The sequence below is a fragment of the Saccharicrinis aurantiacus genome (genome assembly GCF_001660705.2).
Taxonomy (GTDB): Bacteria; Bacteroidota; Bacteroidia; order Bacteroidales; family Marinilabiliaceae; genus Saccharicrinis; species Saccharicrinis aurantiacus.
The window spans coordinates 1-57,671 of record NZ_LYBV02000008.1 but is presented as its reverse complement, the minus strand read 5'-3'; the positions used below and the strand labels follow the sequence as shown (position 1 = coordinate 57,671).

At 34.5% G+C, this 57,671-nt stretch carries 41 protein-coding genes (1 of these 41 running past the window's edge); 14 read left to right on the top strand and 27 right to left on the bottom strand.

All coding sequences use genetic code 11. The features are described 5' to 3' along the window. Together rseP and tatA are read left to right on the top strand one after the other, a co-directional pair. On the top strand, window positions 1-40 hold the final stretch of the coding sequence (rseP, locus tag A8B35_RS04355) for an RIP metalloprotease RseP (protein ID WP_068471763.1). It extends 1,277 nt beyond the left edge of the window; 40 of the gene's 1,317 nt are visible here — the last part of the coding sequence; its start codon lies beyond the left edge, outside the window; the stop codon is at window positions 38-40. A gap of 37 nt (window positions 41-77) precedes the next feature. After that, complete coding sequence (tatA, locus tag A8B35_RS04350; protein ID WP_068471760.1) at window positions 78-266, top strand: twin-arginine translocase TatA/TatE family subunit; 189 nt, start codon at window positions 78-80, stop codon at window positions 264-266. Window positions 267-373: 107 nt separating this feature from the next. Here the strand turns inward: tatA and A8B35_RS04345 are convergent, their stop codons facing one another. After that, on the bottom strand, window positions 374-1,015 hold the full coding sequence (locus A8B35_RS04345) for a helix-turn-helix domain-containing protein (RefSeq protein WP_068471758.1): 642 nt from the start codon (window positions 1,013-1,015) through the stop codon (window positions 374-376). Window positions 1,016-1,373: 358 nt separating this feature from the next. On the opposite strand from A8B35_RS04345, the gene A8B35_RS04340 reads away from it, so the two are divergent. Then, the gene (locus A8B35_RS04340; protein WP_068471757.1) at window positions 1,374-2,495 is read left to right on the top strand and encodes a DEAD/DEAH box helicase; all 1,122 of its coding nucleotides are present in this window, start codon (window positions 1,374-1,376) and stop codon (window positions 2,493-2,495) included. 57 nt (window positions 2,496-2,552) lie between these two features. Here A8B35_RS04340 and A8B35_RS04335 read toward each other — a convergent pair whose 3' ends face one another. Then, on the bottom strand, window positions 2,553-3,083 hold the full coding sequence (locus A8B35_RS04335) for an RNA methyltransferase (protein ID WP_068471756.1): 531 nt from the start codon (window positions 3,081-3,083) through the stop codon (window positions 2,553-2,555). Between the two features lie 141 nt (window positions 3,084-3,224). Between A8B35_RS04335 and sucC the strand changes: the two genes are divergently transcribed. Continuing rightward, window positions 3,225-4,412 carry an ADP-forming succinate--CoA ligase subunit beta gene (gene sucC / locus A8B35_RS04330; protein ID WP_068471754.1) on the top strand — a complete coding sequence of 396 codons (1,188 nt, stop codon included), beginning with the start codon at window positions 3,225-3,227 and terminating at the stop codon, window positions 4,410-4,412. 178 nt (window positions 4,413-4,590) lie between these two features. Continuing rightward, entirely contained in the window at window positions 4,591-6,378 is a 1,788-nt protein-coding gene (lepA, locus tag A8B35_RS04325; RefSeq protein WP_068471753.1) for a translation elongation factor 4, read from the top strand. 73 nt (window positions 6,379-6,451) lie between these two features. On the opposite strand, the gene rprY is transcribed toward lepA, so the two are convergent. The 5 genes from rprY to A8B35_RS04300 form a co-directional block, all read right to left on the bottom strand. Continuing rightward, a complete protein-coding gene (gene rprY, locus A8B35_RS04320; RefSeq protein ID WP_068471752.1) occupies window positions 6,452-7,135 on the bottom strand; it encodes a response regulator transcription factor RprY in 684 nt (227 codons plus the stop codon). Continuing rightward, window positions 7,108-8,712: a sensor histidine kinase gene (locus A8B35_RS04315; RefSeq protein WP_068471751.1), complete on the bottom strand. Its 1,605-nt coding sequence runs from the start codon at window positions 8,710-8,712 to the stop codon at window positions 7,108-7,110. The genes rprY and A8B35_RS04315 overlap by 28 nt, the downstream gene beginning before the upstream one ends. Before the next feature lie 92 nt (window positions 8,713-8,804). Beyond that, window positions 8,805-9,557 carry a ribonuclease III gene (rnc, locus tag A8B35_RS04310; protein WP_245820768.1) on the bottom strand — a complete coding sequence of 251 codons (753 nt, stop codon included), beginning with the start codon at window positions 9,555-9,557 and terminating at the stop codon, window positions 8,805-8,807. Between the two features lie 7 nt (window positions 9,558-9,564). After that, complete coding sequence (gene fabF / locus A8B35_RS04305) at window positions 9,565-10,812, bottom strand: beta-ketoacyl-ACP synthase II (protein ID WP_068471749.1); 1,248 nt, start codon at window positions 10,810-10,812, stop codon at window positions 9,565-9,567. Between the two features lie 20 nt (window positions 10,813-10,832). Continuing rightward, on the bottom strand, window positions 10,833-11,069 hold the full coding sequence (locus tag A8B35_RS04300) for an acyl carrier protein (RefSeq protein WP_027470525.1): 237 nt from the start codon (window positions 11,067-11,069) through the stop codon (window positions 10,833-10,835). Between the two features lie 171 nt (window positions 11,070-11,240). Between A8B35_RS04300 and purN the strand changes: the two genes are divergently transcribed. Continuing rightward, a complete protein-coding gene (gene purN, locus A8B35_RS04295) occupies window positions 11,241-11,813 on the top strand; it encodes a phosphoribosylglycinamide formyltransferase (RefSeq protein ID WP_068471748.1) in 573 nt (190 codons plus the stop codon). 83 nt (window positions 11,814-11,896) lie between these two features. Here the strand turns inward: purN and A8B35_RS04290 are convergent, their stop codons facing one another. From A8B35_RS04290 to A8B35_RS04255, 8 genes are all read right to left on the bottom strand, one after another. After that, window positions 11,897-13,162, bottom strand: coding sequence for a M23 family metallopeptidase (locus A8B35_RS04290; RefSeq protein ID WP_075602166.1), 1,266 nt, complete (start codon window positions 13,160-13,162; stop codon window positions 11,897-11,899). 90 nt (window positions 13,163-13,252) lie between these two features. Beyond that, on the bottom strand, window positions 13,253-14,113 hold the full coding sequence (locus A8B35_RS04285) for a YitT family protein (RefSeq protein ID WP_068471746.1): 861 nt from the start codon (window positions 14,111-14,113) through the stop codon (window positions 13,253-13,255). A gap of 16 nt (window positions 14,114-14,129) precedes the next feature. Next, window positions 14,130-14,993 (bottom strand): YitT family protein, encoded by an 864-nt coding sequence (locus A8B35_RS04280; protein ID WP_068471745.1) that lies wholly within the window; start codon window positions 14,991-14,993, stop codon window positions 14,130-14,132. 230 nt (window positions 14,994-15,223) lie between these two features. Then, window positions 15,224-15,880, bottom strand: a complete 657-nt coding sequence (locus A8B35_RS04275) for a hypothetical protein (protein ID WP_068471744.1) — start codon at window positions 15,878-15,880, stop codon at window positions 15,224-15,226. Between the two features lie 62 nt (window positions 15,881-15,942). Next, the gene (locus A8B35_RS04270) at window positions 15,943-17,619 is read right to left on the bottom strand and encodes a carbohydrate binding domain-containing protein (RefSeq protein WP_068471743.1); all 1,677 of its coding nucleotides are present in this window, start codon (window positions 17,617-17,619) and stop codon (window positions 15,943-15,945) included. A gap of 19 nt (window positions 17,620-17,638) precedes the next feature. Continuing rightward, window positions 17,639-19,441 (bottom strand): RagB/SusD family nutrient uptake outer membrane protein, encoded by a 1,803-nt coding sequence (locus A8B35_RS04265; RefSeq protein WP_068471742.1) that lies wholly within the window; start codon window positions 19,439-19,441, stop codon window positions 17,639-17,641. A gap of 19 nt (window positions 19,442-19,460) precedes the next feature. Beyond that, the gene (locus A8B35_RS04260; protein ID WP_068471741.1) at window positions 19,461-22,565 is read right to left on the bottom strand and encodes a SusC/RagA family TonB-linked outer membrane protein; all 3,105 of its coding nucleotides are present in this window, start codon (window positions 22,563-22,565) and stop codon (window positions 19,461-19,463) included. Between the two features lie 813 nt (window positions 22,566-23,378). Further along, complete coding sequence (locus A8B35_RS04255; RefSeq protein ID WP_068471776.1) at window positions 23,379-25,856, bottom strand: glycoside hydrolase family 2 TIM barrel-domain containing protein; 2,478 nt, start codon at window positions 25,854-25,856, stop codon at window positions 23,379-23,381. A 304-nt stretch (window positions 25,857-26,160) separates the two neighbouring features. Here A8B35_RS04255 and A8B35_RS04250 point away from each other — a divergent pair, with 304 nt between their 5' ends. Both A8B35_RS04250 and A8B35_RS04245 read left to right on the top strand, forming a co-directional pair. After that, complete coding sequence (locus tag A8B35_RS04250) at window positions 26,161-28,347, top strand: glycoside hydrolase family 3 C-terminal domain-containing protein (RefSeq protein ID WP_068471740.1); 2,187 nt, start codon at window positions 26,161-26,163, stop codon at window positions 28,345-28,347. Window positions 28,348-28,488: 141 nt separating this feature from the next. Beyond that, window positions 28,489-32,691 carry a hybrid sensor histidine kinase/response regulator transcription factor gene (locus A8B35_RS04245; protein ID WP_171973155.1) on the top strand — a complete coding sequence of 1,401 codons (4,203 nt, stop codon included), beginning with the start codon at window positions 28,489-28,491 and terminating at the stop codon, window positions 32,689-32,691. A gap of 50 nt (window positions 32,692-32,741) precedes the next feature. Here the strand turns inward: A8B35_RS04245 and A8B35_RS04240 are convergent, their stop codons facing one another. Both A8B35_RS04240 and A8B35_RS04235 read right to left on the bottom strand, forming a co-directional pair. Beyond that, window positions 32,742-34,643, bottom strand: a complete 1,902-nt coding sequence (locus tag A8B35_RS04240; protein WP_068471738.1) for a tetratricopeptide repeat protein — start codon at window positions 34,641-34,643, stop codon at window positions 32,742-32,744. A 105-nt stretch (window positions 34,644-34,748) separates the two neighbouring features. Then, on the bottom strand, window positions 34,749-35,885 hold the full coding sequence (locus tag A8B35_RS04235; RefSeq protein ID WP_075602164.1) for a BamA/TamA family outer membrane protein: 1,137 nt from the start codon (window positions 35,883-35,885) through the stop codon (window positions 34,749-34,751). 295 nt (window positions 35,886-36,180) lie between these two features. Here A8B35_RS04235 and xseB point away from each other — a divergent pair, with 295 nt between their 5' ends. Next, window positions 36,181-36,387 (top strand): exodeoxyribonuclease VII small subunit, encoded by a 207-nt coding sequence (gene xseB / locus A8B35_RS04230; RefSeq protein ID WP_068471736.1) that lies wholly within the window; start codon window positions 36,181-36,183, stop codon window positions 36,385-36,387. Between the two features lie 25 nt (window positions 36,388-36,412). Here xseB and A8B35_RS04225 read toward each other — a convergent pair whose 3' ends face one another. From A8B35_RS04225 to trxA (A8B35_RS04205), 5 genes are all read right to left on the bottom strand, one after another. Continuing rightward, window positions 36,413-38,839 carry a TonB-dependent receptor gene (locus A8B35_RS04225; protein ID WP_068471735.1) on the bottom strand — a complete coding sequence of 809 codons (2,427 nt, stop codon included), beginning with the start codon at window positions 38,837-38,839 and terminating at the stop codon, window positions 36,413-36,415. Window positions 38,840-39,146: 307 nt separating this feature from the next. After that, on the bottom strand, window positions 39,147-39,806 hold the full coding sequence (locus tag A8B35_RS04220) for a thiamine phosphate synthase (protein ID WP_068471734.1): 660 nt from the start codon (window positions 39,804-39,806) through the stop codon (window positions 39,147-39,149). Window positions 39,807-40,228: 422 nt separating this feature from the next. Beyond that, window positions 40,229-40,843 carry a thiamine phosphate synthase gene (locus A8B35_RS04215; RefSeq protein WP_068471733.1) on the bottom strand — a complete coding sequence of 205 codons (615 nt, stop codon included), beginning with the start codon at window positions 40,841-40,843 and terminating at the stop codon, window positions 40,229-40,231. Between the two features lie 94 nt (window positions 40,844-40,937). After that, window positions 40,938-41,381: a thioredoxin gene (trxA, locus tag A8B35_RS04210; RefSeq protein ID WP_068471732.1), complete on the bottom strand. Its 444-nt coding sequence runs from the start codon at window positions 41,379-41,381 to the stop codon at window positions 40,938-40,940. 15 nt (window positions 41,382-41,396) lie between these two features. Continuing rightward, window positions 41,397-41,756: a thioredoxin gene (trxA, locus tag A8B35_RS04205; protein WP_068471731.1), complete on the bottom strand. Its 360-nt coding sequence runs from the start codon at window positions 41,754-41,756 to the stop codon at window positions 41,397-41,399. A 147-nt stretch (window positions 41,757-41,903) separates the two neighbouring features. On the opposite strand from trxA (A8B35_RS04205), the gene A8B35_RS04200 reads away from it, so the two are divergent. Continuing rightward, window positions 41,904-43,328 carry a CCA tRNA nucleotidyltransferase gene (locus A8B35_RS04200; RefSeq protein ID WP_068471730.1) on the top strand — a complete coding sequence of 475 codons (1,425 nt, stop codon included), beginning with the start codon at window positions 41,904-41,906 and terminating at the stop codon, window positions 43,326-43,328. 1 nt (window position 43,329) lies between these two features. Further along, window positions 43,330-43,848 carry a TrmH family RNA methyltransferase gene (locus A8B35_RS04195; RefSeq protein ID WP_068471729.1) on the top strand — a complete coding sequence of 173 codons (519 nt, stop codon included), beginning with the start codon at window positions 43,330-43,332 and terminating at the stop codon, window positions 43,846-43,848. Here the strand turns inward: A8B35_RS04195 and A8B35_RS04190 are convergent. Continuing rightward, window positions 43,837-44,832 carry an endonuclease/exonuclease/phosphatase family protein gene (locus tag A8B35_RS04190; protein ID WP_083634314.1) on the bottom strand — a complete coding sequence of 332 codons (996 nt, stop codon included), beginning with the start codon at window positions 44,830-44,832 and terminating at the stop codon, window positions 43,837-43,839. The two genes, A8B35_RS04195 and A8B35_RS04190, sit on opposite strands and share 12 nt — an antisense overlap. Then, the gene (locus A8B35_RS04185) at window positions 44,783-46,213 is read right to left on the bottom strand and encodes a hypothetical protein (RefSeq protein WP_139314807.1); all 1,431 of its coding nucleotides are present in this window, start codon (window positions 46,211-46,213) and stop codon (window positions 44,783-44,785) included. Before A8B35_RS04185 ends, A8B35_RS04190 begins: the two co-directional genes overlap by 50 nt. 269 nt (window positions 46,214-46,482) lie before the next feature. Here A8B35_RS04185 and A8B35_RS04180 point away from each other — a divergent pair, with 269 nt between their 5' ends. Further along, on the top strand, window positions 46,483-47,613 hold the full coding sequence (locus A8B35_RS04180) for an AI-2E family transporter (protein ID WP_068471728.1): 1,131 nt from the start codon (window positions 46,483-46,485) through the stop codon (window positions 47,611-47,613). A gap of 83 nt (window positions 47,614-47,696) precedes the next feature. Here A8B35_RS04180 and A8B35_RS04175 read toward each other — a convergent pair whose 3' ends face one another. Further along, entirely contained in the window at window positions 47,697-48,893 is a 1,197-nt protein-coding gene (locus A8B35_RS04175) for a hypothetical protein (RefSeq protein WP_068471727.1), read from the bottom strand. Between the two features lie 92 nt (window positions 48,894-48,985). Next, window positions 48,986-51,721, bottom strand: a complete 2,736-nt coding sequence (locus A8B35_RS04170; RefSeq protein WP_068471726.1) for a TonB-dependent receptor — start codon at window positions 51,719-51,721, stop codon at window positions 48,986-48,988. Window positions 51,722-52,224: 503 nt separating this feature from the next. Between A8B35_RS04170 and A8B35_RS04165 the strand changes: the two genes are divergently transcribed. Further along, complete coding sequence (locus A8B35_RS04165; protein WP_068471725.1) at window positions 52,225-54,348, top strand: T9SS type A sorting domain-containing protein; 2,124 nt, start codon at window positions 52,225-52,227, stop codon at window positions 54,346-54,348. Between the two features lie 8 nt (window positions 54,349-54,356). Here A8B35_RS04165 and A8B35_RS23255 read toward each other — a convergent pair whose 3' ends face one another. Beyond that, a complete protein-coding gene (locus A8B35_RS23255) occupies window positions 54,357-54,500 on the bottom strand; it encodes a hypothetical protein (protein WP_171973154.1) in 144 nt (47 codons plus the stop codon). Window positions 54,501-54,512: 12 nt separating this feature from the next. Here A8B35_RS23255 and A8B35_RS04160 point away from each other — a divergent pair, with 12 nt between their 5' ends. Further along, window positions 54,513-57,452, top strand: a complete 2,940-nt coding sequence (locus tag A8B35_RS04160) for a glycoside hydrolase family 2 protein (protein WP_068471724.1) — start codon at window positions 54,513-54,515, stop codon at window positions 57,450-57,452. The last annotated feature ends 219 nt before the right edge of the window (window positions 57,453-57,671 follow it).

The window sequence follows — 57,671 nt, the reverse complement described above, 5'->3', positions numbered from 1 at the left end:
TGCTAATGGAAATGATATCTTTAGGGCGATTTTTAAATAATCGATTTAATTGTTACTTTTGAGAAAAATACTACATTATGAATTTAAATAGCATACTTTGTTTCTCTTTAGGAGGACCTGAAATAATAGTTATAGTACTTGTTGTTGTCCTTTTATTTGGAGGAAGAAAAATTCCTGAATTAATGAAAGGTTTAGGACAAGGAATGAAAGAGTTTAAAAAAGCTCGCAATGAAAATGAGGAAAAACCATCCGATTCAAAAGAATAAACATACTTAATATACAAGAGCCGTTATTTTTCAATAACGGCTCTTTTTTTATGTAGAATTTAAAACGTACCCTAAGCTTAGTCTCTGTATTATTCTTATAAGATTAATTAGTTATTCATAAACTTCCGTTTCCACTTATAAACAGTTTCATACGGTATACCTGAAATTTCTGCTACCCTTTTTGTTGGATGTTTTTCTAATAACTTTACAATATTCTTCTTAACATCTTCCGTATAGCGGGGGCTAGCAGACTTTTTCTCACAATAGCGTTTTCTAATTCTAGCTATACTCATTTCTGAAACATTATACTCCTTGCTTATATCTTTCGCAAATTCACCAGCATCTAAACGTTTAGCAATCTTTAAAGCCTCTTCATAAGATATAGTAGACTTTCCTCTATAATCAAGATTTTTGGCCCCAGATAAGCCTTGTTTCTCTCTATTAATCGCTAACTTCTTAAAATCGCCCCACTCAAGGTTTTCGGCACTATTATCTGTTGTAACACAATTAATATGCAAAACCATTTTATAAGAAACTGGTTTCTCGTTCCTTATAAACGCTTGGGCAACCAAACGGTGAACGTATAGTATTTTACTCTCAATACTCACTTGGTAAAATCCATTTCTACTATTATTTGGTTTCACAAGTGACTGATGCACCTCTTTATCTTTGTAGATTATATGTTTACCATCCATACTTACCTCAATTTCTTGAGATATCCCATTAACTTTTATTTTTTTCGTTTTCATTGTTGCAAGAGTTTAAGAATACCCCTCTATAAAAGATTGAGGTACAATTATTCATTATACCATTATCGGTATAAGATTATTTTAGTTAGTTAAATAGGCTTCCAATTAAGTTATCATGTACTAATTTATAAAATTATAAGGCTTATTACAATATAGTTATAATTCTATTATAATATTGTTAGATGTATGAACGAAATTTACAGACTAATACAACATTATATCTACCGTTCATTAGTATATTCAATACATTTCTTCTCTTTTATACAAACATTAAAAGAATTTAATGAGAATATATACCCTTAAGCAATTTTATTAAAACTAGAATATCTAAATTTACCACGAATATAAAATAAAAGTTTTGGAAAATTTTAAAAATCTTGGCTTAAGAAAAAATATCGTTAAAGCCATTGCAGAAATCGGAATTGAAACCCCAACAGAAGTACAAGCTGAGGTTATTCCTTTTTTAATGCAAAGTAATTCTGACATCGTTGCACAAGCACAAACAGGTACTGGTAAAACTGCTGCCTTTGGCTTACCATTACTTGAACGCATTAACCCTAAACTTAATGTAGTGCAAGGTTTAATACTTTGCCCCACTCGCGAATTAGGTCAGCAAATTGCCAAACAACTATTTAAGTTCACTAAATATACCGACAAAATATTTGTAGAATCAGTTTTTGGTGGAGCGCAAATTGAGAAACAAATATCTTCATTAAGAAGACCTACTCATATAATTGTAGCAACACCTGGTCGTTTAATTGACCTCATAAAGAGAAAAGCTGTAGATATAAGAAAAGTTCAAACTGTTATTTTAGACGAGGCGGATGAGATGATGAGCATGGGCTTTAAAAAAGAGCTTGACGAAATATTAACACAAACATCGTTTGTTGAAAATAAGTGGTTATTCTCAGCAACAATGCCACCATCGATTAAGCAAATAATAAAAACTCACCTTTCTCCTAGCGCGAAGTTTTTTCAGCTTAGTAAACGAAATGTTGTCAATAAAAATATTGATCATCAGTTTTTGATTTGCGATGAAAAAGAGAAATTTGCAATTCTAATGCAGATTCTAGGTTCTGATAAAGATAGTAGAGGGGTAATTTTTTGTAAAACAAAGAATGCTGCTCAAACATTAGCAAAACAACTCATTGCTAAAAACATTGCAACTGATGCTATTCAAGGCGACCTGAAACAAAAAGATCGTGATAAGGTAATGAGGGCGTTTAAAAATGGAACACACCGTGTATTAGTGGCTACAGACCTAGCAGCAAGAGGAATTGATGTTGAAGGATTAAATTTCGTAATCCATTACCAACTGCCAGATAAAGAAGAATACTATACACATCGAAGCGGAAGAACTGCTAGAGCAGGAAATAGAGGCGTTTCATTAGCCCTAATAGAATCAAAAGAGGTTAAACAAATACGTTACTTCGAAAAGAATCTCAAAATAAGCTTCAAACAAATTAGAAGAAAAAAATAGATTTTTAATCATTATAAAATGGAGGCCAATAATCGCATTAGCCTCCATTTTTTGTTTTTAATATAGCATCTGCTTACTAATTTCCCATAATACTATCCCTGCACTAACACTAATGTTAAAAGAATGCTTTGTTCCGTGCTGAGGTATTTCTATACATCCATCAGAAATATTAATTGCCTCTTGCCTCACACCTTTTACCTCATTACCAAACACCAAAGCTACTGGCACCTGAGGCTTTATTTTATAGTCGGTTAAAAAGGTACTATTTTCAACTTGCTCAACACAATTTACTTCATAACCTTTCTCTTGTAATTTTTCAATAACCTCCTCAGTACTTTCTGAATACTCCCAATCTACAGAATCTTCAGCACCCAGCGCAGTTTTATGAATATCATTATGAGGTGGCGTTGGGGTAATTCCACACAAATAAATCTTCTTCAAACGCAATGCATCAGAGGTTCTAAAAACAGAACCTACATTATTCAAGCTTCTAACATTATCCAATATCACAATTATCGGAGTTTTATCTGATGCCTTGTATTCTTCTACCGACAACCTGTTTAACTCTTTATTTCGTAATTTTCGCATACTAACTTTCTATTTTGTACAAAAATAACTAAATCCTTGTAGCTTTAATGGTAAATCTTTATCACAACAAAACTAAAACTAGAGTTTGGTGTTATTTTAAGTGATATTAGTTTTAGTAATCAATCTAGAAAAATTTCTACTATGAACATACATGAATATCAAGGACAAGAAATCTTATCCAACTTCGGGGTTAGAGTCTCCAAAGGCCTAATTGCAAATACTCCTGAAGAGGCTGTTGAATCTGCCAAAGAACTTACCAAATTAACCGGCACAGATAAATGGGTAGTGAAAGCTCAGATACATGCAGGTGGACGAGGTAAAGGTGGTGGAGTTAAATTAGCTCAATCATTAGAAGAAGTTAAAGAACTTGCCGATCAAATATTAGGAATGCAGTTGGTTACACACCAAACCGGTCCTGAAGGAAAAAAAGTAAATAAGGTATTAATCGCCCAGAATGTATTTTACCCTGGAGATTCGAAACCTGAAGAGTATTACATGAGCGTTTTACTAAACAGGCAGTCTGGGAAAAATATAATTATGTATTCTACCGAAGGAGGTATGGATATTGAGACTGTTGCAGAAGAAACTCCTCATTTAATTTATAAAGAAGAAATTGATCCAGGACAAGGAGTTCTTCCATTCCAGGCTAGGCAAATTGCTTTCAACCTTGGCTTATCAGGTAAAGCTTTTAAGGAAATGACAAAATTTGTTCCTGCGTTATACAATGCATATATAGGGGCCGATGCTTCTTTGGTTGAAATTAACCCGGTACTTAAAACATCAGATGATTTAATAATGGCAATTGATGCTAAACTATCATTAGATGATAATGCTTTATTCAAGCATCCAGATTTAGCCAAAATGCGTGATTTAACAGAGGAGGATCCTACTGAAGTAGAAGCCTCTGAGCACAATCTTAACTTTGTAAAACTTGATGGTAATGTAGGTTGCATGGTAAACGGAGCTGGTTTAGCAATGGCAACAATGGATATCATTAAGCTTTCGGGTGGTGACCCAGCTAACTTTTTAGATGTTGGAGGTGGTGCCAATGCCCAAACAGTTGAAGCCGGCCTAAAAATTATCTTAAGTGATGAAAATGTTACAGCAATACTAATCAATATATTTGGTGGTATCGTTCGCTGCGATAGGGTAGCCAATGGTGTTGTTGAAGCCTATAAAAAAATTGGAGAAATTAACGTTCCAATCATTGTTCGCCTACAAGGAACTAATGCAGAAGGTGGCAAAAAGATTATTGATGAATCTGGTTTAAAAGTATTCTCTGCTATTACTTTAAAAGAAGCAGCAGACTTAGTTCAAGAGCTCGTATAATTAAGAATAGACTATAATATTTTAAAGGCTTCGTTTTTCGAAGCCTTTGTTGTTTACAGTCAATAACAACAGCTAAAACAATAAACCTAAAAAGCTCGTAAATTATCGAGAATTAAATATCTTTGCAAATTGAATACTGCAACAATATATGCTTGCATTTACACGGAAGTAATAGAACATGAAGAATATAAGGAATTTTTGCATCATTGCACATATCGATCACGGGAAGAGTACATTAGCTGATAGATTACTTGAGTTTACTCAAACAGTATCTGATCGTCAAGCTCAAGCTCAAGTATTGGATGATATGGATATTGAAAGAGAACGTGGCATAACTATCAAAAGTCATGCGATACAAATGGATTATGAATTAGATGGAGAACAGTATGTTTTAAATTTAATTGACACACCAGGACACGTTGATTTTTCTTACGAAGTATCTCGATCTATTGCTGCATGTGAAGGAGCTTTGTTAATTGTAGACTCTACACAAGGTATACAGGCACAAACTATTTCTAACTTATACCAAGCCATTGAGCACGATTTGCATATTATACCGGTAATGAATAAAATGGATTTACCCAATGCAATGCCCGACGAAGTGGAAGATCAAATTTTAGACTTAATTGGTGGCGAGCGTGAAGATATTATTCCTGCCAGTGGTAAAACAGGTCTTGGTGTTGATGAAATATTAAAAGCAATTATTCATAGAGTTCCGGCTCCAGTTGGAGATCCTAAAGCTCCATTACAATGTTTAATATTTGACTCTGTTTTTAACTCATTTAGAGGAATCATCGCCTACTTTAAAGTAGTAAATGGTTCAATTAAAAAGGGTGATTTGGTTAAATTTATGGCCACGGAACATGAGTATAATGCCGATGAAGTTGGCGTTCTTCGATTAGATATGGAACCAAGAAAAGCGCTCCATACTGGTGATGTAGGTTATATTATATCAGGTATTAAAACTAGTAAAGAGGTTAAGGTTGGAGATACTATTACAACTGTTAAAGATGGTTGCGAAACTCACATCGATGGATTTGAAGAAGTTAAACCAATGGTATTTGCAGGGGTCTATCCGATTGAAAGTGATGATTACGAAGACCTGAGAGCTGCCATGGAAAAACTTCAACTTAACGATGCCTCATTAACATTTGAGCCAGAGAGTTCTGCTGCACTAGGTTTTGGATTCCGATGTGGATTTCTTGGTATGTTACACATGGAGATAATTCAAGAGCGTTTAGATCGTGAGTTTGATATGAATGTGATCACAACTGTACCCAACGTGCCATATAACGTACACACTAAACAAGGAGAATTATTAGAAGTACATAACCCATCAGGATTACCTGAAGCTACACTTGTTGAAAAGATTGAGGAGCCATATATACACGCTCAAATTATTACTAAATCGGAGTTTATTGGTCCAGTAATGAGCCTTTGTTTGAATAAAAGAGGTGAATTAATTAAACAACATTACCTTACTTCTGATAGAGTAGAGTTAAATTACAATATGCCGCTAGCGGAGATTGTTTTTGATTTCTACGATAAATTAAAAAGTATCTCTAAAGGATATGCTTCGTTTGATTACCACCAAACAGGTTTTAAAAGTGCCAAATTAATTAAATTAGATATTTTACTAAATGGCGAAAGCGTAGATGCTTTATCTACCTTAATCCACTTTGATAATGCTTATACCTTAGGAAAACGCATTTGTGAGAAACTGAAAGAATTAATTCCTCGTCAACAATTTGACATTGCAATTCAGGCTGCAATTGGAGCTAAAATTATCTCTAGAGAAACAGTTAAGGCAGTAAGAAAAGATGTTACCGCAAAATGTTATGGTGGTGATATCAGTCGTAAAAGAAAACTCCTTGAAAAGCAAAAGAAAGGTAAAAAACGAATGAAACAAGTAGGTAATGTTGAAGTACCACAGAAGGCATTTTTAGCAGTACTAAAGCTTGATTAAGAAACTTTAGATATATGAGAAAGGCCAATATTCAAATTGAATATTGGCCTTTTTATTTATTGTTAATTGGCAATTACATTACCAACTTATAACCTTTACCATGTACATTGATGATTTCAACAGAAGTTTCTTCTTTAAGATGCTTTCTTAACTTAGTAATATAAACATCCATACTTCTCGCATTAAAGTAATTATCATCTACCCAAATGGTTTTCAACGCAAAATTACGCTCTAATACTTTATTTGCATTATTACATAATAACTTAAGAAGTTCAGACTCTTTTGTTGTTAATTTAACAACCACATCACCTTCTATCAATTGTTGTTTTTGAGTATCGAATTTATACTTTCCTAACTGATAGACATCCTGAATATTATTTGTACCTTTTGTTCTACGAATAATAGCTTCTAATCTAAAAAGCAATTCTTCCATACTAAAAGGTTTTGTAATATAATCATCAGCCCCTATCTTAAACCCCTGAAATACATCATCTTTCATAGATTTAGCAGTTAGAAATATAATAGGAATTTCGGCGTTGATTAACCTAATCTCTTTAGCTAGAGTAAAACCGTCTTTTTTAGGCATCATAACATCAAATACACACAAATCATATGTATTGCTTGTAAAAGCCTTATATGCCTCTTCCCCATCAGGCATTAAATCAGTTTCATATCCTTTAGCCTCTAGGTATTCGCGCAATAGCATACCTAAGTTTTCATCATCTTCGGCTAAAAGCAACTTATATTCTTTTTCCATTCCTTAGTACTTTTTATCGGTAAGAAAATCTCAAATTTTGTTCCAACGTTAACTTCACTTTCTGCATTGATTGTTCCACCATGATCCTCAACAATCTTTTTAACATATGCAAGACCTAGGCCAAAACCTTTAACATCATGCACATTTCCTGTTGGAACGCGATAGAATTTCTCAAATATACGGCTCAGGTTCTCTTTTGATATCCCTAAACCATTGTCTTTAATAGAAATAACTAATCCATCATTCTTATTCCAAGTTTTAACTTGAAGAATTGGAGTACCTTTCCTGTATTTGAAAGCATTATCAAACAAGTTATAAATCACATTTGTAAAATGCACCTCATCAACATAAACGTCACCATTTTTAGCATCAAGGCTTTCTACAATCTCACCATTCTTATTTTCTACTTTCAGCTTAAAGTTAGTAGAAACATTGTGAATTAATTGGTTTATATCAAGTTTTTTTATTTTTAAACCTGCTTTCCCTTTTTCAAATATAGCCATTTGTAGCACTTTTTCAACCTGAAAGCTTAATCTTTTACTTTCATCCTGAATGATACTAGACATTCTTTGCAATGCTTTTGGTGTTTTTGCAACACTCGGATCCTTTAACATTTGTGATGCTAAAGAAATAGTTGAAATAGGTGTTTTAAATTCATGGGTCATATTATTGATAAAATCGTTCTTAATTTCATCAACTTTCTTTTGCCTTAAAATAATTAAGATAGTAATAATAGAGGTTAATATCATTACTAAGGTAAAAGTAGCAGAAGGTATTATTAGATTAATAGATTGCATCAAGAAGTTAGGACGTTCTGCAAAATATAAATTAATATGATGGGCTTCGGGATGTGGATCATTTGGGAAAAGATATTTTTGATATACAATTTTTGATTCGTCAGGCTTATAGCCAGTTGTTGCGAGGGCCAATTTTCCTTTACCATCAAACACTGCAAATTCGAAGGGTAAAATAATCCCTCTATCTTCTAGTGCTTTCATTAGCATTACATCCACCTTTTCTCTATCTACACGCTGGTCGATAGATCTTTTTGGAAACAAGGCATTTAAAAGCATCTCACTCTTACCCTCAACTTTTGCATTAAGTTCATCTTGAATACTTAAAAAGGCACTTGTTAATGGGCCAAATTTACTCGTTCGTGTAGAAACTGGCGTTTGATTATTTAAACTAAAAATTAAAGAATCTTCATTAAAGGTAAGCATCGTTGTACTGATTTGCTTATCCTGCAACTGAAAGCGAAAAGAAATATCAAAACTCTCATCGAGGTTAGTTCCTTCACTTCCGTTTCCATTTAAATATCTAGGTTTTCTATTTAGTTCCTTTGGTAGGTTTGAAGTTGATTGCTTTTTAATTTGCGATCGTATTAGAGCTGCTTGTTCTGTACTTTCATCTCGCGCAAGCTTATTAACCACCTGGGTCATGGCCTGCTTGATTTGCTTATTAAACTCAAGTTCCTTTATATCACTGGCATCTTGCATCCAAAGTGTTTGCACATAAATGATCCCGAACAAACTCGCTGCAATGATAAATGCTAAAAGATAAATGTATTTTTTACTCATACTTATAATAAATCTATGTAATAGTATGTGGTTTAAATAAGCTATGCAATATAGCTAATTGCAATGAATTTAATTTGAATAGAGAGGAACTTTTAAGCTTTATAGTTCGGATTATTTTCCTTTATAGAAATATTCTGCAAGGCCTCCATTGCTGCATTTTGCTGAGATTCCTTTTTTGAATTACCTTCTCCCCTGCCATATACAATGGTTTCGATCTCGACATTTGACACAAATATAGGAGCATGATCTGAAGTGCTTGACACCTCCTCAGTCTCAAAATTTATCTCGCGCTTATATTTCTGTCCCCACTCAATTAGCATAGATTTGAAATTATTATCATGCTTAGTAATTTCATTTAAGTTAACGAAGGGATGCAATATTTTGCTTAAAACAAACTTTGCACATTTATCATAGCCTTTATCAACAAATATGGCACCTATCAGTGCCTCTAAAGCATCTCCAGGAATGTTTGTTTTATTCAGTGCTATTTTAGATTGCGAACTAATTATATCTTTCAAGCCTAATTGCAAAGCGGTTTTATTCAAGAATGCTCGGTTTACAATCTTAGAGCGTGTTTTGGTAAGAAAGCCTTCGTTTACATCAGGGTATTTATTATATAACTCTTGGGCAACAATTGCACCAAGGATAGCATCTCCTAAAAACTCAAGGCGCTCGTTATTCATAACCTTCCCATCACAATCTTTTAGCAATGCTGATTTATGAACAAGTGCTAATTCATATAAGGAGAGATTATTAGGATAATAACCTAATATAGTATGTAGCAAAAAATAAAGCCTTCTCCGTTCTGGAGAAAGCTTTATTTTAGATAATATTTTTCTTAACACAATTATATTAAATTGCTTTAAAAATAACAGATGCATTATGACCACCAAATCCAAAGGTGTTAGATAAAGCAACCTTTACCTTTCTCTTTTGAGCTTTGTGATAAGTCATATTTAATTTTTGGTCGATCTCAGGATCGTCCTCAAAATGATTAATAGTTGGAGGTACTACTCCATCTCTAATTGCCAAAATACAAGCAACTGATTCAATGGCTCCGGCTGCACCTAAAAGGTGACCAGTCATTGACTTTGTTGAACTAATATTTAAGTTGTAAGCATGCTCTCCAAACACTTCTTTAATTGCTAAAGTTTCGGCAATATCTCCACGAGGAGTTGAAGTACCATGAACATTAATATAATCTACCTCTTCAGGTTTTGTATCATAATCAGATAATGCACTTATCATTACATTTTTAGCTCCTAATCCTTCAGGATGTGGGGCCGTTAAGTGATGAGCATCAGCAGTCATTCCAGCACCAATTACTTCACAGTAAATTTTTGCACCACGAGCTTTTGCGTGCTCATATTCTTCAAGAATAAGAGATACACCACCTTCACCCATAACAAAACCATCTCTTCCTTTATCGAAAGGACGTGAAGCTGATTCTGGGTCATCATTTCTGGTTGACAGAGCTTGCATACTATTAAATCCGCCAATACCAGCTTCACAAATAGCAGCTTCTGAACCACCTGTTACAAAAACCTTTGTTTTACCTAATCTAATAAGATTAAAAGCGTCACCAATTGCATTTGTTGAAGATGCACAAGCTGAAACTGTATTGAAATTTGGTCCTCTAAAACCGTATTTCATTGAAATATGACCAGCAGCGATATCGCTAATCATTTTCGGTATAAAAAATGGATTAAATCTAGGCTTGAAATCATTCTTTGCAAACCCTTTAATCTCATCTGAAAATGTTTGAATTCCACCAATTCCAGCTCCCCAAATAACACCAACTTGATCTGTATCGATGTCTTCGTGGTCAATGCCAGAATCTTGAACAGCTTGCTCAGCTGCAATTAATGCGAACTGAGCAAACATATCAAGTTTTCTTGCCTCTTTACGATCAAAATAATCGTTCGAGTTGTAATCTTTTACTTCACAAGCAAATTTCGTCTTGAAATCGGTGGCGTCAAATCGAGTAATGGGTGCAGCACCACTTACTCCTTCAACAAGGTTTTTCCATAGTTCATCAATAGAATTACCTAAAGGAGTGATTGCTCCTAATCCCGTTACTACTACTCTTTTTAACTCCATAACTTCTTTTAAAGTTTTACTTATTTAGCGTTTTCCTCGATATAAGAAACGGCATCACCTACTGTGCCAATGTTTTCTGCTTGATCATCTGGAATAGCGATATTAAATTCTTTTTCGAATTCCATAATCAATTCAACAGTGTCAAGAGAGTCAGCGCCTAAATCGTTTGTGAAACTAGCTTCTGTTGTAACTTCTGTTTCGTCAACACCTAATTTGTCAACAATAATAGCTTTAACTCTTGATGCAATGTCAGACATAGCTTTTAATTTTAGTTAATAATTAAAATTTATTGATTTAAATAACTTTGCAAAGGAAAAAAAATACCTATAATATTTCAAATAATATTTAAATAAAATACAATTAGGGGCTTTTTTTTCTACTTTTGCACACTAATACTACAGGACTTAAAACCTCATAAGAATCAACAAATGAACAAAATAGCCATATTTGCCTCTGGGTCTGGATCCAATGCAGAAAATATCGTAAAATACTTTAATAAGCATCAAAAAGATGTTGATTTCCTCTTTTTGACGAACAACTCTAAAGCATTTGTGAACGAAAGAGCGCATAAATTAGGAATTGATATCATAAACTTTACAAAAGAAGAATTTACAAAGACCTCAAAAATAGTTAATATACTGCAAGAATTTGATTGTGATTTAATAGTATTAGCTGGTTTTTTATGGTTAATTCCAGACAATTTGGTTTCTACATACAAAAACAAGATAATTAATATACACCCTGCCCTTTTACCTAAATATGGAGGCAAAGGTATGTATGGAGCCAAAATTCACGAAGCGGTTTATAATAATAAGGAATCAGAAACTGGAATTACAATTCATTACGTAGATTCTAATTACGATGAGGGTAAAATTATTTCGCAAATATCTGTAGGAATAGATAAGAATGATACTCCAGCTAATATTGAGGCTAAAATTCACGAATTAGAATACCTACACTACCCTATGGTGATTGAAGAACTACTTTCTGAAGAAAATTAAACGGTTATATAAATAAAATGACAAAAGCTCATCATACTATTTTATATGATGAGCTTTTGCCACTTAATATTAAATCGTGAAAATTATTCTACTGTATTCAAAGGTAAAGCATCTATTTCTTGTTTGAGCGGCTTATAAAACTCCTTAAACCTATCCATATCTTCTTTCTCTACGGGTTCAACTGGAGGTGCTTTCACTTTAAGTGGATCAATTGGCTTGCCATTCTTGTACACCCTAAAGTCGAGGTGAGGACCGGTTGCTAAGCCTGTAGCTCCAACATAACCTATTAATTGACCTTGTTTAACTTGTACTCCTTTATTCATTCCTTTTGCAAAACCATTTAAGTGCATATAAACAGTGGTATAAACACTATTATGCTTAATCTTTAAATAATTTCCACCACCCTTAGCTTGATAACCACGAGCAATAATACGACCATCACCGATAGAATACACATGTGTACCTTTCGGTGCTGCATAGTCAATACCATGGTGCGGCCTTCTAATTTTTAACACAGGATGTAATCGGCTATTTGAGAAACGGCTGCTAATACGAGAAAACTTAAGTGGAGCTTTTAAAAAGGCTTTTCTAAGACTCTTCCCTTTTTCATCAAAGTAATTTGTTGTTAAACTATCTTCTTCAAAATTAAAAGCATAATAATCTTCACCTCTATGGTGAAATAAGGCAGCCTCTACAGATGATATTCCTACAGAAGTTGAATCCACATAATCCTCAGTATATAATACTTTAAAATAATCACCTTTTTCAATGCCGAAGAAATCAACTGTCCAAGCAAAAATATCGGATAGATGTAATGATAATACAGGACTCGTATTATTCTCAGCCATGGCATTCCATAAAGAAGAAGTTATAAGACCTGTTGCTTCCTTTTGTACACTTCTTACTTCCTTTTGTCCTTTTGAAACAGTTATAGAATCGCCAAACTCGTACTTAACGTAAGTAATTTTATCAATTTCATAAACAAAATACTTTGCTTTTAAAGTTGTGTCAGGTTCTAAGAAAACAAAATATGGATTACCCACTTTAATTTTGCGCACATCGAATACATCCTTGCTCTTATCAGCTAATTCACCAATTTGCTTATAGGCAATATCATATTTTAATAATATTGAGGCAAGAAATTCATTCCTTCTAACCTTATTATTTTCTATAGCAAACGAATCTACATTAATACCATACAATAAATTCTCTGGCTCTGGAATTATTGTATCAATTACAACAATTTCTTCTTCTTTACTGTCTTTTTTACTTGAGTTGTTACAACTAAAAAACAATGCTATTATAAATACGGTACTTAAGGCTAATGAAAGCTTTTTGATGATATGCATATAATCTAAAAATTTAAGAGCTGCCAAGTTATACCTTACGCTTTTAAAAACAAAACGGATAGTACTATTAAAATAATATATAAAGAGATATTATGCTTTAATCTTATCAAACCCTTGTCCAAATACATTTGAAACATTTCCCATGGTTACAAAAGCGTCTTGATCGATATCCTTAATAATCTTAAATAAAACTGAAGATGTACGTTTTTTTGAAATTACCATCAATATTTTTCTATTCTCCTTTGTATAACCACCAATACTATCAATAATAGTAACCCCTTTATTGCCGAGGGTTAAAATGGTTTCTGCTAATTCTTCGTACTTTTCACTTATTATAAATATCTGAACAGATTGTTTATTTCCGGTTAAAACCAAATCTAAAACATAGCTAAAAATGGCCATGGTTATTAAGCCATACATTATTTTTTCAATATCATGGAAAATAAAATACGAACTAGAAATAATAGCTACATCAAAGCTTAATAATAACTTACCAAGACTTACATTCTTATATTTGGTTATGATCATTCCGATTATCTCGGTTCCTCCTGTTCCACCACCGTTTATAATAAGCATAGCGGTTCCTATTCCGCCAATGGTCGCACCAATTAAGGTAGCCATGAAAATATCGCGAACAACTGGCTCGGTAAAATAACCTGTTAATACCGTTAGTAGCATTGAAAATAAAATAATGCAATAGATGGTTTTAATACCATAGGATAAACCCAAAATCCTTATGGCTAGGAGTATCAAAACTATATTAATAATTAACGAGGTGATTCCGACATCCCATCCCCAAAGAAAATAGAATGTACTTGACAAACCTGTTACTCCACCAGCAACGATGCCTGATGGTATAATAAACCCTGCCCAACCTACACTACATATTAATGCAGCGATTGATAAAATGGCGTACGATTTTATTTCGCGAAGTATTTTTTGAGTTGTCATAGTTACAGATTATGTATTAGATTTTTATTTGATCGAAGCCTTTACCATAAACCCCAGAAACTGATCCCATGGTTACAAATGCCTCCGGATCGATTTCTTTTATGATTCGGAACAAAACGGTTGATGTACGCTTTTTTGAGATTACCATCAAAACTTTTTTACTATCTCCAGAATAACCTCCCATACCATCAAGAATAGTAACTCCTTTTTCAGCTGTTTTAATAATCTTATCTGATATTTCTTTATACTTAGGACTTATGATAAACAATTGTACAGTTGACTTATTACCGGAGATGACCAGATCAACAGCATATCCAAATGTTGCCATAGTTATAAAACCATACATTACTTTTTCTATATCATGAAAAACAAAATATGCGGATAGAATAATTACAACATCAAGCATTAATAGAAGTTTCCCTAGGCTGATATTACGGTACTTATTAATAATCATGGCAATAATATCGGTTCCGCCAGTACTACCCCCATTTACGAAGATAAGTCCACCACCAGTACCTGCCATTGAAGCACCAATTAGAGTTGCCATAAAAGCATCACTAACCAATGGTTCTCCGCCAAATTGCTCCATTAACACATCTATAAAAATAGCAAACACTACAATACCATAAACACTTTTAACCCCGAATGAGAAACCAAGTATTTTAATTGCCATTAAAATAAGGCAAATGTTAATAACGAAACCCGTTAAACCAACATCCCACCCCCATAAGTAATAGGCCATTGTAGATAATCCGGTTATTCCACCACCAACAACCCCTGTTGGTATAATAAAGCCCGACCAGCCAATACTTGCCATAAAAAGCGCAAAGGTTAGAATGAAATAGGATTTCGATTCTTTTAGGATTTTTTCTTTAGTCATGATTCTGCACCTAAACTTTTGATAATAGATAAATTAACTCTTAATTATAAACTTTCAATATTTTCGGCAAAGGAAAGAAAAGATGCTTATATAAAAGCATATCAAAAGTCATGATAAGTGGGAGAATTGTAGTGATTTTTCTCATATCAGTTAAATATAAAACACAAAAAAGCCTAGACAAAATATGCCTAGGCTATCATTTAAAACGATTTATTAGATAGTTTTACTTTCTAATTTAACTCTTTTGTAAAATCTATAGTACCATCAAGTAAGGTGGTTCCATCAACTTCTTCAGGTACATTATGGTAGGATAATATCCATTCGCCCCCATTAACAACACCTTCGTAAACAATAGTTACGGTTCCGTTTACTGGACCAATAGCACCCTCTTCAATAACGCCTTGAAGAGTATAATAATAAGTATAATCAACTGAAACTTGTATAACCTTAGGTTCCTCCCTTACTACTGTATAATCAAAATTAGGATCCTTGTCTTCCTCACTTTCATATTGAACAATCTCACCATCTTTATTGTAATGTACCGTAATTGTTCGTTGTTCAATACGAGTCTCTGTTGTAGTAACCTTAATCTGATATTGAGAATCATCTGTATCGTCAATTAAATCAGTTGCGGGCATTGATCTTACATTATCATGTTTATCTGTATCACAAACTAATTTTTTAGCCGATTCATAAACATTAATTTTTCTATTTATAATAGTAATAATTTCTTCATTACCATCAGGATCTTTAATTTTTTCAGTTCCATACTCTATAAATTGATAAACTGGAACATCCTTAATATCTGGACGCGCATATTTATCAGGCTCACATGACGAGAACAAAACCACAAATAAAAGGCCAACTATTTTATATATATTGTTCATAATATTTTATTTTAAATAAACTGTGTTCATGTCAAATGAACACAGCATTACAAGATTATTTACTATGGGCGAAGTTCATAGTCAAGCAAAGAGATATTATCGAAGTAAACAACTCTATTTCCATCAACATTACCTGAACTTACAACTTGAAATTGCATATAACGGTGAGTAGAAGCACCAGTATATGTAAATTGTTTAGTAAAGGTATTCCATTCTCCTTTTGTATAGTTTTGTATCCAACTACCTATCTCGCCACCCCATGGTAACAAACGTCCAACTAATGCATTTACACAGCTTGATGGTGCATCTGGTTCATAATAAGAGAAACTCCAAATATAGGTTTTCCCTGAAACCATTGGTATTGGAATAACTGGAACCCATTTACCTTCTGCATCTTTCTCCGTCACTTGATGCATTTTAGTTTTTCCTTGAGCTGGATCAGCATTAATTTCCGTACGCAAACTATAATACCCATCTTTTGCTTGCTCGTTACTCACTGTTACTAAACTTTGATTATCCCACTCTCCAGTCCATTTTGAAGCGCTTAACGAACCTCCTTCGAAACCAAAATATGTTTGATCTTTACACAGATCTTCAATATACATTACAGTTGGTAAGTTAGATAAGTCATCTAATTCTCGTTGATCCAATGACATAATAGAACCACCTGACCAAGAAATAGTAACATCATCAGAATTATATAAAGGCTCTGATAATTCTAAATTAATTACATTACCACTAGCAGCGTTTATAGTCGCAGAGCTTACTCCTACTGTTCCTGAAACTCCGGATACCTGATTAACATAACTTACTGTAAAATTACTCTCTTCGTTCTCAAACGCTTCAATTTCTCCGTTTAAAGTTAATTCAATAATACCGTTAGGTAATTCATTGGCTTCAACTATTTTAAATGGTAATTCTGATTTAACAACCTTTATCTTTAGCGGAATATTCTTCTTCTGATTGCCATAAGGAATCTGCTCTCCATCTCTTGTAGAAGTTATAGAACTTGCATAGAATTCTCCCAAACGATAAAATGACACCTTCTGACTCTTCTCTAATGAAGTAGCAGGTGAACCGCCATCAAAAGACCAATTTCTCCCTGTTGGACGATCAATAACAGTTTCATCTACAAACGTAAGAAACTCCCCTGCCTGTAGTTCAACCGCTTGCCAATTTAATGAATCAGAAAGATCAACGTTAGTATCATGGGTTAAATCTAACAATAATTGATCATTTTGATCATAAACTTTTAAGGCAGGTTGCAATGTATCATATACATCTACAACGAAAGAGGTATCTATTACCCAAACATCTCCTTTTTTAATGGCAGGAATTGTATCTCTTCCCTTAAACTCAACAAACTCACTATACGTATTATAAAGACGTACAGTCTGAACTCCTGGCTTAGTAAATAAGGCGTGCACCGTTAAATCTGTCGTTTCAAGAGATTGATCCTCCCTAATAAACTTAGTATAGTCCTTATCTTCACGGATAATATTACCATTTAACCATTTTATTCCACTTGTATCTGAAATACTCCATTGATGCGTTAATGCTCCTTGAGAAAGATCCGAAAAAGACTCGTAGTTATTAAGACCTAATGCATTATTCTCAGATCTAAACCTGCTACTCATCCATTGTACATCGGAATATTTCATAAGAGGCTCATACTCCTTCTCACATCCGAATGCGAATACGATAAGCATTAACCCTATAATTATATTTATTCTTTTCATAATTGTTTTATTTAAAAAATTACAAATTCGGATTTGCAGTAGTTTCGCTATTTGGAATTGGCCACCATCCATGTAAATCTTGTATATAATTAGCTGCTGCCTGTTGGTAATCCACTAGTGTTTTATTAGGGTCACCGGCTATACCATCAGCTAATATCGCCCCATATTTTATAGACTTTTTCTTTTCCTCAAAATTATAATATTCAAAATTCTCACCATGATATTGATTTTGCGATAGATCAATAAAACGCTGTTTTGTTATGCCCCAACGCCTTAAGTCTATTTGTCTATCCATAAAACCTTCCAGACATAATTCTAATGGACGCTCAACAAACATTATTTTGTGCATTACAGTATCGGCAGGTAGCGTCTTGTTATAATATGTTGAACCTAGATCAGGAAATTCTCCATCTGCTGCCATACCATATAATTTTAAAGCTGAACGATGTCTCACCTTGTTAAGGTATTTTACTGCTTCCTTGGCCCCTGATTCATCTTCCCCACCTTTTATTAAACACTCTGCGTACATTAAATACACATCAGCTAATCTGAGTACTCGATAGTTAATACCTGAGCGCTGAGTTTGGTCATTCTCATTACTTAAAATATCGTAATTAGACAATTTTCTAAAATATGCAGTTTCAAGGTTGTTAAGCGGAGCCTTTGAATAAGCTTTTTCTCCATAGTAATCGTTGTCATCATCATCTGCTAGTAAAATAGAATATGACGCTCTCAACGAATGCGATCTTATTTTTCTTCTGCCTATTTCAACACCTGTGTTAACATCATAAATAGGCTCATCAACTTGATTTCTATGATCATTACCATCCACTTCTTCATTTTGAAATTCTCTAATTAACCAACAACTTGGAATAATACCTCTCCAACCACCAACAGGACTTACTGTAGTTGCATAAGCATTCGTTGTTCCCAAAGGACTCCATTGGTTTTCCTCTTGTTTATATGAATAATCGTAAGCAATCTCAATTAAAGATTCTTGATTAAACTCACCAACAGTTGTACTGTTCTCATTTGGCTTAGCCAATTGATATTTATTAGACTCTATTATTTCCTTTAAATAAAAAGCAGCATCGTCATATTGCTTTTGATAAAGATAACTTTTACCTAAAATACCAGCAGCAGATCCCTTAGTAATTCTACCCGCAATTTTTGGACTCGTAGGTTCTCCTGCATCAGAAAATTCAGTATATGTCCATTCTAGATTATTGTAAGCAAAAGTCAAATCCTCAATAAAGAAAGCTCTTACCTCTTCTTCTGGTCTCAATTTTTGATAAAATTCTTCTTCTAATTCAGGTACATAGTCAAATATTGGCACACTTCCTTTATTAAATGCAGAATGCAACCAGAAGTAAAATAATCCACGAAAAAAGCGTGCTTCACCCATTAGGCGAGTCCATTGTTCCTTATCTTCATCTTTTTCCATTTGATCACTTATTCCATTAAGCCCTTCAATTACTTGATTAGCTCTAAAAATACCTTTGTACAAGTTTTGCCACTGCCCATTGGGAGCACCAGAACCATCTGTAAAAGTGTGTAAGTAATACTCATTTGAAGTATTTGGCCTACCATATCCAGGCCAAGACAAATCACTGCGATTTGTTGCAGCATCAAGCTGAATAATGCCGGTATTTCTTAATTGATTATAGACTGCTACCAAACCTACTTCACAGTCGTATAAATTGGTCCAGAATTTCGTTTTAGGTAACTCGTTAGGATTATCTTGTGTTAAGAAATCCTCACAACTACTCATTGTTAATAACAATAGAATAGCAGATGCAATGTTTATAATAATTTTATTCATATTTCTCAACTTTTACAAATTAAAAATCTAGTTGAAGCCCAACTCTATATTGTGAACTAATAGGAAATGAACCTCTATCAATACCACGAGTAGCTAGGCCATTACCTCCGACCTCAGGGTCATACCCTTGGTACTTCGTAAGAGTTAAAGGATTATCCGTAGCCAAATAAACCCTAAACTTAGATATTCCGATACTACTTAAGGTAGTTTTAGGCAATGTATAACCTAAAGTTACATTTCTTAAACGAAGAAAACTTCCATCTTCAACCCAAACATCAGCCCAACCTCTTTTATTAAGGTGACCTCCACCTCTATGACTTGGTATTACACCATAAGGATTGCTATCTGACCATTGATATAATAGGTCTTTATGTGTACCTGAATCATAGGCAAACATTTTAGATCCATTTATGATCTCATTACCTATAGAAGCATATAGAGCCATAGATAAATCAAAACCTTTATAAGCAACATTTGCATTTAACCCTAATTCAAAATCAGGCATTCCACTTCCTCCATAAACACGATCATTATCATCGATAGAACCATCACCATTTGTATCTACGTAAATTAAATCACCCATTTTAGCACTAGGAACAATTTTTTGGTACTCTCCTAACTTCTCTTCAGTATTAATAATTCCATTTGTTTCCATAACAAAGAAAGATCCAGCTTCATAACCTTCCTTTAAAGCTGTAATCTTATCATTATTACCAGATACATTAATAGCATAACCTTCTTTAAAATAGGAGATCTCAGTTGATCCGCTCATTTTAGTAATCTTGTTAATATTCTTTGTAAATGTTCCATTAACACCCCAAGAAACTTTACCAGCTTGTCTCCAACCTGCAGCAAATTCAACCCCACGGTTATTCATGTTTCCTACGTTAAGAATTACTTCTGCATCTTTTCCTCCTCCAACTGAAGATGGGAGTAGTAATGGGAATAGCATATCCTTCTTATCTGAATTGTAAAAATCTGCGGTAAATGAAAGTCTATTACTGAAGAATCCCACGTCAATACCTATATTACTTTGTACTGTTGTTTCCCAACGAACCTGAGAATTTGCAAAAGACTCTTGAATAGCTCCATTAACTAACTCTCCTTTACCATCTGGTCCAAATGGATAATCGTGACCGACAGATACTGTTGGGTAATAACTATAATCAGCAAAATTTTGATTACCTGTAGTACCAATACTTCCTCTAAGCTTAAAAGAATTTGCTATCTCAGACAAAGGTGCCCAAAAAGCCTCATCTGCGATATTCCAGGCGACAGAAGCTGACGGAAACATACCCCATCTATTATCCTTTACAAAACGAGAAGAACCATCTCGGCGAACACTTGCACTAAGTAAGTACCTCCCTTTATAATCATATTGAACTCGACCTAACATACCAACAAGAGTATTAACTCTATCTTGATTCCATGTTCCCTTACCTGAGGCTGCATTAGGCTCACTAACTGCGCCATTAATTACTGTAACTTCATTAGAGAAGATATCTTTCTTACTCGCGTTAAAAGAGACATATGTATATTTCTCTGTTGATACAACACCTAAAAGTTTTAATTTATGATCACCAAATTTCTTAGTATAATCTAATGCATTCTCCAATGTATAACTTGTACTCCTCTTACTTTCATTTTTAATTCCTGATCTAGTATTCGAATTTTCAACTTTCTCACCATCCTCATTAAAGACAACAATATCAGGATTTATGGTATTTCGGTTACCATTAGAGAATCTTGCTCCTGCTCTTAATGTATAATTAAAACCTTTTAGAATATTAAATCTCACATTAATATTACCATTGAACTCATCTGTATTTTCAATATCAGATTGTTGGAATTTATACATCATTGTTGCCAACTGGTTGGCATCGTTATTTTGACCATCTCCTCCAGCTGAGCCAACAGTTTGATTTGGATCTAAAGGTGCTTGATGAGGCTTATATTTATAAGCATCATACAACAGGTTCCATGGTTCACGCTCTCGTTCTTCTACACGCATACCAAGTCCCATTGTAATATCCCAACGCCCTTTCGTATAATTAGTATTACTTCTTACATTAATTCTTTCATATCCTGAATTAATCAAAACCCCATCTTGTTGAAAATAACTAGCAACCAAACTGTATTTAAGATCATCTTTACCCCCAGAGATATTAACACTATGATTCTGGATGACTGCGTTATCATTCTGAACAACATCCAAAATAGAAGAGTTGTTAGTAAAGTCATTCTTATTCATCTCTAATGGGGTCCATGTATTATCAGCATGAGTACCATTATTATTAGAAGCAAAAGCATATTGAGTGTACCAATATTCTTCAAAATCCATTAATGGAATACCAGAAGTAATCTTTTGAATACCTCCATAACTATCAACAGAAACACGCATCTGCCCGGCCTTACCTCTCTTTGTTGTAATTAGAATAACACCACCGGAACCACGAGTACCATAAATTGCCGCTGATGCAGCATCCTTAAGAATATCCAATGTCTCAATTTCATTATTACTTAAACGAGGATCTCCGTCTTGTGGAATTCCATCAACTACAAACAGTGGGGAATTATTTCCGTTCACAGAACTTAAGCCTCTAATTTGTATATTAGACCCTTCTCCTGGGGCACCTGAACTAGCAGTCACATTTACCCCTGCAACTTGTCCTTGTAAAGCTGTTCCCAAATCAGCAGTTGAGATTCTAGTTAACTCTTCAGACTTAACCTGAACAACGGCACCAGAAATTTCTTTCTTCTTTTGAGTACCATAACCAATTGCAACCACCTCATCTAAACCAATAGATTCTGGCTCTAACTTTACATTTACTTTGGCTGAATTGACTGTTTGTTCAAAGTTTTTCATACCCACAAAACTGAACAATAATACATCACCCATTTTTGCTTTTATACTATAATTACCATCAATATCGGTAATCGTTCCATTTGTTGTTCCTTTAATAACAACACTCACTCCTGGTATTGCCAAACCATCTTCTTGACTAATAACATTACCAGTAATTATCGATTCTTGTGCGAAAGCACTTATGCTTATACAACTTATAACGAGCAGTAACAACCACTTATTAGAAGCTTCTAGCATTCGATTAAGATTTTCCTTCATCATTTCATTTTTAAGATTAAAGTATTAGACATACCACACACTTTCGGAATTAATGTTTTTTTACACTTTTTGTGATTTCAAAACTACATTAACATCCTTTAATGATATCCTAGAAAGTATTATCAATTACGGGGGATTTTTTTTACACGAGAGCAATTACAGGGGGCTTATTATACCCCCTATCGACCACAAATTATTAATATATAGATCATTACAATATTGAACTAACAGCAATCTCAATAATGCAAATGACCATGGAAGTCGAAATATAACTACAAAAAAAACAACTACCAATAACCCTCATGCATTTAAAATACGAGAAATGTAATTTACATTTTTTAACTATAAGTGTTTTTAGAAATGAGTACAGGAAAAAAACTAGAATTTGTATTAAAAATTTGAACCTCGATCACTTATGATTCAATTCAATAAACCATTTTTTAATAAGCTAGTCAATATCAATACTCGATAACCAAACAGAATACCATGAGAATAAAAAACTCTCAAAAAAGGAGTGGAGTTTAATTATCTATTCATTGAATTTTCATCATAATTATTCAATTAATATCAGCTCAAGTTATGAAAAAGCATGAAGGAAAATTGTAGGAAGCTGACTAATTCAAGCTTGTCTGAATTATAACTATTACGGCATAAAATAAAATTATAACTACTCTTATTGGCAGATAAAAAATATTTTAAATAACGGAATAGGATATATCCATTAAACAAAAAAGCATCATATGTTACCATACGATGCTTTAAGATATTTAAATAGAAACACTCTTACGAAGTGTATATAGAACTCTATACTAATTACTTTGTGATAATAGAAACACTTGCTCCTGAAATACCTTTTGCTGATGCTTTCACATTAATTGTTCCTGCACTATTAGTTGCTTTAATTATGGCCAAACACATACCGTTAAATGCTTTTTTATTATCCGCCTGGAATGATTCAAGAGAAGTTTGATCTCCATTATCCGTAGCTGCTAAAATACCAGAACCTTCTATGGTGAATGTAATTCTGTTATCAGCCATTGGGCAAAAGTTTCCGTCTTTATCAAGAATCCTAGCTGTTATAAACGATAAATCAGTACCATCAGCAGTTATTGCATTACGATCTACCTCTAATTCAATACGATCTGCTTTACCTGCTGTATGAATTACCTTAGTTGCTTCTGCTTTGCCATCTTTGTAGGCTACTACCTTAATATTTCCGGCTTGATAAGGCACTTCCCATGATAAACGGTATTTTGACTCGTAAGTTCCTTTCTCGAAAAAGTGAAATTCAGCAGGAATAGGAGTCAAATCAAAACCCTTTACCTTTTTACCCATAGATTTACCATTAACAAAAAGCTCTACCTCATCGCAATTTGTATAAGAATAAACAGGGATCATATCTCCTTCTTTTCCTTCCCAATTCCAATGCGGCAATACATGCACCATTGGTTCTTCAGTCCATTGACTTTGATACAAATAATATCTATCCTTGGGAAAACCAGCTAAATCGACTGGGGCAAAATAAGATGAACGAGAAGGCCAATCATCATTCCAATATCCATTTGTTGAGTTATCTCTACCACCATATGGTGTTGGTTCTCCCAAATAGTCTATACCTGTCCACATAAACTCGCCCAAAGAAGAAGTCACTTTCTCTTGTTGCTCAAACTCTACATCTGGTGGGTATGCCCAAGGAGGCCCAACTGTTCCATCATAACTAGAGACATGATTTGTGCTATGTTGGTGCATCGGTTCAATTGGTAGATGATACACACCTCTGCTACTTGTTTGAGATGAAGTTTCAGAACCATACACAATCATATTCGGATTTTCATCGAGAATCTCTTGATAATTTAAAGGCCAATAGTTCATTCCAACAATATCGATATAATTGGCCAACTTGTTTTTAAACGGAGCTGGGAAATAATTAAACCCGGCTGTTGTTGGGCGCGTTGGATCAACCCTATGGCAAATATCATTTAAATGCTTGGTTAATTTCCAACCATCTTTTCTACTCTGCTCTAAAATTTCGTTTCCTATACTCCACATAATAACACAAGCGTGGTTTCTATCGCGTTTAATCATATCTGTTAAATCACGCTCGTGCCACCTATCAAAATATTTGTGATAGCCGTTTTCAACTTTGCCTAATTTCCACTCATCGAAAGCTTCAACCTGAACAACTATTCCCATTCTATCACAAATTTGCAATAGTTCAGGAGACGGCGGATTATGACTTGTTCGGATGGCATTAACACCCATACTTTTCATTATCTCTATCTGGCGTTCTTTTGCCCTATAATTTATAGCTGCCCCTAGTGCACCCTGATCGTGATGCATACATACACCTTCAAGCTTTACTGTTTTACCATTTAACTGAAACCCTTTCTCTCTAGAAAACTTAATATCTCTAATTCCAAAGTTGGTTTCAAAATGGTCTGCTATCTGACCTTTAATTACTATTTCACTTACCGCTTTATATAAGTTTGGCGTATAAATATCCCAAAGTATTGGCGCTTTAACAGCAAGGTCAACACTTGCAATACCCGTTTTTCCTTTTTGGATGATAATATCCTTTGTTGATTTAGCAACCTCTATCCCATTAGGATCTATAATACAAGTTACTAGGTGGGCTGAAGTTTCAGAGTTAGTATTATTAACAACTGAAGTCTCTATATTAACAATTGCACTCTCACTTGTGATTTTAGGAGTAGTTATATAAGTTCCATATTGTGGGATATGTACCTTATTGTTGATTTTTAAACGTACATTTCTATAAATACCAGCTCCAGTATACCACCTTGCGCCCAAATCCTCAGGTGCAGCCTTTACTGCAATAACATTATCCTTACCAAACATTATATATTTAGTGATGTCGTATTCAAATCCGATGTATCCATTTGGTCGGGTACCTACATGATGACCATTTACCCAAACCTCTGAATTACTCATTACACCATCAAATTCAATTGAAATAATTTTGTTTACATGCTTTTTTTCAACGGAAAAATGCTTTCTATACCAACCAATACCATGCACTGGTAATCCGCCAGTACGAGCATTGTATTCATTACTAAAGGGTCCTTCAATTGCCCAATCATGTGGCAAGGTAACTTCTCGCCATTTAGAATCGTCAAAATCTATATTCTCAACACCTTCTAAATCATCTTTATTAAATACCCAACCAGAATTAAAATCCTGATCAACTTCATAGTCTTTTTTTTCACAACTACTCGAACTGAGTATAATTAATACGAAAAGACCAACTAAAGTGTTTGTAACTTTATTCATTACATACTTATTATTGTGCATTACTTTTCCATTTTTGAGTTTAATGTAAAACTACTGATAAATTCAGAATCGATTATGAAATTATAATATAGTAATAGGGGGGATAATTAATCTAATGGTTTAGCACACACTCAATCACAAACAAACATTATCCCCTGACTATATGCACATTACAAATACAAACACTTTGAAGTAGTAGAATTTACCCCTGTTCATATTATCAAAATAACCAAGAGATTATCTTTGCTTTTTTGTAGATTTGATTCCAACATTAAAATCAATTTAATTGCTAAATATTTTATTAATGAAAAATGTAATCCTAATACTCACTTTGTTTATTGTTACAAAAGTTTCAATAGCACAAGAAACAGAATTTAAATGGCTAGATCATAACCTTCCAACTGAAGAACGTATTGACCTTTTAATTGAGGCAATGACTTTGGAAGAAAAAGCCTCCCAATTATTAGACGTTAGTAAAGCAATTCCTCGATTAGATATACCGGAATACAATTGGTGGAACGAATGTTTGCATGGGGTGGCTCGCAATGGTAGAGCTACAGTCTTTCCTCAGGCAATAGGCTTAGCCGCAACCTTTGATGTTGACTTAATAGAAGAAGTATCAACGGCTATCTCTGATGAAGCTAGAGCCAAATTTAATATTGCTATTCAAAAAGAAAATAGATCACGTTATGCTGGTCTTACGTTCTGGACTCCTAATGTAAATATATTCAGAGATCCTAGATGGGGCCGTGGACAAGAAACATATGGAGAAGATCCATATCTAACTTCTAGAATAGGAGTTGCATTTGTGAATGGATTACAAGGTAATGATGAAACATACTTGAAAGCTGCTGCCTGTGCAAAACATTATGCTGTACACTCAGGTCCAGAAGAGTTTCGTCATGAATTTGATGCATTCACCACACAAAAAGATTTATACGAAACGTACCTACCTGCCTTTGAAGCATTAGTAAAAGAGGCTAGTGTTGAAACTGTAATGGGTGCCTACAATAGAGTGTTAGGAGAGCCTGCTTGTGGTAGTCCTTTTTTATTGCAAGATATATTACGAAAAAAATGGGGCTTTAAAGGGCATATTGTTTCCGACTGTGGTGCTATTTCAGACTTTCATCTATATCATAAAGTAACTAAAACACCTGAAGAATCAGCGGCACTAGCGATAAATAGCGGGGTTGATTTAAACTGCGGAAGTGTATATAAAAACCTATTAAGTGCACACAAGCAAGGTTTAGTTACTGAAGATACGATTGATGTAAGACTACGTTCTTTATTGCGCACCAAGTTTAAACTAGGTTTATTTGATCCAATTGAGGCAAACCCATACAATAGCGTAGGCGAAGAAGTAATCTGTAGCCAAAAACATAGTGACATCGCACTGGAAGCTGCACGTAAGTCAATTGTTCTTTTAACCAATAAAAACAATGTATTACCATTATCACCTAATATTAATAACCTATACGTTACAGGCCCACAAGCTAACAATAGTGAAGTGTTACTAGGTAATTATTATGGGATGAGTAATAAGCTTGTAAACATGCTTGAAGGTATTACTGCTGCTGTAAGCGCTGGAACCACTATCAACTATAAGCAAGGTTGTCTTCCTTACAGAGAAAATGTTAATCCGATTGACTGGACAACAGGTGAAGCTAAAGACTCAGAAGCCATAATTGCAGTTTTAGGTATTACCGGTGCTATTGAAGGAGAAGAGGGTGAAGCCATTGCTTCAGACTCTAAAGGAGATAGAATAAAACCATACTTACCAGAAAATCAACTCAACTTTTTAAGAAAGCTTCGCAAGGACAATAACAAACCTGTAATTGTTGTAATGACAGGAGGTAGCCCAATGGTGATTCCTGAAGTTGCTGAATTGGCCGATGCTATATTATGGGCATGGTATCCTGGTCAGGATGGAGGAACAGCTGTTGCTGATGTTCTTTTTGGTAAAATATCACCTTCGGGTCGTTTACCTTTAACTTTCTTATCAACATTAGATGATCTGCCAGCTTACGAAGACTATTCAATGAAAGGGCGTACCTATAAATACATGGAAACAGACCCATTATTTCCATTTGGTTTTGGCTTAAGTTATACGCAATTTAAATATGCTGATGCCACTGCTAGTGCAACAAAAATTAAAAGAGGTAATGCAATTACAGTATCATGTAATATTGAGAATATTGGAGATAGAGATGGTGAAGAAGTGGTGCAAGCCTATTTAATCCAACCAGGTGCAGGAGATGATGCTCCATACAAGAAACTAGTTGGATTTGACAGAATAAACCTAAGCAAAGGAAGTAAAACAGAAGTTTCATTTGATATTAAACCCGAACAAATGGGGCAATATACTGAAGAAGGGAAAAGAGTTATTGCTAAAGGTGAATATACACTAATAATTGGCGCTACATCTCCGGTTAAAGATTATGAAAGACTTGGAGCTTCAAAACCTGTTGAATTAAAGTTTATTGTAATATAAACACCAAGATGTTTTTAATAGAGTAACTTTTTAGTCTCACATATGTATAATATATCCTCGATTCATTTTAGATATCGAGGATATTTCTTTCAACATAACATATTGAAACATCATACTTAATAATACTCAATACAAATGATTATGCGTAAAGTACTATTATCACTTTTGTTGATCCTCTCCCTATCTCTAATTGCTCAATCTGATTTTGAATACCTAAATACGAAACACGGTCTTTCTCAAAACGATATCAATTTCATACATCAGGACTCGAAGGGGTTTATGTGGTTTGGTACTGTTGATGGACTCAACAGGTATGATGGACTGACCATGAAAGTTTATCAATTTACTACCCCGATGACACATCCTATTGGAAGTAATTTGCCGTATTGCATGGTAGAAGATGACTTAGGCAATTTCTGGATAGGAACTTCTGACGACGGCATTTGGTACTTTGATCGTGAGCAAGAAGAATTTCATCAATTCCCATATGAGCATAATGGCCAGCGTTTTTTTACAGATAAACAAGTGATAAAGTTGTATCTCGATTCTGATAATAGACTTTGGGTTCCAACAGCACGTGGCCTAAGTATAATAGATCATAATGCATACAAAAATGGAGAATATAAAGGAGTTTATTTTAGAGCTGATTTTTCGAAGGATGGCCAAGGTGAAGCTAAAAGCGTTACCAATATTTACTTTATAAAAGAAGATACCAAAGGTGAAATATGGTTTGGAAGCAATAGCGGGTTATTTCAGGCACATCTTAATAAACAGTTTGAATTACATACTGAACGTATAAAAATTTTACCTCCTAGTACCTGCATGAACTTTACAGAAGTAGAAGGAGGGTATTTAGCTACAAGTTATTTGGGCACTTGCTATTTTACTAACGATGATATTAAAAATGGAATAAAACCAAGATACCTAACAGATATCTTCTTTAACAAACATTTATTAAGCTCAATGGGCTATTATTTTGGAGGAAACCCTTCTGGCTTATACCAATACAAATGGGATCCTATCAATATAAAGCTTGAACCGATAAAACACTTTCAATCAGAATTTAATAATCTTAAAAGTTTATCTAAAAATAATGTTGTTACCTTATTTGAAGACAATGCAGGACTTCTATGGGTTGGCACCAATGGTGGTGGATTAAATAAACTAGACCTAAATGAGAAAAAATTTAATCACTATTACCAAACAACTCAAAAATCTAGCTTAGCGTATAATAAAGTACGAGATATTACCGAAGATAAAGTTGGTAATATATGGTTCGGAACAGAAGGCGGAGGTATTTCTTTACTTCCAGCAAAGAACAAAGGAGATTATACCAAAAGCTTTATTAATAAAGATATTTATACCACTGCATCCAGTCAAAACTTTGTATATAGTTTTACCACTATTCCTCAACTTGATAATGCAGTTATAGTTGGTACTGGCTATCCACATAAGGTAATACTTGCCAGAGCATCAAAAAAAGGAACTATCGAATTTAAACCTTTCCCTGATTTAGTGAGAAATTCGGTATTCTCAAGTCTTACAGACAGCAAAGGTAATATTTGGTTAGGTACCTATGGTGATGGTTTGTATAAAACCCGATACAATATAAAATCAGACCAACTTGAGGTTATTTCTCATTATTTCTCAAACAATGGAGGTGCATCTGAATTGGCTTCCAACAAAATTAGAGCTGTAGCAGAAGATCACGAAGGAAACATTTTAGTAGGAACTGACAATGGCTTAAGTATTTTACAGCACAACCAAATTACAGAAACGTCACCTAGGTTTATTAACGTTAAATATAACCCTAATGTTGAAACTTCCTTGGGGCATAATTATGTATTATCGCTCTTCATAGATAGTAAGGGACGAAGTTGGGTAGGAACTATGGGTGGTGGCTTATCGCTTATTGTGGATAAGGCAAATGACAATTATATATTTAAACGTTATTCTACACGAAATGGATTACCCAATGATGTAATTAAAGCAATTGAAGAAGATAATAACGGGAATTTATGGATTTCGAGCAATAATGGCCTTACACGTTTTAGCCCTGAAAATGAAGAAATCAGAAACTATTCTGTTATTGATGGTTTACAAGGTTTTGAGTTTAGTGAAGCGGCATCGTGCAAACGCAGAAATGGAGAATTACTTTTTGGAGGTGTTAATGGATTCAATTCGTTTTATCCTTCAGACATCAAAGATAACCCTTATGCTTCAACAATACAGTTTACCGAATTATATGTGTTGAACCAACACGTTGGCCCTGGAGAAAAAATTAACGGCCGAATCATACTTAATAAAACCTTAGCTTCAGAAGAACAGTTAGATCTTCAATACAATGAAAATAGCTTTAGCATTGGATTTTCAGGGATGCATTTTGTGGCTCCCGAGAAAATAAAATATAAATATAAACTGGATGGGTTTGAAGAAAATTGGAACCACGCTTCTAGTATTAATCCTAAAGCTATTTATACAAATGTTCCATCAGGTTCCTATACACTGAAGGTTTTAGCAACAAATAATGATGGTGTTTGGAATACCGTTCCTAGTTCCATTCAAATAGAAATAATTCCTCCATTTTGGCGAACCATTTGGGCAATGATACTATATATATTGGTGCTATTGGCCATGTTACTCTTCTTCAGACGATACTCTGTTATTGCCGTTACACAGAAGAACAAGCTAATGATGGAACACTTTAAACAGGAACAAAGTGAAGAATTGGTTCAGTTAAAACTTCAGTTTTTCACCAACATATCGCATGAATTTAGAACGCCACTTACGCTTATTCAGGCTCCACTAGAACAATTAATCACTAAAGTTGAAACAAGTACAGTTGAATTTAGAAAGAAAAATTACACTGTAATGATGAAAAACATTCAGCTAATGAACCGATTAATTACACAGCTCATGGAGTTTAGAAAGCTTGAAAAAGGTAAAATGCCTTTAGAAGTGGGCCGAGGTAATATCTGCGATTTAGTGAATGATGTAAGTTCTGCATTTGAAGATGTAGCTTCTTCAAAAGGTATCAACTTTGAAATTAGAAGCTCATACAAGGTAATGGAACTCTGGTTTGATTACGATAAAATTGAAAAGGTGCTTTTTAATCTGCTATCAAACGCATTTAAGTTTACCCGAACTGGAGGAAAAATATCTATCCTTTTATCAGAAGTGGAACTGGAAGGACAAGAATGGGTAAAAATAGACGTAACAGATAATGGCCCAGGTATTGAAAAAAATAAAATACCTTATTTATTCGATCGTTTTTATCAAACGGGTAATCATAAATTATCAAAAGTTTCTGGTACTGGAATTGGCTTAGCCTTTGCTAAAAATTTGGTAGACCTGCATTCTGGTAGAATTACAGTTGAAAGCGAAGCTGATATAAGCACTGTATTTTCAGTTTATCTTAAAAAAGGAAAGTTACACTATGCTAAAAATGATTTCCTTTTAGAATCTAATATAGAGCGTAATGACACATTGCCTATTGTTAATGAAGTAAATACAATTGAATCGAACCAATACGAGAACAAAGACATCAAAATTGATACAAGTAAACAAACCATTTTACTAGTAGAAGATAATCCTGATGTACAAGTACTTTTAATGGATGCTTTTAAAGAAAAGTATAATTGCATTCAGGCCTTTAATGGAATAGAAGGCTTAGAGGCTGCTAAAAAGCATTTACCTAACCTTATTGTTAGTGACGTAATGATGCCGGAAATGGATGGCTTTGAAATGGTGAATGAAATTAAAAAGGACACCTTACTTTGCCATATTCCTATTGTTATGCTTACGGCCAAAACAACAGATAAGGACAAACTGACTGGACTAGGCGAAGGAGCTGAGGCTTATGTTTCAAAACCATTTAGTATTGAAGTGTTAGATGCACAAATTAATTCTATTTTAAAGGCACGAAGATTGGTAATTAATAAGTACTCTAAGTCATTTGAGATTCAACCGGAGGAAGTAACCTTTACTTCTATTGATGAAAAATTAATAGAGCGATTATTAAAGGTTGTTGAGAAAAATATTGGAAACCCAGAGTTTACAGTAGTTCAGTTGGCTGATGAAGTGGGTATGAGCCAATCAATACTTAATAAGAAACTAAAAGCATTATTAGGACAGACGGCTAATGTATTTATTCGCTCAATTAGACTAAAACGTGCAGGTCAGTTGTTAAAGTTAGGCCGACTATCAGTAACTGATATTGTTTATGAAGTTGGTTTTAACGATGTAAAATATTTTAGAGAATGTTTTAGAAAGCAGTTTAATAAAACGCCAACTGAATATGCAAAAAGCAACGAACCAAATGAAAATATAGAAGAGGAAAACTAAATTATTAAGAGCTTGATCGAATTTAAATTTCAATCAAGCTCTTTTAATATCTAATCTATTACTCTACCATCCGAGCTATAGTTTTCACTAAGCGAATATTGTTCTGATTGCGTAATATTATTTGGAACAAATATCCACGATTTAATTTGTGAATTTTCGTACCGAGTACCTTTTGAACTACTTTTTCCTTCCTTGTAATAAATACAAGATTTGAAGTTCCCATTTTTATACTCTTCCTCTAAAAAAATATCATCATTTAAATAACAAATCCATTCTCCATCTCGCTTATGGTTTTTATAAGCTCCAACTACTTTAAAGTTATTTAAACTGGCTTTGTCTCCTTTAGCGAATTCCCATATTCCATTGCCATCATGTATTAAGTTATTTCCCTCTTCGTCTTTGCAATTTAAAACTTCAAAACCATCATTAGTAATCTTAATAGCATGCTGTATATTGCCATTTTTGTAGTAATAACGGACAGTATCATTCAGTAAGTTATTACTGAAAACATATGACTCTTTCACCAAGCCATTGGGATAAAATATATGAAAAAAGCCGTCCTTTTTATCATTGGAATATGTACCACTTGCCACCTGCTTATTATTACTATCAAAATCTATAAAAAACCCATTCTTCTCAAACTGTGGACCTTCCCACTCGCAGACTCTATAATAATTTCGGTCTGACTTATTACACACTTGCCATTTATTTGTATAGTGGGTTAAACTATATTTTTGATTTGCCCAAACCTCAGATAACACTTCTGCATTCCTCATTTTAGGAGTAAGAAGTTTGGCTTCAATTACTCCTGGACTTATCTTATCAATGGCAAATTGTTTGGCCGAGATGGCCTCATACATAAAAGGGTTTGTAAATAATATTTGATTGGCTGTTTCATATAACTTGAAATAGTCTTTCGCACTTTTGTAAACACTTAGCGAATCTGTTAATTCAGCAATTCTATATTTAGTATCGTTTAGCTTAAATATCACCGGAAGATAAAATGTATAATCAACTGCTTTACCATTTAACTTAGCAGGCTCAAACCATTGTCCTTTTGTACCCGCTATCACCTTTTCAACAATGGCACTTAATTTCTTATTGGTGGTTTGCACCATCTCAATATCTTCTACTTCTAACTCTTTTGTTAGAACAAACTTTGCCAATACAGAGCCTTTTTGCTCACTAATAAAGGTAGAAATTGAATACTCTATATTTTCATTTAAATATTCATCTATATCCAAATCGCCTTTGAAAACTGGTCTATCAGGAATTTGATTGTGCGTGAACTTTATTTTCTCTTCTCGCAAATCAACACCCGTACATTTATAATGAAAGAATCGCTGACTGCCTTTATTATTTTTCTGCGAATAATTCCAATCAATACAGGCGTCCGTTTTATTCTTTTGATTAAATTTTGATAAGCCTCTTCCGTAGTAACTGTTCCAATCATTCGGATTCTTCCCTATCAAAACATCAAAATCGAATTCTGCCTTTTTATAGTTTCCTAACTCTAAATTTAGGGCCGATCGATATTTATAATAATAAAGCTTGTTAGGTTTAAATGCGATTGCCAAATTCAAATAGTACTGACAGATATCTATTTGCTTGAGCTTATCGTATGATTGTGCCTTTAAATAAAAGTAGCGATGATCTTTGGGTACCAACTCGAAGGCACGTTCTGTATCATAAATGGCTTTCTCGTATTCTCCCAAATAATAATAACAATAACCTCTTCTGAAATAAGCACTGTGCTCGGGTATACTTTCGTCAATTACTTTGGTGAATTTAACCAAGGCTTCTTCATAATTCTTATTATTAAAATCATCAGAAGCCTCATCATACAATTCAGCAATGAAAGTACTCTTTCTTTTTACTTGAGTTTGAGAAAAAACAGTGATGGGAAGAAGGACAATAAGCCATAATAGCTTGCCGGATAGATAGTTTTTCATGTTTAGGGTAATTTATATATTTAGCTGAGAGCAAAAATATTAAATCTTAGCACAGCCACAATTACCTTTACACAAAACATACAGATTATTTGATATTAATAGTTATCAAAAAGCCTCACTAAAAATGATGTAAAAGGCATTACTATCTTTTCCTATTCCGTAATCAATACGTAAGTTCATTCGTGGTTGAATCTCAACCCGCAAGCCTATACCTCCATTGGGTATCCAATTATACATAGTGGCATAATTATCCGATACACAACCTACTCCTACCCATGTGGCAAAACCAAACCTACTATCGTAAGAACCCTTCTTGTTTATCCGTTTACGTGTAATCATATGCCGATATTCGGCAATACCGAAAGTGGCTGTTTTGTCTCTAAACCTTCCCCATTGGTAGCCACGTAAATCGGTAGGAGTACCAACTTGTGGCATCTCACTCCAAGGCACATCACCGCCAGTATGCTCCGTACTAAATTGCAGGGCTACCGTTTTCCTATCCCCAACCGGAAAATACTTACGTGCATCTAATGTTACTTTATTAAAGTTATTCGGGTTAGAGGCGATCATGCCATTATAATTAAGTAAGCCCATGTTAAGAAGGTAGCCTGAATATGGATTTTGCGCATTATCTCTATAATCTAATTCAATGGCAATTCCCAAACCTAAGTTGCGAACATGCGTACCAAACTTTAAAACTGATGGATCTTGCTCCATGGTTGAGTTAAGGCTCGATGCTGTAGTAGCATTGATATCGTAAACAAATCCTAAATTAAATCCGCTTTTCACCTTAAAAACCATTTGCCCTGCTAATGACCACCACTCTCGATGGTATGAAGTTGTAGAATCTGGCGAGCTTGTGCGGATAGCATTATCATATCCTACACCCCAATAGTTATCGGGCATGTTCTTATAATAAAACTGCGTTTGAATCTTATATTTATTGTCTCGTCCGTATATATAAGGCAAAACAGTTATAGTTGCTGAGCCATTGGTACTATAGCCCACAGAGAACGGAATACTTGATCGCTCCAAGAACTGATTGTCGGGTTGTATTTTAAACGACATTAACCCTCCGGCCGTAAACAAAACGCCCAACTCAGGCGAATACGAAGGCGCTGCATAAGGCGTAAGCATAAAGTTTCGTTTTCGTTTATCCACTGACATTGTATCGTGCACCTCCGGAGAGTTCGATTGTGCAACCTTCAATTTCTTTTGCCCATTAACTTGACAAAAAAACATCAACAGAAAAATAAATATAGAAAACCCTGCTTTTTTTATTTTATGATAAAAAAACTGTTGTTTCATTGAGATGAACAGATATTACAAGTGCGTATTGATTTTACTTGTATAGCGAAGGTATAACATTTTACATTAAAAAATACCAATAAAATGGCTTACCATGATATACAACTTTAAGAATAGGAAAAAAGTATAATACAAGTCAAAAAAAAGTAGCCAAGACTAAACTATTTTTTATACTTAGCATTTATTAATTGACGCAATTACTAATTTAGCCTCCATAAAAACAAATAAAATGGCAAAAGAAAAAATAAGCTATGCAGATGCAACTGCTGAAATTGAAGGAATATTAGAAGAACTAGAAAGTGGTGATTTAGATGTAGATATCCTTGGTGAAAAGGTAAAACGTGTATCTGTTTTATTAAAAATTTGTAATGATAAATTAAAAAAGACAGAGAAGGATGTTGAAAACGTATTGAAATTAATGAATGAAGATGAGTAGTTTACTCACCTTCATTCACAGTATATTAAAACATTAATCTTACGCGTGCATAAAAATGGGTACCTGCTTGTGGATAATAATAGTTCCACGAGCCCATTTCACCATTCTGGTAATAATTCTGTCCCCAACTATAAGCATTACTTGAATATAAATGATTGAATATATTATTTACAGTTAACTGAACTTCAATCAAATCCATCCACGATGGTTTAAATTGTTGTGTCACTACAGCATTCCAAATTAGATAATCATCAAGCTTATTTATTTCGCTTTCGGTATTATCAAAATATTGTTCGCCCACATATTGACTAATAATTTTTATTGAGTTTCCTTTTATAGGCTCAATGGTAAAAATACTATTTGCTGTTACTGATGGCGAATAAGCAATGGTACTGTTTTTATGCTGTATTAAGGTATCTTTTACAACGGACCAATCATCCTCTACTACCAAGGTAGCCGTTTCGGTAAACTCCTTAATCTTATTCATACTCAAAGTAGTATTCCCATCCCATCGTAAATACGGAAGTATTTTCACTCCTACTTCAATCTCTAAACCCGTTCGGTAACTGTCATCAACATTGGTCATTATATCGTACCCCACATCACTTTTCTCACCTGTAGGCACAAGCTGATCTTTATATTGCATGTAATAGAAATTCACATTACTAGCAAACTTGGGCGACTTGTATTGGTATCCAATTTCTAAATCATTTAATCGCTCTGACTGCGGCGTAGCGTTTAAATCGCCATTCGCATCCTTAAAGTTAGCACGAGAGGGTTCTCTGTTGGCTACAGCGTATGAAGCATAGGCTTGATTTTGCTTATTAAAGGTGTAAAAAATACCTGCCTTAGGGTTAAAGAAATTGTAATTATGCGCTTGGTTTAACGAGGACAAATCATCATCGCTACCCTTCATGGTATAATTAATACCACGATATTGCATATCTGCATAAATATTTAATTGATCCGTTAAGCTATAATCTACCTTGGCAAAAATATTTCCATCGGTTTTAATGCTATTGTTAAAATACCACTGATCTCCTTTTTCAGAAGCGCCTGCATATCGTTGCCAAATAACCTCGCCAAAATGATCTCCATCAAAGCGGTTCCATCCTCCACCTAAAGTGAAGTTTGCACGCGATGTATTATAAAGTAGCGAAGCTGTGAAACCATAAAAATCATTCGCCAACCATTTTTGTCTGATTAAATCGGTATTACTAAGCTCGCTTCCATCAGGTAATGTCACGTTAGGTAATCCGTAATCCGCATAAGCCTCATCCTCTTTATATTGCTCATAATATCCATCGCCTCGTGTATAAAATGCCGCAGTATTAAGGTGTAGGTTATCGTTTAAATTGGCACTATAAAACAATTGATAATGCGTTTGAATATAATTATCGGTTTGATCTTCGTAATATTGCTCCTCGCCATTTTCATCCGTATAAACACCAGCCGGGTTATACCTTCTATCATTTTCAAGGGTTTCCTGATCTATGCCCCACCAGCTAATACCTGTGCGCTGATCACCATGTATAATATTGGCTTTTACAAGACCATTATTCAACTTCATGGTTCCGCTCATATATAATGATCTGTGATCAGAAAAGGCATGACGGATATAACCATCCGATTGTAAATCGGTATATCTAACATCAAACGAATATTTATCCTTAATTAAGCCTGTACTGGCGTTAATACCGTATTTATAGGTATTAAACGAACCCATTGTGGTGCTTATTTCTGCCAATGGCTCTGCATGATAACTGGTGGTATTAAAGTTAACGGTGGCACCAAATGCGGCTGCCCCGTTTGTAGAAGTACCTACTCCGCGCTGTATCTGAACTTCTTCTACCGAAGATGAGAAATCGGGCATATTTACCCAATATACACCTTGACTTTCAGGGTCATTAAGCGGAATACCATTTACCGTAATATTTATACGCGTTGCATCGGTACCCCTAATGCGCATATTGGTATTACCAATACCTATACCTGATTCTGTAGTAGATACAACTGAAGGTGTTAAACTAAGCATAATAGGTATATCGTCTGCAGCATTGCGCGACTTTAAAACATCTTTGGTAATATTGGTTTTGGCAACTGGCGATTTATCTCCCGCGCGTATTGCCGATACAATTACCTCATCAGTAATCTGATTTTTAGCATCCAACACTATGGGTAAGTTAAGGTTGCCAGTGATGCTAAATTCGTTAGAATAGGCTGCATAGCCGATAAAAGAAACTGAAACTTTATAGTTTCCGTTCTTCACATTTTTAAAAACATAAGAACCATCGGACTTGGTACTCATACCAAATTTTGTATTCTCTAAAACAATATTGGCGCCTGCCAAAGGCTCGCCCTTAGTATTCGTAATTATTCCGGATAGGGTGTTTTGACTAAATGAATGCGCACTAATAATGCAGAATAGCATTAAAAGAATTAAATTTTTCATTCTTAGATGGATTTAAATGTAAGTGATGTACCCTTCAATTTAGTTAGATACATTGAATATTAAAAAATAATACCATGAACATCATCAAATGATTCAATAATGTATTTGGTATAAGTAATTGAGATACTGTAATGGAGAATGCCAACCAGGCATATACTTTTCCTTGGCAGCATTACCTGCCCAGGTTCAAAGGGTATACTCTCAGCCAATAATGTGGCACCCCATTATAGAAATCGGGTGCGAAAATAAGACCTTAATATCTTATTAGCAAATATTACTAAGAATAATTCTAAATAAGGGGAGTTTATTATTTTCTAAAATTCAATGAATGTAGCTTACCAATTTGCTTCAGTAACTCTAGCGTTTCTAAACCAATATTGTTATGCTCGGCAATGTAAGATGAAAGAGCAACACCATGTATACCAGTCGCAAAAACTTCAGGCAGATCATCTGGAGTGATTCCGCCAATGGCAATAATAGGAGTGGTAATATTTGCCGCTTTACACTGCTCAATTATCGATTGATATCCTTCAGCTCCTAGTGTTGCGCTGAGGTTCTTTTTGGTGGTAGTAAATTTATACGGACCTAAGCCAATGTAATCAGCCCCCTCTTCGCTCAAGCGTTTTACATCTTCGAAAGTATTTGCTGTGGCACCAATAATTTTAACAGGTCCTAGTATAGCCCTAGCCTCAGAAACACTAATATCATTCTTACCCAAATGCACACCATCCGCATCAATCTTTTCAGCAATATGCACATGATCGTTCACAATAAAAGTAGCTTCGGAATTAATACAAACCTTTAAACATTTAACCGCCTCAGCCGTAATTTCTTCTTCCGAAAGATCTTTTAATCGCAACTGAACCCAACTACCGCCACCTGCACAATATTCGATGGTTTGCTGTTCGGGTGTTTTAGTTCCATCCTGTAAAGTAATAAACTGAAGTTTGCTTATTGGTTTGTTCATAATAAATAAGAATTTGCCGCAAATATACTCAATGATTTAGCTTTTGGTAGATTTATACGAATCTATTTATTCTGAAGTTTCTTTAAAGCTCGGCCAAAGCATAAAACATGCAATGAAATTTTCTCATTGGAAGAAAAAGCATTTTTTGAAGCAATGAAATTTCTTTAAAGCTCCACCAAAGCGTAAAACACACAATGAAATTTCCTCATTGGAAGAAAAAGCATTTTTTGGAGCAATGAAATTTCTTTAAAGCTTCACCAAAGGCTTGGGCAAGCTTTAAAGAAATTTCACGAGCTTAAAAAAAAGAGTGCTCGTGAAATAATTTCACGACCCTTATAAAAATAACCCGCGTGAAGAAATTTCACGACCTCAATAAAAAATAGGGGCGTAAAATTTCTTCACGCCAATTTATCAGTACTATATTATTGTTCCCACGCAGACCGTAGCTTTTTCAAATAAGCTAATACCTCGTTTATACTTTGAGTTTTCTGATAAAGCTGCCATACTGAGCCTAGGACTGCCACACCAGCAAAACCCAAGCTTTTGCATGCTGCAATATGCTGCATATCGATACCACCTAAGGCAATAATTGATTTCTCTTTGTGATTACTCAGAAAAGCTGCCAACTCAAGCTTATCAAAAGCATTTCCGCCGTATCCTTGCTTTGAGATACTTTGAAATATGGGGCTCAGAAAATAATAATTAAACGATGTATGGCATTCCGTAATTTCATCGTAACTGTGCGTAGATATACTTTTTGAACAATCAATGGCATCATAATGCGCAATGGTATGCTTGGTATTTCCTGTAAAGTGAACGCCTTTTAATTGCAACTTCTCTGTTAATTGAGGATGGGTGTGGGTTACAATGTTTTCTCGAATACCCAAGGGAAATTGTAGAAGGTAAGCTTCGGCCTCTTCTTCAGAAAACGAGGGCTTTCGGAAGTGAATATTAGCTAGTTTGCTCTCAATAATAGCGCTAATAAGAGCTGCTTCATTTTCAGTTTCATCTGGATTTGTGATTACAATTAGCTTCATGCTTTGTTAGTTTTCAGCATCAATAATACAAAAAAAGGATAAGCCTTTAATAGGATTATCCTTCGTTTATATATTGAAGTTGTGAGCTCTAATGCTACTTTTCAACTTTAAGAATCTCTGAAATCATTTTTTCCATACCTGCTTTATCTCTAAAACCCATGGCAGCCTGTGGTTCTCCATTTGTAGGAATAAACACAATGGTTGGTAAACTTTTAATTCCGAAAACAGCTGCTAACTCTTTCTCTTTCTGAGTATCTACCTTAAAAACCTGAATCTTACCCTTGTATTCTTTTTGCAACTCATCCAAAATTGGCGCTAACATTTTGCAGGGTCCGCACCAGTCTGCGTAAAAATCAAGTATAGCTGGTACATCACCATTGTAACTCCACTCCTTTTGGGTTTCGTAATTGAATACTTCGGTTTTAAAAGATTCTTTATTCAAGTAAATAACACCTTCCTTCTCTCCTTCTCCATTGGCTGCAAACATAACAGTTGCAGAAAATAGAATAGCAGAAAATATAAATAGTACCTTCTTCATAATACTAATTTTCAATTATAATGAAACCTTTAACACGTCGTTAATCGCTTTTATAAAGCTTTCTTTTGGCAATGCACCTTGTGCCATTTGTGGCTGCCCTTCACTTGGTACAAATAATATTGATGGGATGCTTTGTATGCCAAACATACCCGCTAACTCTTTTTGAGCTTCAGTATCTACTTTATAAATATCCACTTTACCTGAAAATTCGGTAGCCAATTCATCTAAAACAGGCGCCACTGCTTTACAAGGCCCACACCAATCTGCGTAAAAGTCGATAATGGCTGGCTTGTCTCCCGAAAAATTCCACTCTTTACTTGCCTCAAAGTCAAAAACTTTAGTTTTAAATGTTTCCTTAGTTAAATGCTCTACCATAATTATATTTTTTAATAATAATGTTACAAATTAAATATCTAATAATCTCAATATCTAGATGTCAATAACTGTACCAAAGTCAAATTACTACATTTTTATGCTCAAAGCCATAATAAAGTTGTAATTTTGTCATCCTAATTTCACATTATGGCAGATATTAATGTAAAAAAATATATAGATGGCACTGTTTTTAAAGCCATTGCAAGTGTTGCTCAATTCGAGAAAATAGAAACCTATGTTATAGGCGGCTATGTGCGTGACATATACCTTGATAAACCATCCAAAGATATTGATATTGTTGTGCTAGGCAGTGGTATTGAAATGGCTGAAAAAGTGGCCAAAAAACTAGGTGGTGTAAAAGTTTCGGTATTCCGAAATTATGGAACTGCGATGTTTAAATACCGAGATGTTGAGGTTGAATTTGTTGGTGCGCGTAAGGAATCTTATCAACGCGAATCAAGAAACCCTATTGTTGAAGATGGCACCCTTGAGGATGATCAGAACAGACGAGATTTCACAATCAATGCCCTGGCGCTAAGCTTAAACAAAGATAATTACGGCGAGCTTGTTGATCCATTTAATGGAATGGAGGATTTAGAAAATGGTATTATTAGAACGCCTCTTGATCCGGAAATAACATTCTCTGATGATCCCTTAAGAATGTTGCGTGCCATTAGATTTGCTACGCGTTTCGGGTTTAAAATTGAAGAGAACACTTTTGCAGGAATTAAAAATAATGTTGAACGCATTGATATTATCTCGAAAGAGCGTATTGTTGATGAGTTGAACAAGATGATTATGGCCGATAAGCCTTCAATGGGCTTTAAGCTTCTTGATATAACGGGTTTACTTGTGAAAATTTTGCCTGAATTTGCGGCCATGAAAGGCGTTGATGAAGTGAATGGCAAAAGACATAAGGATAATTTTTACCATACGCTTGAAGTGCTTGATAGAATTGTACCCAACACAGATGATGTTTGGTTGCGATGGTCGGCTATATTTCACGATATTGCTAAACCTGCCACCAAGCGCTTTGATAAAAAATTAGGTTGGACATTTCATGCCCACAATCACATCGGACAAAAAATGGTGCCGCAAATATTCAAAAGGATGAAATTCCCGATGAATGATAAAATGAAGTTTGTGCAAAAAATGGTTTTCCTACATATGCGCCCTATTGTTTTATCTGAAGATATTGTAAGCGACTCGGCGGTTCGACGATTATTGTTTGATGCGGGCGATGATATAGAATCATTAATGACACTTTGCGAAGCAGATATTACCTCTAAAAACGAAGAAAAAGTAAAGCGATACATGCGAAACTTTAAAGTGGTGCGTCGTAAACTTAAGGAAATAGAGGAAAAGGATAAAGTAAGAAACTTTCAGCCTCCGGTTAGTGGTGAGGACATCATGGAAGCTTTTGATATAACTCCATGTAGAGAGATTGGGGATATAAAAACAGCCATTAAGGATGCTATTTTAGATGGTGACATCGAAAACAATTTTGAACAAGCCTATGAATTGATGAAAGTAAAAGGTCAGGAACTAGGCTTAACTTTGAAGAAAAACTAGGATGAATACTAAATCTGGGGAATTATTTTCTGAAATAGACTACAAATTAAAGGAAGGTAGCGCCTATCCTATAATTATTGCAGACCAATTCAGAACCCCAGAAAACATGGGGCATATCATTCGCTTAGCCGCAAATTTTGCTTGCGCTAAGGTTCTTTTAATTAAAGAGGATAGTGAAGTACGCCTCAGTAAAATAAAGAAAATAGCTGGAGCAGCATATGGTCAGGTAGACTGGCTGTTTTGTAGCACACACGAAATTAAAACACACCTTCCTGACGATTACACTGTTGTTGGAATAGAAACCACTAAAGACTCTCATAGTATGCACTCTTCTGCCTTGCCTAATAAAATGGCCCTGGTTTTGGGTAACGAAGTATATGGCATGTCTGAAACGCTTCTTAATATGTGCGAGTCATTTTATCATATTCCCATGCCTGGAGTTATAAAATCGATGAACGTTACACAGGCATGTTGCGCAAGCCTTTATGCTTGGAGCTCACAAAATGTATTAGAAATCTAAACTAAGCATGATGGGTAAGTGATCGCTATAGCCACCATGATACTTATAACCCAAGTAAGTTCGCTTGGGTTTAAAGCCCGAATTTGTTTCATCCTTCTCAAGTAAATAGGGAAAATCAATTATCCTAAAGCTACTTTTCGATTGTAGATTTTCGGACACCAAAAACTGATCGAATAAATACCATGCATGCTTATGTTTTATGCTGCCATTTTTACTTGAACTTAAATTAACTAGTTCTGCTTTTTGCACCAAGTCCTTTAAGCTTTGGTCATCCGGATTATCATTAAAGTCGCCCATAACTACAAACTTAGCATCCGCATCCTTTTTATAAACTTGCTGAATTGACTGAGCCAAAACATTTGCCGCCTTAATTCTTTTTTGATGTGTCTGCATTACTCCGCCATATCTGCTAGGCCAATGATTTATATAAATATGCAAACCTATGGAATCATTAGTTACACCAAAAACATGTAATATATCTCTTGTTGGACGGGCAGGCGCTTCAAAAACAACAGGAATGGCTTCAACAGAATCAATGGTAAACAAATCCTTTTTATACAATAAAGCAACATCAATACCCCGTAAATCAGGCGATTCAATATGTATAGGAAAGTAATTTACATTTGATAGACCCGTTTTAAATATCAAGTCGTTTAATACTTCTTTATTCTCCACCTCACACATACCAACAAGCATTGGCAAATTAAAACCATCCGATTCAAAAATTACTTGAGCTATATTAAAAAGTTTCTGCTGGTACTTTGAAAAGCTCCAATGACGAATGCCATTGGGTAAAAACTCATCATCTTGCTTTAAAGAATCATTCTTAACATCGAAAAGATTTTCAACGTTGTAAAATAATATATTTCGTTGCTGCGAATGCAGTAATAAACCATTATTGCATATAAAAAGAGCTACGAATATGAAAATGCATCTAATTCTCCTCAATTCTTTCGTAAGCTCCCATATCAGGTCCTTGGTCATTTAGGCGGCTTGTATTAAGTATATCTGTTGGGTAATTTTCAGAAATTTCAACATTGGCAGCATCCTTACATATCGACAATGTATCTAGTTGGTAATTATAATCGGAAGCATCTATAAAACTTGGGTTCGTGTTCGCAATCACATCCTTAAAATGTTCTTCATTGGATATGTCGGTACTTCCTGATTTAATGGCACTACTTTCAAAATAATAATTGTAGGCACTGGCATTATCACCTCCATACTCTTTAAAATCTAAACCAATTTCGTTTGTATTGTTTCCGTATATAATGGAATTATAAAAATTGGCCTCCAACAATGGGTTTATGATTTCTGTTTCATCATCGTCAATGAAATAGTTATTTAGTAGAAGCGCAGGTGTATTTCTAAAGAAATTTCGAAGAGAAAAGTAATTGGCAATAGTACTGTGGTAGAAGTTATAAGTTCCACCAAATGTTAAGGCCAAAGAATGAATTCCACAATGACCAATTACCAAGTTAGAAGCCGTAATATTTGAGTTTTGAGCAATTAAACCATATTTACTGGCATGATCGATCAAGGTATTATCAATTGCAAATGGCTGATCGTTGCCTAAACCTACTGAATCAACAACTATTCCCATTATGCTATTCTTTACTTCAGCAAAATTGATTGAGTTGTCTTTACTTCCCGGCATAAAATGGATTTTATTCCATTGGCCCGGGGTCTCTTTATAAAATTCCTCTAATCGGTGTCCTTGAAATAATACGGGTTCTTCAAAAGTACCATCAACTTGCATGGAACCAAATACAATTAAACTAGCATCATTATGAAGGTGAATACTTGTTCCTGATTCTATGGTAAGGTTTACATTCTCATCAACCACCGCATAATCAAAAATCAAATAAGGTTTCTCATTGGTAAAAGTGGTTGACTCTGTTATATGATGCTTCTTTAACACCTCTACATTCTGACCATATGCTAATAGTTGCACTTGCTGATTCAATGCTCCTGAAACAACAACTATAGAATCGTTAACTACAAAAGGGTTATTAGTTTCATCAGGTTTTATAGTTACATCCACAAAAACATAAAGACTGTCGTTTGCATTTATTCGTAAATTCTCAACTTTATTATCTGCAAAACCATTAATATTTAGTCTAAACTCACTTACATCACCTCCGGCTAATTCTATCTTATCGATAATAAAATCTTCTGGGTGTGGATTATAAATCTTAAAATTAAGAGTTGCTGAGCCAATCTCAGAAAAAACGGTATCAAACATTAATGTATCTACCGAAAACTCAAAAGCCTTAGCTCCTGTATTGTACGAATACTCCCTTTCACAAGAGAAACCGGCTACAAAGACTGTTAATATGAATAGATACTTAATTATTCGAGTCATAATCTGCTTAGTTTTGAATATTAATGCAAAAGTATAATTTCACATAATATTTCATCTATCTAATTTATGTTTTAGTTCAACTATTTATCAATAAAATAAAAGCTAGTAAGTTGCCTATAAATTAATTTCACAAAAATAACATTTTTTTACAACTTATAACATTTATCTAGTATTTACTACATTAGAGCTAACGTACAATCTTAGTATTTATTTTTTATGTCACTACATAATAATTATCTTTCCAAGCAAATCTAAATTCAAATAACAACATGAGTAACAATTCACATAAACCATATACATTCGACAGGGTAGTTAGAATGGTACTGTCTGTAGCAGTTTTCTTTATAATCTATTATTTATTACAACGATTAAGTAGTGTACTCATTCCCTTTTTAATTGCTGTATTATTGGCATATTTAATGAACCCTCTTGTGAATTTCCTGCAAAAGAAAGCCCGGTTTAAGTCACGTGGTTTATCTGTACTTGCTTCATTAATCATAGTTCTAGGTACCATTTATTTATTGGTTATTTTGCTGGTCCCGCAGTTTATTAATGAAATGACCCGAATGGTATTTCTAATACGCAACTATCTTCAGGTAGGTGGGGTAGATAAGATATTACCACAGGAGGTAATTGATTGGATTTCGGTTTATATCAACCAAACGGATTTTTCTGATATTCTCAACCCTCAAAATATAGCAGGCTCTCTAAAAAAGATATTTGGCCAAGCTTGGAATATTTTTTCAGGATCGATAAACTTTGCGGTTAGCGTAATCAGTGCATTAATTGTATTGGTTTATTTGGTATTTCTACTAATCGACTTCTCTAAAATATCAAAAGGATGGGTGAATCTTATACCGCCTACTTATAGAAAATCAGTACAGCACGTGTTTGATGATCTATCATCGGCAATGAATATTTACTTTAGAGCCCAAGGTTTAGTTGCTTTAATTGTAGGAATACTGCTAGCAATAGGTTTTAAAATTATTGGCTTACCATTGGCTGTTATGATAGGTCTTTTTATTGGGGCCTTAAATATTGTGCCCTATTTACAAGTAGTTGGATTTTTTCCTGTAATGCTTCTTGCTTTACTAAAGGCCATGGAATCGAATCAGAGTTTTTGGCAGATATTATTGGCAGCAGCAATTGTTATGGCAATTGTACAAATTATACAAGAAACCATACTTGTTCCTAAAATAATGGGCCGTGTTTACGGAATGCATCCAGCTATAATATTACTCTCACTTTCGATATGGGGTAGCCTACTTGGGCTTCTTGGTATGTTAGTGGCATTGCCTCTTACAACACTGTTGTTTTCGTACTACAACCGTTTTGTACTGCAAAAAGATATTGATGAAGAAGAAGGTGCGGATATATTCTCAGATAAAAACTTTGAATAAAACTAAAAAGAGCAGCCATGGGAAAATGGCTGCTCTCTGAAGATTTAATAACTTGTTTAAAACAAGTTATCAAACAATATTATTTAGTTCCACTCAGTAAAACCAGTCCATTCGAATAACTCTTGTGGATTAGGACAACCTGCATTTGAATCACTTTCAGTAACAGTTGCATCACCTTCAACAGGCATTCTTACGCCATCTTCACCATAAGTATCATCATCAAAAGTAACATCCTCAACAGTATAAGTAATCGATGATGAAGCTAAACCATCACCACGTCCATCTTGAAAATCAATTAATACATCACAGTCACCGTTCTTTAATAAGATGTTTTGAAGAGTTGCTTTAGCTCCACGACGAATTTTAACTAATTCACGTAAACCTTTTGCACCATCAGGAGTATTAGAGAAACGTTCTGTTTCTGAGTTATTAATAATTGTAACATTTTTCATAACAAAGTCAGATTGACCTACATGATCAGGACCATTTCCATCCATGTTTCCATCAGCTTCAATACCACGAGGATCAGCCTCTGTAGAGTGAAAACCTTTTGTCCAGATACCGTAAGCATTCTCTAATGTACCACTCCAACCTTCAGTAACATCAAACATATCATCATCTTGATTTACAACTAAAAGATTTTTGATATCAACAGTTCCACCAAACCACTCAACAGCATCATCAGCACCGTAAGGAATGTAAATATTTTCAATAGTAGTACCATTACCAACACCATTTAATGTTAAACCATTATGCTCAACATCAGCAGATGAACGTGCTCCAGTATACATTAACTTCATATAAGTAATAGAACCAGAATTATCGTTAGCATCAGTACCACCATATATTACATTGGCATCTACTTCTGCGCGATTTGTTGTTCCTTCAGTAACACCTGAAATTGGAGCATATCCATTGATGTGTAATCCACCCCAATCAGCAGCTTTTGGCTCTGCAGCGTTAGAAGTTAATGTTACAGGTTCTGCTGCCGTACCATTAATAAATATTTTACCTCCTTGCTCAACCATAATATAGCTATAGAAGCTTGGTTCAGCTTTTATTGTAGTACCTGCAGGAATTGTTAATTTACCTCCATCACTAATACGTAATGTACCTTTAAGGATGTATTCAACAGACGCATCTAATATTGAGTCATTTTTAATTTCTCCTATTAACTCATTTTCTGCTGTTGGTTCTCCACCACCATTTGTGTTGTTATCATCATTACATGCAGCAAAAAGAGTTGCTACAACTGCTAGTCCTAAATAAAACTTTTTCATTTTCTGTTACTGTTTTTGATTTAAATTATAATCGTTTATTAAAATATTCTTCTGCAAATAAAGGTCAAATAACACTATATTATGTTAAGCTACTAAAAAGTATATGTTAAGCCTACGCTAAGTGAACTTCCCTTTTTATACTCCTCTAATTCTATTCTTTGCCCAGTATTCTCTATAGTTCTGTAATATTCAAATTCTGGATTCAAGGCATTCAACAACTTAACAGAAACACCAATATGTTTATTTATTTTTCCTGTTACTGCAAAGTCTAATGTTGGAATACCTTTTTCCATTAAAGTTGGCATACCATCGTATCCGATGGAGTATACTCTATCACTGAAGTAGTTAAAAAGAGCTGTAGCCGTAATTGAACTATTATTCTTTTTATATGTGTATGATAAATCGGTATTAACTATATAAGGGGCAGCGCCTTCAAGCTGTGAGTTGGGGTCTGTTGGCTGAGAGCCTGGGTCAACCCTTAATTTTACATTGGTATATATATACGATGCATTTAAACCCCATGTTAATTTATGGGACTTACCCATTTCGCTTTCGTTGTTATACAAAAGGTTCTTCTTCATTTCAAATTCGATACCTGCTGCTGTAGCCATATCTCCAACGTTATCATATAATAGAAAACCTCCGGCATTATTTGAACTGTATCGTGCTATGGGATCTTGGATGTGTTTATAAAAACCTGCTATAGAGATAATCTCTCCTGCTGATAAATAGTAATCCCACTTGGCATCAAGGTTATTATTAGTAGCAGGCTGTAGGTTTGGATTACCACGCTCTTTAAATGTCATCCCGATATATTCGAAAGGAGCAAGTTCCTTAGATTGAGGCATAGTGTATGTTCTACTGGCACCAAATCGTAAAGCATGTTTATCGTTAATACTATACTTTAAGTTTGCACTTGGTAGTATAAATAAGTTTTGACTACCATTAGTTTCACGTCCGTGCAAAGTCCCATCATCAGCAACACTACCTGCGAAATCAACAAAGATATCAACGTAATCAACTCTAATTCCTGCCATACCAACAAGTTTAGAGTTAAACTCATGTACTCCATTAACAAGACCAGAATGAACATATTTATTAACATCGTAGATGGAATTAATACGCTCTAGAAAGATTTCACCCTCATTAAATCTTTGTTCATTATATATATAATCAAACGACACATCCTCTTTAGAGTTAAATACAATAGTTTCAACATTCTGTAGTCGCATCTCATATTGTACCGCATCAAAACTGTCGGCTACGAGACGATTTGTGTATCCGAAAGATAGCTGCGATAATTTATCAGAGTTTTCGTTTAAATCCAGATCAAACATCATTCGCATGTTTAAATCACTACTATTTAAAACCGAAAAATACCTTTGGTTCATACCTTTTCGGGTATAAGTCTGATATTGTCCATCATCGAGATATAAAAAGTTAATTCTACGATCTGGTTCGTTACTATTAATTGAATTATAGGCTAGTCCTGCATTAAGTTTCAAGTTATGAGTCAAATTAAAGCTACCATAAAGTTGATTCACCATTAATAGGTTATCATTGACTTGCTGACGATGAAGTAATAAGGAGTCACGTGCAGCTCCTGACTGAAGCGCATCATTATCGTAACCCTCAAACTCAGCAAAATACTGGCTATTGGTATGTACTAATAGAATATTGTATGCGATATTGTTTCCATTCAACCACTGGTAATCAAGGTTACCCATAACCATATGGTTAGTATTAATATCATACTTGTCGAATGATAAATCTTTATCAACTGTACCATCGTTAATCATTGATCTTTGTGCACCTTCTTGATTTGATAAAGACGAACTATAAGAGGTAGCAATAAACATTGATAGGTCGTTATCATTAATTTTTACTTTTTTCCCAGCCGATATTCCTAAACTTTGATTAAATCGATAATCAACTGCCGATGGGTCAAGATTGTTCTGAAAATCGAAGCTCGTTGGATGTGTTCCTGTTGGGCCACTATAATTATTAGCAAAGCCAAAACTATTCACTCCATCAGCTTTCATAAAATTACCGTCTAAGACTTGGGCATTCGCACCTCCTGAAACACTAATGGCAACTTCCTGATCGCTTTGTAATATTTTGGTTTTAATATCAATGTTAGCACCACCAACATCCCCTGTAGTTGTTGAAGAGAAAACTTTATCTACACTAACGCTTTGAATGATATCTGAAGGAAACATATCCAGAGCAATATTCTTATAACTAGGATCTTCTGATGGCATTGGAAAACCATTTAAGGTGGTTGAATTTGTTCTGTCTCCTAAACCACGTACAAAAACATTTTTTACGCCATCTTGCTTCGAAACCCCTGATATTTTTGTAACAGCACCTTCGGCATCACTAACACCTTTTCGAGATAACTCCTGCGCTCCAATAGCTTGAGCTGCAATAACAGCATTCTTCTGCTCCATTAGAAGCATGTTTTCAGATTCTCTGTTTGCTTTGGCTACAACTTGTACTTCATCAATATCCATTGTAGCTGCGGATAATTGAATGTTAACTGTTTTTACTTCTCCGTTACTAATAGTTACGTTATTAATTAATATCGGGTCGTATGAAATAAACTGTGCTCTTACATTATAAGTACCATCAGATAATGGAGGGAGTTCATACTCTCCCATAAAATTTGTGATTGTACCAATTGTAGTGCCATCAATCACAACTGCCGCTCCTACTAATTCTTCACCCGTTTGTTTATCGGTAATAATACCTTTTATTATTCCGTTTTGGGCCGACATAACAATACTCCATCCCAAGAGTATCGTTAATAACAATAATTTGTTTTTCATTTTCAATTTGAGTTTGTAATATTCTGTCTGATATTTTTATTAAATCTTCACACGAATAGATGCCATAATTATTCCTAAAAATGTTAGAATATGTAAATTGACAGTTTAGCAAAAGTAGGATGATATGCAGTTAACATTAGATTATGTTAATATACAATGTCACTAAAGAAGAGATCTTTATAATGTTAAGAAATTACGTATACTGCGTAATAGAGCTTCGAAAAAAACTAACCATAGAATCACATCAGCAAAACCAAAATCTTAATGGATGTTAAAATTTAACGCCTTTTTAAAGTTCATTTCAACTCAAGTTACTTTTGGCATGATAAACTTTAGGAGCACTATTGATAAAAATTAACCCTATAAATAGTCATCACTTAGCACACGGAAAAATACCCCCTTTATAGACGTTTATCTGTTTCTCCATTCAGTGTAATAATAAGTTGCTTTGTAAAAAGAATCTATAGTTAACGAATTTCTTACCACTTAAAATTTCTATAAATATGAAAAGAATTCTACTTGGCGGAGCTCTACTATTAGCAATTGTTAATGGAGCTAGTGCTCAAACTAAAGTAACTTTCTCTCCCAAGATACAAAGGCATTTAGGAGATGTTTCTGAAATAGATAGAGCCAAATATTTTAATTTACACTCCACAAAATCGGATACAGAATTAGATCAGTTCTACGAAGATTACAATGTGATGAAAACACGTGGCTTTTGGGGAGCTTTCTCAGATAGTAAAACAGATCCAGGTGTATTTCCGCCTGAAGAGGCACATTTAAATCCCGGAATTGAAAGACAAGTAGTCAAAAATTACATTCAAACAGAACACCCTAAAACAACTTACGTTTATAATATTGATGCAGTAGAAGCCGGAAGATGGGCAGCACAATACTATATGAATAAAGTTTCTAACGGATCAGTTGCTGAGTTTTATGAGCCTATGAATGAACCATTCGTTCATGCTTGGGAGTTTATCCCTGAGGGAAGTGGAGTAACACAAACAACCATTAAGGAGCAAATGTCAGAAGTATTTAGCGAAGTGGGTAAAGCTGTACACGCAACGCCAGAACTTAAAAACATGAAAATAATTGGTTACTCATCAGCATGGCCAGAAATGGAAAAATCTGATTTTAGCCACTGGGATGATAATCAAAAGCTCTTTATGGATATCGCAGGTGAAAATATGGATGGTTTTGCAACACACCTTTATGATGGTACAAATGTAACAGGCAGTCCTGTTCAACGTTCTGGTTCTAATAGCGAGGCAGTTTTGGATTTGATCGAAACTTACAGCTGGATAAAATGGGGAACTGTTAAACCACACGCATTATCTGAGTATGGAGGTATTTTTAAAGGAACTGATGAAGGTGGTATTTACCCAGCAGGATGGGATGATGGCAAAGCTGTACAATCGGTTCGTTCAAATAACCACCTATTATTTAATTTCTTAAACCGAGAGAATGACCTGTTGATATCTGTACCATTTAACACTGATAAATCTGAATGGCATTACAATAATAATGGATATACACCATATGGAGCAGTTACCCTTCGCCCGACTGACGAATATATGGGTAAGCCAATCACTAATGCAACCGAATGGATGTACACACCCAAAATTACCTTTTACGATTTATGGAAAGACTTTGAAGGTAAAAGAGCATTGGTAAAAACAATGAATCCTGATATTCAAACACACGCATTAGTTGATGGCAACCGTTTTCAATTAGCCCTAAATAACCTGGGCGATGAAGAAGAAAATATTTACTTAGATAATTTCGATGGTTTTAACATCGCTGGAGGCCTTAGTCAAGTTGTGAAAAAATCACTTAAAATATACTGGATAGAAAAGGCAGGTGATCCAATTAAACCTCATGAATATTCAGAAACAACACTAAGTGAGAATCCAACCAATGTTATACTTTTACCTGGAGAAACAGTTATTTTGGAATATTATTTCAACAATACTCTAGAACAAGATAACCATATAAGAACATCTAAATACTATTGCGAAAACCATATAGTACAAATTGACGGAGAAAAATCTTTTACCTTTAACAATGTTGAGACAAACTTAAATGGGGGTTATGCTTATATCAGAATGTCAATTGGTAGAACGCATGATAAAAGAAAAAAACCAAGCGTTACGCTAAACGGAAGCAATGTAACTGTACCTGATAATTGGGCAGGATACGACCAAGAAGCTCGTGAAACATTCTTTGGCATGATTGAAATACCGGTGCCAATTGATTTAATTGCCGAGGGAGAAAATGTTGTAACAATAAACTTTTCAGATAATGGAGGACAAATTAGCTCTGTAGTTCTTCAGGTCGACTTATTAGATGAGCAATCAAATGTTAAAGTAGATGAAGATAAACTATCAAAGGTCACTATATATCCAACAGTACTCACACATAATACGCTGAATATTAATATGAGTAGAAACGGGGTTTTTAATCAATTAGATATTCTGTCATTAAATGGCTCTATCGTTTATAGTCAAACTATTAATAATGATGATACCAAACTTACTTTAACTAACATTAATTTTCCAAAGGGACTATATATTGTTCGATTAAAAGGTGTAAGGGCATTTTATACCAATAAGATAATTCTACAATAAGTGTAGTTTTAGTTTTTTTTACCACCATCTATTAATTTAGGTGGTGGTTTTTTATTTAAAAATACTGAGGCATAAAAACCCCCTCCTTGCCAAACAATTATCACCTCCTTGTTATCAGATAATTCTAGTAATTTGCCTCTATAAATATTCATAAATAATTATCCATGATATTATTAAAAAGCAAATACCTATTCATAAGCTTATTACTAGCTCTTATTTTAACAGGTAATATAAATGCAGAAAACAAAAAACTGCCTTATGGTTACCCAAACTCTCAACGTTCGAAAGAATGCATTAATACCAACTGGCGATTTCATTTAGGCGATCCTGAAGCTAAGTTTTATGAAACAAGCACTAACGACAGTAATTGGGAAATGGTTAGTGTACCTCACACTTTAAAACCAACCTCCTTAACCCTCGATTTATGTGAGGATAGTAAAGAACAACCTACCTTCCACCGAACGGTAGGTTGGTACCGCCGCGATATTAAAGTTAGCAGCAATTCTGATAAAAAAGTATTTCTCGAATTTGAAGGAGCACATCAAGTTACCAACCTTTGGGTTAATGGCAAGCATGTTGGTGAGTTTGCGGTAACCGGATATACGCCTTTTCATTTCGATATAAGCAATTTCGTGAATCGTGGGGCAAGTAATCAAATTACCCTAATGGTTGACAACCGTCGCAACAAGAACATTCCACCGGACCCAGGACCTTTTGATTACGTTAAATTTAGTGGACTATACCGCGATGTTTATCTGGTTGAAACCGATAAAGTACACATTACTTTTAACTGGGAAGCATTAAAAGCAGGTATAAATATAACCACTCCTACTGTTGATGTAGTTAATAAAAATGCGGTTATCGATATTAAAACCGTTGTTAAAAATGAAAACTCTAACTCTAGAAAATGCGAGGTGATTCAACGCATCATTAATAACGAGGGAATAGTGGTTTTAAAACTTAAAGCAGAAGAAACCATTGAAGCTGGCCGAGAATTTGAGTTTAATCAGATTGGTAGCTTAGAGGATGATGTACAGTTTTGGGATGTTGACAATCCTTACTTATACCGTGTAAATACCGAAGTACTAATTGATGGAGAAAGCATTGACTGCCTTGAGAATAGACTAGGAATTCGCTCTTTTCGCTTAGATAATGAATTAGGATTCATACTTAATGGTAAACCTATAACGCTAGTTGGCTTTAATCGCCATCAACATTATGCCTATCTAGGCGATGCGTTACCAAATTCTCTCCATAAAAAAGATATGCTGCAATTCAAGCAACTTGGATTTAACGTAATGAGAACGGCGCACTATCCTCACGATAATGCTATTATGGAAGCATGTGATGAGTTAGGAATTTTAGTCTATGAGGAAGCTCCAACATGGACTACAATGAATGCTACAGAAAAATGGTTTGATAATTTAGAACTATCTGCGCGCATGATGGTGCGTAATCATCGCAATCATCCATCAATTGTAATATGGGGAGCTGGTATTAATCATCGTGGTTATGTACCTCAAATTCATTGCGCTATTAAACAAGAAGATCCAGTAAGACTAACAGCCTCACAAGGGGCAAGATGGACCGGATGGCAAGCCTCTGGTTTAACTGACATTAATGCAAATATGCTATATGGCCCATTCATCTGGGACAGATCAGAACCGATGTTTGCAATGGAAGGTCATCATGGACCAGCAACAGTGGCCGTACATAAACGCGATCCAAAAATGGCAGGTATCATCTCCTGGACGGCTCATGCCTATTATACATTTCACCCTACTCACCCCAAATACAAAAGCATGAAAGATAGAACCCGAAGTGGCGCTATGACAATCTTTCGCCAACCTAAAAAAGGATTACTTTGGTATCCATCAGAGATGTGTGAAGAACCTTATTTACACATCGAAGAGGGCTGGACTCCAAATGTAAAGGAGCTCAATATTTATAGTAATGCCGATGAGATTGAATTATTTCTTAATGGAAAATCATTTATGAAGCAAAAACCATCAAGTGACACAAGCTATATTGGTTTAGATCATCCTCCTTATTTATTTAAGATAGATAATTATAAAAAAGGAAAACTTAAGGCTATAGGTTATAAAAACGGGAATGAGTTTGTCACTCAAACTATACAAACTCCATTAAAACCACATCACTTAAATTTAGTTTTAGATACTTTAAACAGAAAGTTCGAAGCTGATGGATCTGATATATTAGTTGCTTATGCACAAGTCTTAGACAAAAATGGAACTCTTGTTAGAGATTCTGTTGGAGAGGTAGAATTTAGCATTTCAGGGCCAGCAAAAATTTATGGCGATAACGCAAACATAAATGCTAACCCAATGTTCATTGAGAACGGTGAAGCTCCTGTTTTAATACAGGCTGACACTAATACTGGGAAAATCACAATCTCTGCAAAAAGTAAGGGCTTAAAAACTGCAAAAGCAACAGTTATTTCTACCCCCAAAGAAAACGATATGATAATTGCGAATGCACAACCAATTTACGATTTTGAAAACATCAAAGTGGATTTAGGTGCAAACGACCAATTAATTCAATTCGGATGGACACCTTGGAACAGTGAGGACAATAAACCTTCCTCAAAAGATTTGGATATATTTGGTGGAATCAAAGCAAACATACGCACAGCATCAAATAATGGTGTAATTCGCTGGTTGGGAGAAATGAATGTCATTGGCAAGTATGGTTTTACATATGGCGAAGGTGTTATGGCTATAGATGAAAAAGGTTTAGAACTAAGTTTTACAAATATTCCGAAAGGCACATATAAGCTAAATACCATTCATCATGCGCCAAAAACAAACTCTGATTTAATGGATACAAATATCGACAAATTAAAATCAGCTCGTATCACATCAATGCCGTATGCTAATAAAATAAGCATCAGTGTTAATAATGAACTCTACTCTACTGTAGAACCAACAAATGGTAAAAATATGCAATTTGACAGAGTTGCAGAATCTACCACTATATTTACATCCGATGGTATTAACCCGGTTACAATAACTTTTAAAGATGCAGAAACAAACAAAGGTATTTGGTTAAACGCATTTACTTTAAGTAGTTGGAAAGATAAATAACATATTGCTTACAACGAGACTATCTCAAGATAAGATGGTCTCGTTTTTTTAGCCCCAAATATAAATCACTACCTACAAGATTAATATCACAAAGGATGTCACTTCAATCCCTCACACAAGAACTATTCAAGCAGTAATATTATAAAGATTCAAAGGTCCATTTAAAGCAACAAAAAAAGCCTCACAGAGTATCTGCAAGGCTTTACCATTATTGATGTA

What these genes read in the sequence shown, in the direction of transcription:
- A8B35_RS04285 (WP_068471746.1), bottom strand. Translation starts at nt 14,113, where the DNA reads ATGACAACTCAAAAAATACTTCGCGAAATAAAATCGTACGCCATTTTA.
- A8B35_RS04260 (WP_068471741.1), bottom strand. Translation starts at nt 22,565, where the DNA reads ATGAAGGAAAATCTTAATCGAATGCTAGAAGCTTCTAATAAGTGGTTG.
- A8B35_RS04300 (WP_027470525.1), bottom strand. Translation starts at nt 11,069, where the DNA reads ATGTCTGACATTGCATCAAGAGTTAAAGCTATTATTGTTGACAAATTA.
- xseB (WP_068471736.1), top strand. Translation starts at nt 36,181, where the DNA reads ATGGCAAAAGAAAAAATAAGCTATGCAGATGCAACTGCTGAAATTGAA.
- A8B35_RS04170 (WP_068471726.1), bottom strand. Translation starts at nt 51,721, where the DNA reads ATGAAAAACAAATTATTGTTATTAACGATACTCTTGGGATGGAGTATT.
- A8B35_RS04335 (WP_068471756.1), bottom strand. Translation starts at nt 3,083, where the DNA reads ATGCGAAAATTACGAAATAAAGAGTTAAACAGGTTGTCGGTAGAAGAA.
- A8B35_RS04200 (WP_068471730.1), top strand. Translation starts at nt 41,904, where the DNA reads ATGGCAGATATTAATGTAAAAAAATATATAGATGGCACTGTTTTTAAA.
- A8B35_RS04345 (WP_068471758.1), bottom strand. Translation starts at nt 1,015, where the DNA reads ATGAAAACGAAAAAAATAAAAGTTAATGGGATATCTCAAGAAATTGAG.
- A8B35_RS04160 (WP_068471724.1), top strand. Translation starts at nt 54,513, where the DNA reads ATGATATTATTAAAAAGCAAATACCTATTCATAAGCTTATTACTAGCT.
- A8B35_RS23255 (WP_171973154.1), bottom strand. Translation starts at nt 54,500, where the DNA reads ATGAATATTTATAGAGGCAAATTACTAGAATTATCTGATAACAAGGAG.
- rprY (WP_068471752.1), bottom strand. Translation starts at nt 7,135, where the DNA reads ATGGAAAAAGAATATAAGTTGCTTTTAGCCGAAGATGATGAAAACTTA.
- A8B35_RS04240 (WP_068471738.1), bottom strand. Translation starts at nt 34,643, where the DNA reads ATGAAAAACTATCTATCCGGCAAGCTATTATGGCTTATTGTCCTTCTT.
- A8B35_RS04175 (WP_068471727.1), bottom strand. Translation starts at nt 48,893, where the DNA reads ATGAAAAAGTTTTATTTAGGACTAGCAGTTGTAGCAACTCTTTTTGCT.
- fabF (WP_068471749.1), bottom strand. Translation starts at nt 10,812, where the DNA reads ATGGAGTTAAAAAGAGTAGTAGTAACGGGATTAGGAGCAATCACTCCT.
- A8B35_RS04275 (WP_068471744.1), bottom strand. Translation starts at nt 15,880, where the DNA reads ATGAACAATATATATAAAATAGTTGGCCTTTTATTTGTGGTTTTGTTC.
- A8B35_RS04190 (WP_083634314.1), bottom strand. Translation starts at nt 44,832, where the DNA reads ATGACCAAGGACCTGATATGGGAGCTTACGAAAGAATTGAGGAGAATT.
- A8B35_RS04225 (WP_068471735.1), bottom strand. Translation starts at nt 38,839, where the DNA reads ATGAAAAATTTAATTCTTTTAATGCTATTCTGCATTATTAGTGCGCAT.
- A8B35_RS04245 (WP_171973155.1), top strand. Translation starts at nt 28,489, where the DNA reads ATGCGTAAAGTACTATTATCACTTTTGTTGATCCTCTCCCTATCTCTA.
- A8B35_RS04270 (WP_068471743.1), bottom strand. Translation starts at nt 17,619, where the DNA reads ATGAAAAGAATAAATATAATTATAGGGTTAATGCTTATCGTATTCGCA.
- A8B35_RS04265 (WP_068471742.1), bottom strand. Translation starts at nt 19,441, where the DNA reads ATGAATAAAATTATTATAAACATTGCATCTGCTATTCTATTGTTATTA.
- lepA (WP_068471753.1), top strand. Translation starts at nt 4,591, where the DNA reads ATGAAGAATATAAGGAATTTTTGCATCATTGCACATATCGATCACGGG.
- A8B35_RS04180 (WP_068471728.1), top strand. Translation starts at nt 46,483, where the DNA reads ATGAGTAACAATTCACATAAACCATATACATTCGACAGGGTAGTTAGA.
- A8B35_RS04215 (WP_068471733.1), bottom strand. Translation starts at nt 40,843, where the DNA reads ATGAAGCTAATTGTAATCACAAATCCAGATGAAACTGAAAATGAAGCA.
- A8B35_RS04165 (WP_068471725.1), top strand. Translation starts at nt 52,225, where the DNA reads ATGAAAAGAATTCTACTTGGCGGAGCTCTACTATTAGCAATTGTTAAT.
- tatA (WP_068471760.1), top strand. Translation starts at nt 78, where the DNA reads ATGAATTTAAATAGCATACTTTGTTTCTCTTTAGGAGGACCTGAAATA.
- A8B35_RS04195 (WP_068471729.1), top strand. Translation starts at nt 43,330, where the DNA reads ATGAATACTAAATCTGGGGAATTATTTTCTGAAATAGACTACAAATTA.
- A8B35_RS04255 (WP_068471776.1), bottom strand. Translation starts at nt 25,856, where the DNA reads ATGAATAAAGTTACAAACACTTTAGTTGGTCTTTTCGTATTAATTATA.
- A8B35_RS04290 (WP_075602166.1), bottom strand. Translation starts at nt 13,162, where the DNA reads ATGCATATCATCAAAAAGCTTTCATTAGCCTTAAGTACCGTATTTATA.
- A8B35_RS04280 (WP_068471745.1), bottom strand. Translation starts at nt 14,993, where the DNA reads ATGACTAAAGAAAAAATCCTAAAAGAATCGAAATCCTATTTCATTCTA.
- A8B35_RS04250 (WP_068471740.1), top strand. Translation starts at nt 26,161, where the DNA reads ATGAAAAATGTAATCCTAATACTCACTTTGTTTATTGTTACAAAAGTT.
- A8B35_RS04185 (WP_139314807.1), bottom strand. Translation starts at nt 46,213, where the DNA reads ATGACTCGAATAATTAAGTATCTATTCATATTAACAGTCTTTGTAGCC.
- A8B35_RS04315 (WP_068471751.1), bottom strand. Translation starts at nt 8,712, where the DNA reads ATGAGTAAAAAATACATTTATCTTTTAGCATTTATCATTGCAGCGAGT.
- A8B35_RS04235 (WP_075602164.1), bottom strand. Translation starts at nt 35,885, where the DNA reads ATGTTTTTTTGTCAAGTTAATGGGCAAAAGAAATTGAAGGTTGCACAA.
- trxA (WP_068471732.1), bottom strand. Translation starts at nt 41,381, where the DNA reads ATGAAGAAGGTACTATTTATATTTTCTGCTATTCTATTTTCTGCAACT.
- trxA (WP_068471731.1), bottom strand. Translation starts at nt 41,756, where the DNA reads ATGGTAGAGCATTTAACTAAGGAAACATTTAAAACTAAAGTTTTTGAC.
- A8B35_RS04220 (WP_068471734.1), bottom strand. Translation starts at nt 39,806, where the DNA reads ATGAACAAACCAATAAGCAAACTTCAGTTTATTACTTTACAGGATGGA.
- sucC (WP_068471754.1), top strand. Translation starts at nt 3,225, where the DNA reads ATGAACATACATGAATATCAAGGACAAGAAATCTTATCCAACTTCGGG.
- purN (WP_068471748.1), top strand. Translation starts at nt 11,241, where the DNA reads ATGAACAAAATAGCCATATTTGCCTCTGGGTCTGGATCCAATGCAGAA.